Annotated in this window: 45 protein-coding genes (2 of these 45 only partly in view); 26 read left to right on the top strand and 19 right to left on the bottom strand. The window is 41.2% G+C overall.

Translation table 11 applies throughout. From position 1 onward, the window contains the following. From SFU91_02165 to SFU91_02150, 4 genes are all read left to right on the top strand, one after another. Positions 1-885 carry the 3' portion of an NADH-quinone oxidoreductase subunit M gene (locus SFU91_02165; protein MDX2127823.1) on the top strand. It extends 651 nt beyond the left edge of the window, so only the last 885 of its 1536 coding nucleotides appear in the window; the start codon falls outside the window, past its left edge; its stop codon occupies positions 883-885. Positions 886-927: 42 nt separating this feature from the next. Then, positions 928-2364: an NADH-quinone oxidoreductase subunit N gene (locus SFU91_02160; GenBank protein MDX2127822.1), complete on the top strand. Its 1437-nt coding sequence runs from the start codon at positions 928-930 to the stop codon at positions 2362-2364. Between the two features lie 405 nt (positions 2365-2769). Beyond that, complete coding sequence (locus tag SFU91_02155) at positions 2770-3051, top strand: hypothetical protein (protein ID MDX2127821.1); 282 nt, start codon at positions 2770-2772, stop codon at positions 3049-3051. A 19-nt stretch (positions 3052-3070) separates the two neighbouring features. Next, on the top strand, positions 3071-4819 hold the full coding sequence (locus SFU91_02150) for a DNA/RNA non-specific endonuclease (protein ID MDX2127820.1): 1749 nt from the start codon (positions 3071-3073) through the stop codon (positions 4817-4819). 49 nt (positions 4820-4868) lie between these two features. On the opposite strand, the gene SFU91_02145 is transcribed toward SFU91_02150, so the two are convergent. Next, positions 4869-5342 (bottom strand): hypothetical protein, encoded by a 474-nt coding sequence (locus SFU91_02145; GenBank protein MDX2127819.1) that lies wholly within the window; start codon positions 5340-5342, stop codon positions 4869-4871. A 285-nt stretch (positions 5343-5627) separates the two neighbouring features. On the opposite strand from SFU91_02145, the gene SFU91_02140 reads away from it, so the two are divergent. Next, complete coding sequence (locus tag SFU91_02140; GenBank protein ID MDX2127818.1) at positions 5628-8048, top strand: HAD-IC family P-type ATPase; 2421 nt, start codon at positions 5628-5630, stop codon at positions 8046-8048. Positions 8049-8050: 2 nt separating this feature from the next. Here SFU91_02140 and cysS read toward each other — a convergent pair whose 3' ends face one another. Beyond that, positions 8051-9517 (bottom strand): cysteine--tRNA ligase, encoded by a 1467-nt coding sequence (cysS, locus tag SFU91_02135; GenBank protein ID MDX2127817.1) that lies wholly within the window; start codon positions 9515-9517, stop codon positions 8051-8053. A 211-nt stretch (positions 9518-9728) separates the two neighbouring features. On the opposite strand from cysS, the gene SFU91_02130 reads away from it, so the two are divergent. From SFU91_02130 to SFU91_02105, 6 genes are all read left to right on the top strand, one after another. Next, positions 9729-10805, top strand: a complete 1077-nt coding sequence (locus SFU91_02130; GenBank protein MDX2127816.1) for a hypothetical protein — start codon at positions 9729-9731, stop codon at positions 10803-10805. After that, positions 10805-11617 carry a hypothetical protein gene (locus tag SFU91_02125; protein ID MDX2127815.1) on the top strand — a complete coding sequence of 271 codons (813 nt, stop codon included), beginning with the start codon at positions 10805-10807 and terminating at the stop codon, positions 11615-11617. The genes SFU91_02130 and SFU91_02125 overlap by 1 nt, the downstream gene beginning before the upstream one ends. Positions 11618-11673: 56 nt before the next feature. Next, the gene (locus SFU91_02120) at positions 11674-13239 is read left to right on the top strand and encodes a FlgD immunoglobulin-like domain containing protein (protein ID MDX2127814.1); all 1566 of its coding nucleotides are present in this window, start codon (positions 11674-11676) and stop codon (positions 13237-13239) included. 1 nt (position 13240) lies between these two features. Then, positions 13241-13888 (top strand): FAD-dependent thymidylate synthase, encoded by a 648-nt coding sequence (gene thyX / locus SFU91_02115; protein ID MDX2127813.1) that lies wholly within the window; start codon positions 13241-13243, stop codon positions 13886-13888. A gap of 122 nt (positions 13889-14010) precedes the next feature. Beyond that, the gene (locus SFU91_02110) at positions 14011-16212 is read left to right on the top strand and encodes a sodium-translocating pyrophosphatase (protein ID MDX2127812.1); all 2202 of its coding nucleotides are present in this window, start codon (positions 14011-14013) and stop codon (positions 16210-16212) included. Between the two features lie 85 nt (positions 16213-16297). Beyond that, positions 16298-17062: a lysophospholipid acyltransferase family protein gene (locus tag SFU91_02105; GenBank protein ID MDX2127811.1), complete on the top strand. Its 765-nt coding sequence runs from the start codon at positions 16298-16300 to the stop codon at positions 17060-17062. 6 nt (positions 17063-17068) lie between these two features. Here SFU91_02105 and SFU91_02100 read toward each other — a convergent pair whose 3' ends face one another. The 5 genes from SFU91_02100 to SFU91_02080 all read right to left on the bottom strand — a co-directional run bounded on the left by SFU91_02100 (position 17069) and on the right by SFU91_02080 (position 22805). Continuing rightward, complete coding sequence (locus SFU91_02100; GenBank protein ID MDX2127810.1) at positions 17069-18496, bottom strand: circularly permuted type 2 ATP-grasp protein; 1428 nt, start codon at positions 18494-18496, stop codon at positions 17069-17071. A gap of 136 nt (positions 18497-18632) precedes the next feature. Continuing rightward, the gene (locus SFU91_02095; protein MDX2127809.1) at positions 18633-19634 is read right to left on the bottom strand and encodes a glycerophosphodiester phosphodiesterase family protein; all 1002 of its coding nucleotides are present in this window, start codon (positions 19632-19634) and stop codon (positions 18633-18635) included. Between the two features lie 12 nt (positions 19635-19646). Continuing rightward, the gene (locus tag SFU91_02090) at positions 19647-20627 is read right to left on the bottom strand and encodes a cation diffusion facilitator family transporter (protein ID MDX2127808.1); all 981 of its coding nucleotides are present in this window, start codon (positions 20625-20627) and stop codon (positions 19647-19649) included. Positions 20628-20637: 10 nt separating this feature from the next. Then, the gene (locus tag SFU91_02085; protein MDX2127807.1) at positions 20638-21651 is read right to left on the bottom strand and encodes a WG repeat-containing protein; all 1014 of its coding nucleotides are present in this window, start codon (positions 21649-21651) and stop codon (positions 20638-20640) included. Positions 21652-21656: 5 nt separating this feature from the next. Next, entirely contained in the window at positions 21657-22805 is a 1149-nt protein-coding gene (locus SFU91_02080) for a glycosyltransferase (GenBank protein MDX2127806.1), read from the bottom strand. Between the two features lie 233 nt (positions 22806-23038). On the opposite strand from SFU91_02080, the gene SFU91_02075 reads away from it, so the two are divergent. Beyond that, complete coding sequence (locus SFU91_02075) at positions 23039-25153, top strand: peptidylprolyl isomerase (protein MDX2127805.1); 2115 nt, start codon at positions 23039-23041, stop codon at positions 25151-25153. A 143-nt stretch (positions 25154-25296) separates the two neighbouring features. Here SFU91_02075 and SFU91_02070 read toward each other — a convergent pair whose 3' ends face one another. After that, positions 25297-26514 (bottom strand): ABC transporter permease, encoded by a 1218-nt coding sequence (locus SFU91_02070; protein MDX2127804.1) that lies wholly within the window; start codon positions 26512-26514, stop codon positions 25297-25299. Positions 26515-26529: 15 nt separating this feature from the next. Next, positions 26530-27936 (bottom strand): efflux RND transporter periplasmic adaptor subunit, encoded by a 1407-nt coding sequence (locus SFU91_02065; GenBank protein MDX2127803.1) that lies wholly within the window; start codon positions 27934-27936, stop codon positions 26530-26532. 212 nt (positions 27937-28148) lie between these two features. Between SFU91_02065 and SFU91_02060 the strand changes: the two genes are divergently transcribed. Together SFU91_02060 and SFU91_02055 are read left to right on the top strand one after the other, a co-directional pair. Further along, positions 28149-30239: a DUF1800 domain-containing protein gene (locus SFU91_02060; GenBank protein MDX2127802.1), complete on the top strand. Its 2091-nt coding sequence runs from the start codon at positions 28149-28151 to the stop codon at positions 30237-30239. 50 nt (positions 30240-30289) lie between these two features. Next, entirely contained in the window at positions 30290-31549 is a 1260-nt protein-coding gene (locus SFU91_02055) for a DUF1501 domain-containing protein (GenBank protein ID MDX2127801.1), read from the top strand. Between the two features lie 22 nt (positions 31550-31571). Here SFU91_02055 and SFU91_02050 read toward each other — a convergent pair whose 3' ends face one another. The 3 genes from SFU91_02050 to SFU91_02040 form a co-directional block, all read right to left on the bottom strand. Continuing rightward, positions 31572-31940: a hypothetical protein gene (locus SFU91_02050; GenBank protein MDX2127800.1), complete on the bottom strand. Its 369-nt coding sequence runs from the start codon at positions 31938-31940 to the stop codon at positions 31572-31574. 5 nt (positions 31941-31945) lie between these two features. Continuing rightward, complete coding sequence (gene rseP, locus SFU91_02045; GenBank protein ID MDX2127799.1) at positions 31946-33262, bottom strand: RIP metalloprotease RseP; 1317 nt, start codon at positions 33260-33262, stop codon at positions 31946-31948. A 62-nt stretch (positions 33263-33324) separates the two neighbouring features. After that, the gene (locus SFU91_02040) at positions 33325-34500 is read right to left on the bottom strand and encodes a 1-deoxy-D-xylulose-5-phosphate reductoisomerase (protein ID MDX2127798.1); all 1176 of its coding nucleotides are present in this window, start codon (positions 34498-34500) and stop codon (positions 33325-33327) included. 348 nt (positions 34501-34848) lie between these two features. Between SFU91_02040 and SFU91_02035 the strand changes: the two genes are divergently transcribed. The 9 genes from SFU91_02035 to SFU91_01995 all read left to right on the top strand — a co-directional run bounded on the left by SFU91_02035 (position 34849) and on the right by SFU91_01995 (position 45460). Further along, positions 34849-35457, top strand: a complete 609-nt coding sequence (locus SFU91_02035) for a response regulator (protein ID MDX2127797.1) — start codon at positions 34849-34851, stop codon at positions 35455-35457. A 19-nt stretch (positions 35458-35476) separates the two neighbouring features. Continuing rightward, positions 35477-35869, top strand: a complete 393-nt coding sequence (locus SFU91_02030; GenBank protein ID MDX2127796.1) for a response regulator — start codon at positions 35477-35479, stop codon at positions 35867-35869. Between the two features lie 926 nt (positions 35870-36795). Continuing rightward, complete coding sequence (locus SFU91_02025) at positions 36796-39237, top strand: ribonucleoside-diphosphate reductase subunit alpha (protein ID MDX2127795.1); 2442 nt, start codon at positions 36796-36798, stop codon at positions 39235-39237. 46 nt (positions 39238-39283) lie between these two features. Continuing rightward, complete coding sequence (locus tag SFU91_02020) at positions 39284-40291, top strand: ribonucleotide-diphosphate reductase subunit beta (protein ID MDX2127794.1); 1008 nt, start codon at positions 39284-39286, stop codon at positions 40289-40291. A 78-nt stretch (positions 40292-40369) separates the two neighbouring features. Further along, a complete protein-coding gene (locus tag SFU91_02015) occupies positions 40370-41797 on the top strand; it encodes an aminopeptidase P N-terminal domain-containing protein (GenBank protein ID MDX2127793.1) in 1428 nt (475 codons plus the stop codon). Between the two features lie 172 nt (positions 41798-41969). Next, a complete protein-coding gene (locus SFU91_02010; GenBank protein ID MDX2127792.1) occupies positions 41970-42404 on the top strand; it encodes a sigma factor-like helix-turn-helix DNA-binding protein in 435 nt (144 codons plus the stop codon). Between the two features lie 133 nt (positions 42405-42537). Then, positions 42538-43530, top strand: a complete 993-nt coding sequence (gene rfaD / locus SFU91_02005) for an ADP-glyceromanno-heptose 6-epimerase (GenBank protein MDX2127791.1) — start codon at positions 42538-42540, stop codon at positions 43528-43530. Between the two features lie 61 nt (positions 43531-43591). Next, entirely contained in the window at positions 43592-44335 is a 744-nt protein-coding gene (locus SFU91_02000) for a hypothetical protein (protein ID MDX2127790.1), read from the top strand. Between the two features lie 69 nt (positions 44336-44404). Continuing rightward, positions 44405-45460 (top strand): PhoH family protein, encoded by a 1056-nt coding sequence (locus tag SFU91_01995; protein ID MDX2127789.1) that lies wholly within the window; start codon positions 44405-44407, stop codon positions 45458-45460. A gap of 98 nt (positions 45461-45558) precedes the next feature. On the opposite strand, the gene metH is transcribed toward SFU91_01995, so the two are convergent. After that, positions 45559-49371: a methionine synthase gene (gene metH / locus SFU91_01990; GenBank protein ID MDX2127788.1), complete on the bottom strand. Its 3813-nt coding sequence runs from the start codon at positions 49369-49371 to the stop codon at positions 45559-45561. A gap of 7 nt (positions 49372-49378) precedes the next feature. Between metH and SFU91_01985 the strand changes: the two genes are divergently transcribed. Next, positions 49379-49549, top strand: coding sequence for a hypothetical protein (locus tag SFU91_01985; protein MDX2127787.1), 171 nt, complete (start codon positions 49379-49381; stop codon positions 49547-49549). A gap of 39 nt (positions 49550-49588) precedes the next feature. On the opposite strand, the gene SFU91_01980 is transcribed toward SFU91_01985, so the two are convergent. Both SFU91_01980 and fusA read right to left on the bottom strand, forming a co-directional pair. After that, the gene (locus SFU91_01980) at positions 49589-49969 is read right to left on the bottom strand and encodes a response regulator (protein ID MDX2127786.1); all 381 of its coding nucleotides are present in this window, start codon (positions 49967-49969) and stop codon (positions 49589-49591) included. Positions 49970-50078: 109 nt separating this feature from the next. Then, a complete protein-coding gene (gene fusA, locus SFU91_01975; GenBank protein MDX2127785.1) occupies positions 50079-52196 on the bottom strand; it encodes an elongation factor G in 2118 nt (705 codons plus the stop codon). A gap of 356 nt (positions 52197-52552) precedes the next feature. Here fusA and SFU91_01970 point away from each other — a divergent pair, with 356 nt between their 5' ends. Further along, positions 52553-53449 (top strand): dihydroorotate dehydrogenase, encoded by an 897-nt coding sequence (locus SFU91_01970; protein ID MDX2127784.1) that lies wholly within the window; start codon positions 52553-52555, stop codon positions 53447-53449. Positions 53450-53643: 194 nt separating this feature from the next. Beyond that, the gene (locus SFU91_01965; protein MDX2127783.1) at positions 53644-55380 is read left to right on the top strand and encodes a CTP synthase; all 1737 of its coding nucleotides are present in this window, start codon (positions 53644-53646) and stop codon (positions 55378-55380) included. A gap of 57 nt (positions 55381-55437) precedes the next feature. On the opposite strand, the gene SFU91_01960 is transcribed toward SFU91_01965, so the two are convergent. From SFU91_01960 to SFU91_01945, 4 genes are all read right to left on the bottom strand, one after another. Further along, entirely contained in the window at positions 55438-56448 is a 1011-nt protein-coding gene (locus SFU91_01960; GenBank protein MDX2127782.1) for a MoxR family ATPase, read from the bottom strand. A gap of 2 nt (positions 56449-56450) precedes the next feature. Then, positions 56451-56708 carry a Txe/YoeB family addiction module toxin gene (locus SFU91_01955; protein ID MDX2127781.1) on the bottom strand — a complete coding sequence of 86 codons (258 nt, stop codon included), beginning with the start codon at positions 56706-56708 and terminating at the stop codon, positions 56451-56453. Continuing rightward, positions 56701-56964: a hypothetical protein gene (locus SFU91_01950; protein ID MDX2127780.1), complete on the bottom strand. Its 264-nt coding sequence runs from the start codon at positions 56962-56964 to the stop codon at positions 56701-56703. Before SFU91_01950 ends, SFU91_01955 begins: the two co-directional genes overlap by 8 nt. A 61-nt stretch (positions 56965-57025) precedes the next feature. Next, positions 57026-57671, bottom strand: partial view of a DUF4159 domain-containing protein gene (locus SFU91_01945; protein MDX2127779.1) — the 3' portion only. Its footprint extends 80 nt past the window's final position; 646 of the gene's 726 nt are visible here — the last part of the coding sequence; its start codon lies beyond the right edge, outside the window — the gene reads right to left on this strand; its stop codon occupies positions 57026-57028.

The raw sequence follows: 57671 nt of genomic DNA, 5'->3' as shown, positions 1-57671 counted from the left end.
ATTCTTTTTTGGCTCTTTGCGATTAGTTTTTTGGTAAAAGCGCCGATGATTCCATTTCATACGTGGCTCCCGGAAGTGTATCGCAATTCGCCGATTGGGGCTGTCGTGGCGGGCGTTTTGCTCAAGATGGCGACTTATGCTCTTGTACGATTTAATATTGGTCTTTTCCCTTCTGCCTCTTTAGAATATGCCCCGTTGATTGCAGGGTTTGCAGTGTTTGGAATTCTTTATGGGGCAATTATTGCACTTCGTGAAACTGACCTTAGATTAGTGATAGCCTATTCCTCAATCAGTCACCTTGGGTTCTTATTGTTAGGCATATTTGCTTTAACTGAGGTTTCGCTTCAGGGTGCAATATTGCAAATGATGAATCACGGTCTTTCAACAGCCCTTTTACTTTATTTAGCATCAATGATTCAATTGCGGGGTGGAAGTCTTCAGTTGGATGAATATGGTGGGCTTAAGAAAAGTGCGCCGTTTCTTTCACTCTTTTTTTTATTGGCATCACTTTCCTCAATTGGTCTTCCCGGCTTGAATGGATTTATCGGCGAATTTTTGATTTTAACGGGGTCGTTTTATTCTATTGCTACGAAGTCTGGGGTTTTTTCGGTTCTTGCAGCACTTGGGGTCATCCTTTCGGCCGCTTATATGTTACGCCCAATAAAGAAAATTTTTTATGGAGAGCTTAATGGCGATTGGGAAAAAAAATTTGCAGATCTCACGCCAAGAGAAATGGCATTGGCATCAATTTTAACTCTATTGATTATTTGGATTGGGGTTTATCCAAAGCCGTTTCTGAAATTTTCAGCTGAAACGACACACGAAATTGTGTCTAAGGTGTCAAAAGCGCAGTTAACCCTTCAATCACCTACGAAAGCTCAATAACTTTTTTTCAATCAAGTGTGAAGTATTAAGCCTATGACGGCAATGGATTTTTATCTCGGATTGCCATTGGTATTTGCTACCCTTTGGTCAGTTTTAATCATTGTAATGGAAGCGGCAACACATAAACCCGAAGTCACAAAATGGCTTACGGTTTTTGGATTTACTACCGTTATTGGAATTAGCTTTTCGGGTTCGATGGAAGCTTCTTACGCTTTTTCTGAAATGATACGGACTGGTCTGTTCAGTAATTTCGTTATTACGCTCTTCGCACTCTCTGGATTGCTTGTCGTTCTGACTTCAGAGCAATACGCAAGTGAGAAAAAAATCAACTATGGAGAATTTTACATCATTGTATTTATTGCAGTTGTTGGAATGATGTTAATGGGAACTGCTGCAAATATGGCCATTTTGTTTATTGGCCTTGAGATGATGTCGCTCTCTTTGTATGTGCTTGCTGGGATGCTCAGAAAAGATCAGCGATCAAATGAAGCTGCGATGAAGTACTTTCTTTTAGGTTCATTCGCTTCAGCGATTTTTCTCTATGGCATTGCGTTGATTTATGGTGCAACCGGCGAGCTGATGTTTCACAAAATTTTGAAGTCAATTGTAATCTCGTCGTTTGCAGGAGATAATATGAGTCTTTTTTGGGTTGGATTTACACTTTTGGTTGTTGGCTTTTTGTTTAAGGTTTCAGCGGTGCCATTTCATCAATGGACACCTGATGTTTATGAAGGAACACCAACACCATCATCGGCATTTATGTCCACGGGGGCGAAGTCGGCTGCATTTGTTTCCTTGATTTCAATCATCCTTCATGTGGCGCCGCTTCTAAATGGCAATGAGCGTTGGACGAAGTCAATTGCAATTGTTTCGGCACTGACAATGATTGTAGGAAATTTTGCAGCGTTGGTACAGCCAAATTTGAAGCGTATGCTCGCATATTCATCAATTGCTCATGCCGGGTATTTATTGGCGGGAATTGTTGCGGGTACAAATGATTCGTTTAGTGGAATTTTATTTTATCTGTTCATTTACACATTAATGAATATTGGTGCTTTCGGCGTCGTTGGCGTTTTGGAATCATTAGGAAAGGAGCCAACCAAAGATGGATTTATAGGACTTTCGAAGGAGCATCCAATATTTGCTGCTGTGATGGCCGTTTTTATGCTCAGTTTAGCCGGAATTCCCCCGCTTGCAGGATTTGTAGGTAAGTATTTAATTTTTAGTTCACTTGTCGAAACAGGAAATATTTGGCTTGCCGTTGTTGGTGTTTTAACGAGTGCTGTTTCAGCCTATTATTACTTGAAAATCATTGTCGCGATGTATATGATGGATAGTTTAAGTGTTTCTTCAAATAAGATTTTCTACCCAAATGTCGCTATTGTTTTGGTCGCGGTTGTTTTGGTTGTACTCGGTGTATTTCCAAGTTGGGCAATTCAACTAACCGATGCTGCTGTTAAGTTGGCTGTTTATAACTAACGATATTCTTCCTTTTTTTGAACCCCTACCCGCTCATTTTATTCGTTGCTCTCATCATAAACTTCCATTCCAAACCTTTTTGAATCAATAATTAGCGTCGCTCACTAAGGTGTTTGAAAAAATTAAAGGAGATCCTTAGTGAGAGTCAAAGAAAACGGTTACTCTCATTTCTAGTATTAAAAGCAACACATACGCCCACTTTCAGTCGTGATATAAATCACAGGAAATTTCTTCGTTAAAAGAAAATCGCTCAAATCACTCAAAAATAAAATTGCCGTTATACAGGAATTCGAAAATGTTTCAATAGCAAGCGTTTCTTAATGATATAGTAACGTAGAGCATGTATGTTTGCACGCTTTTGTAAGTAAAATCTTTCCAACCAAATGACAATTAAAATAGTAAGAGATGTCTAAGCATTCCCGTTTGATGGGAATGATTTTGATTCTCATCAGGGGCTATGCTTCGACCGAACGCGCTCTCCGCGCGAAAGCATCATACAAACTATCAACAGTTGTTACAAGAAGAATACCGTTTCTTCTCTTAATCTTATCAATTTATTTCATCCTTGCGATTCAAGGCATTTTCAGCAGAAGCTATAAATCTGCTATGGCACCGCTTTTCGCTCTTCTTTTGAGCGGCTCTCTTCCTTTCATTCTACCATTTTCTTTTCTTCTTTTTCAATTCTAACAGTAAACTCAATACAAATATGTTCAAACGTATAACAAAAATAGCACTTGCCTGCTTAATGGCTTTTTTAATTGCGTCGTGTTCGGATAACACGCTTGCACCCGTTGACTCCGTTAGCCCGGGTTTAGAAAATGGGATTTCAACCAATGCTTTGACAACGGGAACGGTTACGGAAGGTTTTGAAAATGGTTCAAAAACCTCTTACGCTTCAGGTAATGTCACATTGACCTCAGGGGTTTGGCTACTGACCGACGCTTTAATAGGCACAAGCACGAGCGATCGCTTTGCCGGGACGCGTTCAGTGAGAATCGTCAATTCAGGAATTGTTCGGATGACCTTCGACCGCATAAGTGGTGCCGGAACTGTAAGCATCAAACATGCAAAGTATGGATCAGATGCCAATAGCTCTTGGGAATTATGGGCTTCAACAAACAGCGGAACCTCTTGGGTGAAAGTTGGTTCAACGGTTGCTACATCATCAACGACTTTATCTACGGCAACTTTTACGGCCAATATTAGTGGCACAGTCCGTTTTGAAATTAGAAAAGTCTCTGGAGGCTCTGCGAGAATCAATATCGATGATATCACCATTACCGATTATTCAAGCGGCGGCGGAAGCGGTTCCGGCGGAGAAATTGAACCAAATAATTCAACTTCACAAGCACAAAGCCTCACTTTACCAACAACCTTCACCGGATTCATTTCCTCAGCGAGTGATGTTGACTACTTCCGCTTTACCGGAAATAGCGGTCAATCTGTTTCCATTTCGCTCACCGTTCCTTCAACTGTTGATTATGATCTTTATCTTTTGAATGCTTCCGGCTCAGTGATTTCTCGTTCTGAACTTGGAACAGGTACACGTGAATCCATTTCAAGCACACTGTCAACGTCAGGTACTTACTATGTCTATGTCAATTCTTATAGTGGATCAAGTGCAAGCAGCGGGTATTCTTTATCCGTAAGCCTTTCCACTTCAGGTGGTGGTTGGACTCTTCCGCCATTGCCCAGCAGTGTCCATCTTTATATGGGCAATCCATCCAATGCTTCAACAACCACCTCTACGCCAACCAATTATTTGATGGTAAAATCGCAATACACGCTTTCTTATCATCGCGATAAGGGAATTCCGAATTGGGTTGCTTGGCATGTCGATAACACTTGGTTGGGGTCGGCTCAACGTCAAGATGATTTTCGCAACGATGCAACTTTGCCGACGGGATGGTATCAAGTTGGAGGAAATAGCTATAGCGGTTCTGGATTCGACCGTGGTCACAATTGCCCTTCAGCCGATCGTACCAGCACAACGGCCAATAATTCAGCAACGTTTTTAATGACCAACATGATTCCTCAATCGCCGGATAATAATCAAGGCCCTTGGGCAAATTTGGAAAATTATACACGGACATTAGTTGCCCAAGGAAATGAATGTTATGTCATTATGGGTCAGTATGGCACGGGTGGAACAGGTTCATCAGGATTTAAAACCACCATTGATGGAGGACGCGTAACCGTTCCTAATCGCGTATGGAAAGTCATAATTGTGATCCCTGCCGCAAGCGGCGATGATGCAACGCGTGTAACCAACTCGACACGAGTGATAGCCGTGGATATGCCGAATTCGCAAGGAATTAGAAACAACAGTTGGGGAACTTACCGAACAACTGTGGATGCCATTGAACAAGCTTCAGGCGTTGATATCATGTCACGTGTATCGCCAACCATTCAAGCGGTGCTTGAATCAAAAGTCGATAACGGACCTACACTCTAAAATACGATTACTGTAAGTATAGAAAGCCCGAGAAATCGGGCTTTCTTTTTTAAGCTGCAATTGACTTTGACGGAAGGCGTTGAAGGTATTCTTTATCTTCGTTTACAGAAGGCGTGGGTTTTGAAGAATTAGTGAGCAATTCGGAATATTTTTCATAAGTCGGATAAAATTTCATGATCTCACCGGCTGTAGAATAGGCTACCTTAACGGTTGTAAGGGGAATCAATGAAAATCTTTTTTTCACGATGCTGTATAGCAAACATAGTTCGAGATAATTGAGGCTGAAAAGAATACACTCATAGAATTTCAAGGGCCGTGTTTTAAATCCAAATTGATTGAGAGAATTTGCATTGAAATAATATACAATCCCTTTCAGTTTTGTATCGGGGGATGTGTTGTTCTCTTTTGCTTTTAAACAAAAATTCTTTAATCCCAACGCTACAAAACCAAGTGTTTGCCGAACAGAAAGAAACTTCGATGAATTGAAGAAATCATAAGAAGAGCCTAAATGAATCTCGAGCATTCTGAACCCAAGTGGGACAGTAAAAAAACGAGGCGAATAGTAGGTGTATAGGCCGAGTTTAACAAAAAGGGAAGTCGTAAAATAGCGGAGAAGACGATAAATCAAGATGAAGAGAAGGAAGTAAAAGAAATTCTGGATAAACACCATAAGAGTTGAACTGGTTGGTTATCAAGTCTTATAAATTTACGAACTCTGATATTACCATTGCGTTATGACTTTCTCCCTTCGTTTCCAATTATTAATGAGCCTGTTAAATTAAAGAATATTTCAACATAATTGTTCAGTATGAATTACCCAGTTGGGATTAGTTTAGAAGAAGTCAAGAAACGGACGAAAGAAGGAAAAACCAATCATTCGAAAGCCCAGCATCTCAAACCCACTACCGAAATTATTCTTGAAAATGCTTTAAATATTTTCAACATCATCAATCTGATTATCATCGGTGTTTTAACGAGTGTTTATTTCGCAACCAATGATTTTAGACTTGTTTTAGATAGTATTGGAATATTAATTGTTGTTTTTGCAAATACAATCATCGCGATTGTCCAAGAGTTAAGAACCAGAAGAATATTAGAGAGGGCAAGAATACTTGTTGAGAGAAAGGTTACTGTTATCAGAGAAGGAAAGGCGTATGAAATTGAACATTCGGAAATCGTTCAAGGTGATGTATTAAAGATTCAACGAGGTGAATTTGCTGTTGTTGACGGTCCACTGATTCAATCATCCAGATTGGAAATGGATGAATCTTTATTAAGCGGAGAGAATCATGTGGTTGAAAAAGAAATTGGGGCGAGTATTTTCTCAGGAAGTTTTGCGGTGTCAGGAACCGGCTTCTACGAAGCTGCAAGTATTGGTGATGAATCCTACGCGAATAAAATCTCTTCATTAGCAAAGGAATACAAGTTTCAAAGAACCCCATTGCAAATGAAAATAGATGCCATTTTTGTTTGGTCTTTTGCATTGGCTGTGTTGCTTACACTCTTTGAACTTATCATAAGAAATTATTATGGAAGCTTAAATGATATCGAGTTTATTCGGCGTGTCGCAACAGTGGTGATTACGTTGCTTCCTGAAGGGTTAGTTTTTTTTGCGACAGTGGTCTTTGCAAAAGGTGTTTATCAAATTATGAAGTTGGGTGCTGTGGTTCAGAAGCTCAACGCGATTGAATCCTTCTCAACCGTAACAACCGTTTGTTTTGATAAAACAGGAACCTTGACTGAAAATGAACTTTCGATAGAATCGTTATTCAATATTTCAAAAGAGTACTCCGATGAAGAAGTCGAAAAAGTAATTGGTACCGGGGCAAGTTTATTTTCAGAGTCGAACCCAACTTTAGAAGCGCTCAAAAAACTCTCGTTTCATCAATCAAGAAAATTCGATGAAATACCCTTCAATTCTGTGCGAAAGTATTCCGGCATTTCGTTTGAAGCTTTAGGAAAGCCATTTAAGCTCATTTTAGGGGCTACTGAAATGATTGCCGGTAAATCAACACTCACGGTGCGTGAAAGAATAGAAGAAGCCCTAAAAAATAGCCCTTCACAAAATTCAAGAAGCATTATCGCGGTTCTTTTACCTGAAACAATGGAGTTTGAAGAGGTTTTCAAATCTAATCAAATCGAGTTTATCCCATTAGCCATTATCACTTTACACAATGCATTGCGTCATGATACAAAAGAAGCACTTGAGCTTTTTGCTCAAAACAAGATTCAATTGAAATTGCTTTCGGGGGATCATGCTGGCTCTATATTAGGAACCCTAAAGGAAGCCAATTGGGTGGTTGAAAATGACAAAGTAATAACAGGGAATGAATTGGATAAAATCGATGAAGATGAATTCAAGAAGGTAGTGAAAGAAAAGGTTGTGTTTGCGCGGCTAAGCCCTGAACAGAAAAAGCGAATTATTCGGCAACTCAATCATAGCGAAAGAACGGTGATGATTGGCGATGGGGTCAATGATGTACCGGCGGTAAAGGAAGCAACGCTGGGAATTGCGATGGAATCCGGCAGCAGCATTACAAAGGAAATCGCGGATATTGTTCTTTTGAACAACAAGTTTTCAATACTGCCAAGCATCTTCAAAGAAGGTAAAGTCATTATGAGCACGGTTCTCTCAATTTCTCAATTATACCTTACAAAAAACCTGTTGGTGCTTTGTTTAGAAATCATGACTCTTTTATTCGGGACAATATTTCCACTTACGCCGCGACGGTCAGGGTTGGTGAGCGTTTTAGGTGTTGCGATTCCGGTTTACTTTATTACGCTCTTCAATAAGAATGAAATTGAATTAGGTACATTTTTTGAAAGGCTTTTTAAGTTTATTAGTGTTTCCTTGGTGGCGCTCTTAGGGAGTGGGTTTTGTGCTCTTGAAGTAGGGAAACATTTTTTTGACCTGAGTCCAATTGAAGAGAAAATGATTATGGTGAGTACTTACGCCATTATTTGCATCGGGAATTTTTATTACATCTGTTTGAATGCAATTCCGGAAAAACGATGGAGTATCATTTCAATTGGGATGGTGCTTTTCGCACTCTATTTTAGCTTGATACATCTTCCGTGGAAATTCTTCCCCGCTAATCTCATTAATGCTTTCTACGAAATTGAGCCTTTTCGAATCATCCTTTGGTTACCCATTTTAACAGTTTCGATGTTCTTCTTATTTCTGATGTTCACCAGTCTAAATATTTTAGAAGCGAACTCAAAATCATAATGTTAAGAAAGCTTCCATTCAGTACCAGACTTTGTATCCTTCACCTCGATTCCGGCTTCTTTTAATCGATCTCGGATGAAATCGCTTGTGGCAAAATCTTTTTTCGCTCGAACTTCTTTTCTTAAGTCCAAAACAAGAGCCATTACTTTGGTTAAGGTTTCCTGAGATGCGTTTCGACCTGAACTCTGAGAGGACACTTCTGAAGGGATAATTCCAAGAACTCTCCCACCATATTTTTCAAAAAGAGCGACTGAACGGTTCTTTTCATTTTGTGTGAGTAATCCTTCGGCAATTCGGCGGTTAAGTTCTCGTGAGAAATCAAATAACGAAGCAATTGCACCGGGCGTATTAAAGTCATCGCAAAGAGCGTCCATAATTTCACGCTCTGCAATCACGATGAAATCATCGGGAAGGTTTTCGGAGCGGTCTGTTGAAGAGCTGGTGAGAAGTCGCATATAGGTATCAAGGAGCTTTTCATATCCGGCTTTAGAGGCAAAGAGCGCCTCGTCAGTAAAGTCAAGTGTTGAGCGGTAATGAGATTGTAAAACAAAAAATCGAAGCGCGAGGGGTTGAATTTTTGCAAGCGCATCTTTGATGGTAGTAAAATTCCCTAAAGATTTTCCCATTTTTTGACCGGCCACTGTTACCATATTGTTGTGAATCCAATACCGAACAAAAGGCTTGCCTGTTGCCGCTTCCGATTGGGCAATTTCACATTCATGATGCGGGAATTGATTTTCAAGTCCTCCGCCGTGAATATCAATAGTTTCTCCAAGGTATCGCATTGACATTGCCGAGCACTCAATATGCCATCCCGGAAATCCCACGCCCCACGGTGAATTCCACCGCATGATATGGCTGGTATCGGCCTTTTTCCAAAGAGCAAAGTCTGACGGGTTCTTTTTTTCTGATTTCACCGCAACGCGAGTGCCACTCTCTAAATCTTCTTGATTGACACGGCCAGATAGCTTTCCATAACCGGCAAATGAAGTCACATCAAAATAAACGGAGCCATTGACTTCATACGCATGTCCTTTTTCAATCAAGGAGGTGATTAAATCTATTTGCTCTGGAATATGGCCTGCTGCAGTAGGGGCGATATCCGCCCTGAGCACGCCTAATGCATCCATATCGTCAAAGTAGGAACGCGTGTAAGCCTGTGCGATTTCAATGGGTTCTAATTTTTCAGCCCGTGCTTTTGCGGCAATTTTATCTTCACCTTCATCGGCATTGTCGGTTAAATGACCGACATCAGTAATATTTTGTACATATCGAACCCGATAACCTACCTCACGAAATAAGCGAACCATTACATCAAATGAAATGTAGCTTTTGGCGTGGCCGATATGTGAGTGACCATAAACCGTAGGGCCACAGACATACATCGAAATAAAACCCTCTACTTGCGAAGTGAAGCGTTCTTTTTTTCTTGATAAGGTATTGTAAATCGAAATTTCGGGATAAGACATTGATTGCGTATCTCATTAATGATTTAGAACCTGCAATTTGCAATTTTTTTTTCACAGAGGTGCGAACTTCTCTTCTAAAATGAACAACCTTACATAAAAGGGATCAAAAGAGCGTGAGGTGAAAAAAATTTTTTATTCCTTCATGACCCCTTTTTTACCGAGAAAAAATTCCTAAACTTGCGCCCTATTTGTATTAATCAAATCCAATCGAATGTCAATTCTTCCTAAAAGGATACTCATCATCACTTTTATTGCCCTTCTTTTTCAATTGGAATTAAGTGGTCAAACCGCCGGTGCTGCAGCAGCTTTTTCGAGGCTCGGCTTTAGTGCAAAAAACATTGCAGCAGGGAACACCGGAGTTGCAATCATCGATGAAGGTGAATCTCAAGGGTATTATAATCCGGCCGTTGTGGCTTACAATTCTCGGTTGCAAGGAGGGATTTCGTTTGGGTTGCTTGCAATGGATCGCTCACTGAATTTTCTTTCATTTTCAACAAAGGCGGGTCCAACCGCAGGGCTATCGATTTCATTCATTAACTCGGGGGTAGGAAATATAGACACACGAAATAGTGATGGGGCTGAACAAGGAATGATTTCGGTTTCGGAAAACTTATTGATGGTTTCTTTTGCAAATCGCTTTTCAGAAAAACTAGCTTTGGGTTTTAACATACGAGGTTACCTTTCATCACTCTATCAAGAATTGCCAAACGCGTTTTCTTTAGGGTTTGATATAGGGGCTGTTTATCGATTAATCAACACCGAAACACAGGCGTTTACCCTTGGTGCGTCTCTCTCAAATTTAAATGCGAAGTACAAATGGGATTCTTCAACAATTTATGGGCTTGATGGGACACAAACGACAGATAACATTCCCATTCAACTGAGACTGGGATTTAGCTATGGTACAAATCAAATTGGAGGGTTTGATTTTATTCGAATCACCGGCGAATTTGAAGAGCAGAAATGGAATCTTGAACGCAAAACACCAGTGAGCGGATTGCAAAACGGGATTCCGACCGAAGAGTTTGTGACGATAGAAGAAAGTCAAAGCAGCCGTTTCATCAGGATTGGAGCGGTTATTGGGATTAGCGAATCCTTCACAATAAGAGTCGGAGCCGATCAGCTTTCAATTTCAGGAAGCAACTTCCTTGAACTTGCACGCCCCTCCGCAGGTTTTTCATTTTCGTTTCCGATTGAAAAGGCGATGCTCACTTTAGACTACACCTTTGTGATTGAACCGGTCATTGGATTTGGAACGAATTTTATTTCTTTGGGAGCAAAATTCTAATGATGAGATTGTTATTTAGGAAAGCGTGGGTTTTGTTTTTGATTTCTCTTGCTTTATTGATAGAGGCTTGCACGCCTGTTCCAATTAGTGAAGATTCAGGTTTGGCACTCGCACCATCTATTCAGAAATTTTCCTTTACACCCAACGATGTAGATCTTGATTCACTTGTTCCTGATAGTCGTGGCAGGGTTCGCGTAGATTTTCAAGTATCAGTTGAAACCAATCTGGAAACAGAGGCAATTACGGTCTCGTTGATTTCAGAAGATGGTGATGATGTGTTGGCAACCTCTTCGCTCGTGCTCTCATCATCCAGAAAAGGGGCTTCCGGTGAAGTTTCAGTGCTATTGACAAAAAGCCAAACCGGACGCTATTTGCTTGTCGCATCGGCATTTTCATCAAAGGGAATTAGTTTTTCAAATTCTCGTGGAAGTGTAAATTTACGAGCAAGAATAAATTATTTACCTGTCCTCATTCAAGTCAATTCTCCTGATACGGTTTTTATTCCAACCCCAACGGAAGGGCGGCGCGTGTTTCAAATTACAGCAGTAGCCACTGATACAAATGGGATTGCAGATATTCGTGAGATTCTTGCCACGCGCTTAGATAATCCACAGATTACTTTTTCACTTTTGAACGACGGAGATCGCAATGGGCAAAGTGGCGATTTCTCTGCTGCCGATAGTGTTTTTACTGCAACACTTCAAATTAATAGTGATAACACTTCCGTCACACGAACATTTTCTTATCAAGCAATTGATAAAAGCGGTGCCAAAAGCAATATTATTCAACGTTCTATCACCTTTGTGCGGTAACTCTCGGTATGATTAATTCTTCAATATTGCGTCGCTTCTTCACTTTGGGTTCGATCGTGTGTTTCACAATTCAAACGCTCGCGCAAGGTGTCCCAAAAATAGGATTTGAAAAATTACTGCTTTCCGAAAGCTTTGAAGGGAGCATCGGATCGAATTCCGTGTTTTCAATGGCCTTTGATACAAGTGAAGGAAAAATTTGGTTTGTTACACGAAGTGGACTCAAAACTGCAAATGGAATATGGTCTCAATCACCTTTTTTCAGAAACATTTCTTTTACTACTTCTGCTCAAAATTTTAATCTTGAAGGAATTCAAACTGTTGATGTGCTCGCAAACCGTGTTTGGGCTTCTTCATCAAAAATTTCAGAAAAGGACGGCGTGACCCGAGCCGGCGATGGGTTGATTTATAGCATGAATGGGGGAACCGAATGGACCGTTTTACCGCAGCCACTCGATAAACAAACTGACACCCTTGAGCCTTATGGTATTAATCAAGTGAGCGCACTACCAATAATCGTCCCCGAGCAGAACATCATTTATGATATTGCCATCGGATTAAAGCCCGGAACAGTGTGGGTCGCGACTTGGTCGGGCGGGATTCGAAGAACACAAAATAATGGTCAAAAGTGGCAGCGAATGATGTTACCTCCAACTGGTTTTCGAAGACTTTCGCCAACAGATACAGTTCGCACCAAATTAGAACCACGAAGAGGTGAAGATGGCGATTTAACTTTTTTGGGATTTTCAGTACTTCAAGCTCAAAATGGGGATGTTTGGGTTGGCACGGTTGATGGAATTTGTCGAACCCGAGAGGCTGATTCGCTGTATCCTTCTTGGGAAAAGTTCACGAGAAATTCAACGGAGATTTCAGGTGGAGGAATCACCGGAAATTGGATTATTGCGTTAAAAGAACAACCTGCAACACCATCATTTTCTCGAGCGATATGGGCGGCCACTTGGCAAGGTCAAAGCAATACCGAAAGATTTGGCGTATCGTGGACGCGTGACGACGGGCTTACTTGGAGCAATGCCCTCATTGGTGAACGCATTTACGACTTCGCTTTCAAAGGTGATACGGTGTTTGCAACCGGAACCAATGGACTATTCATTTCCTATAATGGCGGCGCAACGTGGATTAATCAGCGAGTTTTGAGAGATCAAACCAACCCCAAAATTTTCACAAAGCCTAAGTCAGAGTTTCAAAGTGTGTTATCTGTACCAAGAACGCCGAATTCACTTTCATCTATTTGGGTTGGCACTACCGACGGAACCGGTTATAGTCTTGACGGTGGGCAAAACTGGAGTATCACACGAGCCAACATCCCGACTTCTTCCAAGACAGCCACATATGCGTATCCAAATCCATTTTCCCCTCGATTAGATAGGCTCATCCGAATTCGCTTTAATCAAGGAAACAGTACTTCAGCAACGATACATATCCTTGACTTTTCAATGAAAAAAGTCAAAACGATTTACTCAACCAGCGAGTCAAATGCAGATGCAGAAGTCACTTGGGATGGGAGAACAGAGAATGGGGCAAGAGTTGCCAATGGGGTTTATTTTTACCAAGTTGATATTGCGGGAGGGAACGCATCTCGCGGAAAAATTTTAATTATCGATTGATATGCAGGTTCGTTTAATATCAGTTACCAAACCTTTCTTAGAAATTGATGGCACGGCGCTTTCGCCCGAAGGTCTTATCGCCTATTGTGCACGTGTTTCAAGCCCCAATCAAGAAAACCCAGACTATGCAAAACTGCTTTCTTATTGCATTCGAAATAAGCATTGGAGCATTTTTGAGATGGTCGATATGACCGTCGAAATTACCACAACGAGAGCCATTGCGCCGCAAATTCTTCGTCACCGTAGTTTTTGTTTTCAGGAGTTTAGTCAACGCTATTCAAAAGCGACAGCGTTTGAAACTTATGAGGCAAGAAGACAAGATGCAAAGAATCGGCAAAATTCTTTGGATGACATTGATTCGGAGACAAAAGCGTGGTTTCGAAAGACACAACAAGAAATTTGGGATTTGGGTTATCAGCGGTATGAAGAAGCTTTAGAAAAAGGAATTGCGAAGGAATCGGCACGGGTTTTTCTTCCTCTCAATACCTCAACTAAGCTTTATATGAAAGGGTCTGTTAGAAGTTGGATTCATTATCTCGAGGTTCGCTGCGACCCTGCTACACAGAAAGAACATCGCGATATAGCGCTATCAATTCGGGATATTTTCAAAAAAGAATTTCCCATCCTTTCTGAAGCGCTTCAATGGTGAGAAAAAATCTGAATAAGAATTCATTTTTAAGTTTCAATTAAGCCTCTACTTTTATTAAACTTGAAACAATTTCGACTTTTGAAATAGTACCAGAACAAAAGTCAACATTAATCAAAACACCAATGGAAGTCAGTTTTATCTTTGGCGCGAGCGTCATCGCCTTTTTATTTGCGCTCTTTTTGATGAAAATCGTACTCGGTAAAGAAACCGGAAACGATGCAATGCGAAACATCTCTGATGCAATTCGTGAAGGTGCTGAGGCATTTTTAGCTCGTCAAAACAGAACGATAGCATATTTGGCAGTAGCTCTTGCTGCCTTGATTTACATATTATATGCTTTTGTAAGAACCCCAACCTCACATGATGTTGCTTCACCTCAAGCAATGGCAATCTGGACAATGCTATCCTTTATTTTAGGTGCTGCAAGTTCGGTTCTTGCCGGCTATATCGGAATGTGGGTTGCAATTCGAACCAATATCAGAACGGCAGCCGCAGCAATTCATTCCCTCAACGATGCCTTGCAAGTGGCATTACGTGGCGGTGCGATTTCAGGTTTTTTTGTCGTCATTCTTTCCATTGCAGGGGTTGTCGGTCTGTTTGTCGGAATGAAATCACTTGGAGTCACTGAAAGTGAATTAGATATTCCGCTTCTGATGGCAGGTTATGGGTTTGGGGCGAGTTTTGTGGCGCTCTTCGCTCAGCTTGGAGGAGGGATTTATACAAAGGCCGCAGATGTTGGCGCCGATTTGGTAGGAAAAGTCGAAGCCGGAATTCCTGAAGATGACCCAAGAAACCCTGCGGTGATTGCAGATTTAGTGGGCGATAATGTCGGCGATTGTGCCGGGCGCGGTGCAGATCTTTTTGAATCCACGGCCGCTGAAAATATTGGGGCAATGATTTTGGCAGCTGCGCTCTTTAAAGCCAACGAAGCAACTTTTCTGGCGAGTGGCATTTCACCAATCGGCATTTTGCTTTTTCCACTTATCATGACTGCCGCAGGAATGCTCGCATCAATCTTTGGGGTGCTTGTGGTGCGAACAGATGGAAAAGAAGATCCAATGAATGCGTTGAACCGAGGCTATTATGTTTCAATGGCCGGTTCTGCTTTAGGAATGTTTGTTGCAGCAAAATTGATTTTAGGGATATTTTGGCTTAACTTTTTTCTTTGTGGAATTATAGGGCTTCTCACCTCTCTCGCCTTTGTCTTCTTAACCCAATACTATACAGAGTATCGCTACAGGCCAGTGCAATCAATTGCTACAGCATCGTTGACCGGCCCGGCAACGAATATCATCTCGGGAATTTCGGTAGGTTTAGAATCCACGGCACTTCCTGTTATCGGAATTTCGATTGCAATCATGAGCTCATACTATTTGGGTGCGCAATCCGGGCTTGAACATGCGGGCTTATTCGGAACAGCGGCCGCAACAATGGGAATGCTTGCAACGGCGGCTTACATTCTTGCAATGGATAATTTCGGTCCCATTACGGATAATGCCGGCGGAATTGTTGAAATGTCCGAACAACCTGAAAGCGTTCGCAAGAAAACCGATCGGCTTGATTCAATGGGAAACACCACCAAAGCACTCACCAAAGGCTATGCCGTAGGGTCGGCGGCACTTGCAGCATTTCTTTTATTCAGTGCCTATCTCGATGAACTTCGCAACTACGGGTTACAATTGGAATCGGTGAACCTTGCCAAACCGGAGGTCTTTATCGGAGGGCTTCTTGGGGCGATGGTTGTTTTTCTATTTAGTGCATATTCTGTAATTGCTGTTGGAAAAGCAGCACAAGCGATTATTGCGGAAGTTCGGGAACAATTCAAAGCCTTAAATCGTGATGCAGAAGGGAACATTATTTTTCCTCCCGATTTCAAACCCAATTATAAAAGTTGTGTTGATATTGTAACCGCTTCGGCGCTTCGTGAAATGGTTAAGCCCGGGCTGCTTGTGGTTGTGGCGCCAATTATTGTAGGAGTCATATTTAAATTTGTTTATGAAGCCGGAGGAAAGCAATCAACTGGTGCAACAGGCGCTGAAGTGGTGGCGGGGATGTTAATGATTGGTACCATCACGGGGATATTGATGGCAATGTTTTTAAACAATGCCGGAGGTGCTTGGGATAATGCTAAGAAATATATAGAATCCGGTCAATTCAAAGATTCAACGGGGCATGTTCATCGAAAGCGCTCAGACGCGCATAAAGCAGCTGTTGTCGGCGATACGGTTGGAGATCCATTCAAGGATACGGCAGGGCCTTCACTTCACGTACTCATTAAATTACTTTCGACTATTACGCTTGTATTAGCACCGCTATTTATTTGAACTTTTTTTGGATGAGGCCGTAAACGAAACGCGTTTGCGGTCACTCTTTTTTCCTTGTATTTTAAGCCCCGAAAAATTCTTATTCATGTTAGTACTTCAGTCTATTTTCGTTTGGTTGGCTTGTACCGTAGCCGTATTGATATGGCTTCCCTTATTGGCTTTGGTTCGTTTGTTTGATCGAGATGCCGCGCATTATCGCACCGGCCGCTTCTTTCGTCTAATTGGAGTACTAATTTGTAAAGTAAACCCTGCTTGGAAACTAACAATCAGCGGAGTGAAAATCAACAATCCTCGAAATCCATTTATCGTTGTCAGTAATCATCAATCTTTTGCAGATATCCCCCTTATTTCAAATTTGCCTTGGGAGATGAAGTGGGTTGCGAAAATAGAACTTTTTCGAGCCCCAATTTTTGGATGGATGTTAAAGCTTGCAGGAGATATTCCGGTTGATCGAAAAAATAAACAAAGCCGCGCTGATGTATTACCCAAAGCGGCATTTTACCTGAAAAAGCATTGCTCGGTGATGTTCTTTCCTGAGGGAACTCGTTCGCCCGATTCCAGAGTTCATAAATTTGCAGATGGCGCATTTCGATTAGCCATTGAGCATCAATTACCAATTCTTCCTTTAGCGGTTGATGGCTCAAGCAACTGTTTGCCAAAACATTCAATCAAGTTTGGAAGAGCCGATAATATTCGATTAAAGGTTCTCACGCCAATTGAAACCAAAGGACTGACTGAAAAGGATGCCACCGATTTAAGAGACCAAGTCAGGCATTTAATTATGTCTCAAATCGCAGAGTGGAGAAAAGTATCCGTAAGCGAAGTTGATGGACTTATTGCAACCCCTTAGCTGGTGCTATTTTGAAAGCACCCAAGTATCCTTGCTGCCGCCACCTTGCGACGAATTGACGACCAAAGATCCTTTTTTAAGCGCAACCCTTGTGAGCCCGCCGGGTAAAACATAAATTTTCTCTCCATACAAAATGTATGGTCTGAAATCAACATGCCTTCCTTCAAATTCATTCTCAACAATGGTTGGAACTCGAGAAAGTGATATGGTTGGCTGGGCAATGTAATTTCTCGGGTTCGATGCGATTCGATGTTTGAATTCCTCTCGATCATTTTCACTGGCATGAGGACCAATAAGCATTCCATAACCGCCGGATTCATTTGCCGTTTTGACAACAAGTTTATTCAAATTTTGGAGAACATAATTTCGTTCATCGTCTTGCCAACACATATAAGTTGGGACATTCGGGATAATGGCTTCTTCCCCTAAATAATACTTGATAATTCGTGGTACATACGCATAAATCACTTTATCATCGGCTACGCCGGTACCCGGCGCATTAACAAAAGTCACATTTCCTTTTTTATAAGCCTCAAAAATACCCGGAATACCAAGCAACGAATCGGGGCGGAAGGCAAGAGGGTCGATAAAAGTGTCATCAATTCTGCGATAAATAACATCCACTTTCTCAGGACCTTTGGTGGTGCGCATATAAACTTGATAATCTCTAACAAATAAGTCTGTACCTACAACCAATTCAACCCCCATTTGCTGTGCAAGAAATGAATGTTCGAAGTAAGCAGAGTTATATATCCCCGGAGTCAGCACGGCCACAACCGGTGTGGTTTTATTTGTAACGGATTGAAGCATTTCAAGCAAATGCATTGGGTAATCCACTACAGGAAATACACCCAATTTCTCAAATGCCTCGGGGAGCGTTCGTTTCATGACCTCCCGATTTGCAATAACATACGATACCCCTGAAGGGCAGCGAAGATTATCTTCTAAAACATAAAACTTCCCGTCGCCATCACGAACAAGGTCGGTTCCGGTAATATGACACCAAATTCCTTTTGGTGGCTTCAAACCATTGCATTGCGGTAAATACCCTTTGCTTGACTCAAGAATATCGTTAGGGATTATGCCATCTCGCACAATGTGACGTTCATGATAAACATCATTGATAAAAAGATTTAATGCGGTTATCCGCTGCTTTAATCCTTTATCAAGGGTTACCCACTCATGATGTTCAATCAAACGAGGAATGAGGTCAAATGGAAAAATTTGTTCGGTGCCTCCAGAAGACCCGTAAACATTGAACGTAATTCCGAGATTAAGCAAATAACGTTCGGCTGCATACTTTCGTCTCATCAGTTCATCGGTGCCGAGTAACTCTAATTGAGACTTGATATAATCATAACACGGGCGAGTTTCTCCACCAGCCAGAAACATCTCATCGTAAAATGGACCTTTATCGTATTTGTTAAAATTCATTGATGTGTGTGATTGCGTAACAAAAATCGAAGGGCACGAAGCGAGCCACAATTCATAGCGGTGATGCTAAAGAAGATAAGCGGGGAAGTCGAATTTTTAAACCCAATTCAATTAAAATTTGCTTCTCCGCAATTAATTAATTCGTTTTATGATTTAATTTTTGAAGCGAATCGAGAGCAATCTTAACTTGTGATGCTCGATTGGGATAGTCTGTGATAATGCCATCAACACCGAGTGCAATCATTGCATTCATATCGCTGAGTTCATTGACTGTCCAAACAACCAACTGAATTCCTTTCGATTTTAATGTTTGGCGCAATTCTGGGGTCACGAGTTTGAAATAAGGAGAATATATTTTAGGTTGAAAAGAAAGTGACTTCAAGTTTTCTTCAACGCTCAATTCTGTTTCAACCAAGAGTGCATAAGTAAGGGTGCTATCGATTTTATGCATGCTGTTCAGAACGCGTGGATCAAAAGATTGAATAATCACTCGGTTTTGAACTTCCAAGCGCAGGAGTTCAGCGTAAACAAATTGTGCAAACATGTCAGGCTCAGGTTGTAACACACCGTCTCTCCCGGGCTCCGATTTTAATTCAATATTATAAATTGGCTGCGAAAGATTAAGGTAAGCTGCATAAGCATCTGAGGCTTGAATAACTTCAGCAAGCAAAGGCTTGACTGAAGGTTTGGCTTGCTGCTCCGGAAAGCGGGGATGACCGCGTTTTCCACAATCAAATTTTTTGACTTCCGAATAAGGAATTGAATAGATTAAAAACTTTTCTTCGTCTTCCTTTAAAACGGAATCGCCATTTGGAAGACTGCAAATTTCAGAAGAAAACCACCCTTCATGAGAAACAACAATTTGGGTATCCTTTGAAACCACAACATCCAATTCCAAAGTGGTCAATCCATAATCAAGACACTTGAGAAATGCCGGAATTGTATTTTCAGGTAACAACCCTCTCGCCCCGCGGTGACCTTGAAAATCAACTTTTACTTGAGGTTTTTGATTCATCATCGTACACGATTCAAAAATAAGAGTTGAAATTAAAAAAGGAGAAAATAGAATTGCACGAAAGAGAATGATGTATAAGCGAATGAATATCGTATCAATCGAATTCTTCAGAGATTGACTCATAAAATGGGAAGGTTAATGTGTGTGATGATGATGTATATGATGTGGTGTGGAATTTTTCTTCCCACGGTTTGCAACGACTTCTTGAATTGTGAGGTGATCAATCTTTTGCCGAACCTCTGCATTTTCAAGTTGAATCGTGACATGATCAATATTAAACCGATCTTTGAGCGAGTGATTTAAGCTAAGAATGAGGGATTCGCTGCATTCATAATTATTGATAACTATATGGCAACTCAGCGCATTTACACCCGAAGTTATTGTCCAAATATGAAGATCATGCAAATCAACTACTCGATCTTGAGCGCGCAAATGCGCTTCCACCTCTTCACACTTTACACCAATTGGTGCTGATTCCAAAAGGACATCAATTGATTCGGTTACAACTCGCCACGCACTTCGAATGATTAGGAGCGTGATAAAAAGGCTAATAAACGGGTCAATCCAAACTGAGCCCGTGGCATAAATTAAAAGTGCTCCGGATATCACGCCCACGGAACCTGCCAAATCGCCTAAGACATGTAGGTATGCCGCTTTTAGATTAACAGAGCTATCTTTTTCTTTATGGAGAACCAAAGCACTAAAGATATTTGCAATTAATCCAAGAAAGCCAAACCCAAACATTTGCAAAGAGTTGATTTGTACGCCCGAAAAAAAGCGTTCAAATGCCTCGTATGCAACCGCTAAAGAAATGAGTATGAGTAGAATTCCATTTAAGAGTGCAGCAAGTATCTCAACCCGGTAAAAACCGTAAGTACGGCGTGGAGTCGCGGGTTTTCGGGTGATCCATACGGCAAAGTAACCGATGCCCAATGCCAGAACGTCGACAGCCATATGAGCGGCATCAGCTAAAAGAGCTAAACTTCCAGAAATTATACCGCCAAAAAGTTCAATAAAAAAAATGCCAAATGTAATCAGCCAAGCCCACTTAATGCCCTTATCGGCAGTTTTCGTTTGCGCAAGCTTTTCTTCGTAAATCCTGTGGTTGTGTTCCATATTTTATTGATCATCGCTGGGGCTCGCGTAAAAATGAACCATCTTTACGGACATATCCCAATTTTCCGCCATCCATCACTTTTGCATAGCCCCCCCTAAATGGTTCTGCAAAGTCAAATTGAGGAGAAATCGCGAAGTTGCCGCTCGGTGTAATATAACCCCATTTATTTCCTTTTCTTACCGCGGCTAAGCCTTCAGAAAATAGAGAGACTTGTTCAAATTGTCCCTCGATGATAACATTTGCTTTAGGATCGATATATCCCCAAAGTGAAGAGGAATCGGTAAATGACGGAGCAAATTGAACTGCCGCTAAACCATCGGTCATGCCTAACGCATTTTTATAGATTGGGTCGAAAATCATCTTACCACCGCGGTCGATAATCCCCCACGAATTTCCGCGCTTTACCGCTGCTAAGGAATCGGAACTGAAATCGTTGGCATCCTCATACTGAAAAGGTAATGCAGCATTTCCTGATTTATCAATAAACCCAAATTTTCCGTCTTTCATTGCAACCGCAAGACCTTGATAAAAGGAAGAGACATAATCAAAATTCGGTTTAATTAAGAGTAACCCGTCTTTATTAATAAATCCCCATTTCGAATTCGATTCCACCGCAGCCATTCCTTCTTTAAAGCTTCGCGCATTGTCATATAAATTTCGAAACACATCATCGCCTTCGGTATTCAAGAACTTACGCTTAACGCCCGATTGAACCTGCGCGAAACCCTCGCTAAAACTCCACGCTGACATGTATTTAAAATCGATTTTCACAGAGCCGCTTGAAGAGATATACCCATAAAGACCTCGAACTCGAACCAATGCCAAATCATCTGCAAATTCTCTTGCGTCCTCATATTCACAAGGAATGATGATTTTTCCTGTTGAATCCATAAAGCCGAATTTCCCCTTTTCACTTATGACAAAAAGCGGGCCTTGTGCGTTGTTTCCACCTGAACAAGAACTGAAAATAAGAGAATTCAATCCCAGTAAAACAATGATGAAAATTCGGGTGAATCGTGACATTTGGGTTATGTTTTAGTTGAAACCTGATAGGTAATTCCTTTCCAAACCACTTCTCTACTAAAAAGGAGAATGAAAGGAACAAGAAGAACATAAAAATAAAAGTAGATCTGAAAAGCTGGGTATGCAATAAAGTATTTCAATTTTTCAAATCGCATCATAACGGGAGTGATGATAATTGCATCTGCGAGTATTTTAATGCCCATCATTGGCGCCCAAACTGAAGCCGGCAGTATAAAAACAGAGATTAAGGTTAATGCATGAACCATAAACATTAACGTTGCATAAAGGGATTGCCCAAAGCTTGCATCTAAAGCACCAAGTGTCCAGCGCTTTTTTTGAATATATAACTCCTCAATCGTTGGCATCGGCTCTGTCACATTGTGCATTTCTTTGAGTGCCGGAAATGCGATTTTCCACCGTGAACGTGCAATGGTTTGAAAAAGCATAAAATCTTCCGTAACACTAAATTTAATATTTCGATACCCGCCAATTTCTTGATAGGTTTGCTTGCGGAAGTTAAAGTTGTTTCCGATTCCGCCAATCGGTACACCAAGAGATGCTAAAGCGGAACTTGTTCCAAGAATGTAAGCCCAGTCAATTGCCTGAATTTTAGAAAAGAAATTGTACCCCTTCGGCAATGTCACGCCGCAGACAAGGCCAATCGGCTCTGTAAAATGCTTAACAGCAGTTGAAATCCAAGTCGGTTCAACCTCGCAATCGGCATCCGTCATCATGATAATTTCTCCACGAGCAACATCAATCGCTTGGTCAATCGCATTGGCTTTTCCCTTTAAGGGTCTGGTTAAATCGACCGGAATCAATCTGATAACCGGATTTAATAAGGCATGTTCTTTTACAATTTCTGCCGTTCGGTCAACCGATGCTCCATCAACAACAATGATTTCATAGTGGGTTTTCGGATAATCTAATTTTGAAAGGGATTGTAAGGTTCGGCCAATATTTTGCTCTTCGTTTCGTGCGGCAATCACCACAGAAACAAATGGTAATGCCCCTTGCGATAGCTGAACTTGTTTCGGTAAACGAAAAAGACCGAATAAAAAAACGAGGGATTGAAAAACAAATACCCCGATCGTAACTGAAGTAAGAAGTAACCACCAATCACGAAATGAAAGATTGTCTAATAAATTTGTCATGTCCATTCTTGCTATCCACAAAAAAATTGGCAACACCAATCAAGAATTTACCCTTTGAGGATGAGGGTCACCGTCGTATATTTGCCGCTCATTTTCAAAAAATTGTTTTTTAATACTTTAAGCGAAATCCGCTACTTCTTTTCTTTATTTAGGTTCACTTTTTTATAACTGAACCAGTTTTTTATTTGAAAAAGAAGCGGGCAAAAATAACACATTATCATTCACGAGCAAGTATGCCAATTATGTCTAAAATGCGCGATAACATGCACATCGTTCTGTATGTGCTAGTTGGCGCTTTTCTTATTACCATCATCTTTGAATGGGGTATGAATTACAGTTCTTCCGGTGGTCGTAGAAACGAAGCAGGAAGAGTCAATGGTAAACCGGTGCTTTTCGCTGAGTACGACCGTGCTTACCGCGTGATGCTCGATAACTACCGCCAGCAAATGCAAGGGATGGAAATTGATGAACAAATGGACGGAAGAATTCGAGAGCAAGCTTGGGAAAACATCATCATGCAAAACTTGCTTGAAGTCGAATACAAAAAACTTGGAATTGAAGTAACTGATAAAGAAATCGTTGAAGCCATATACAGCCCTAACCCTCCAGAGGTTATTGCACAGCAATTTCGCGATCCCGCAACAGGTCTGATTGATAGAGAAAAGCTTCAAAGCGCGATTTCCGATAAAAGAAATAAAGCCGCTTGGGTTCAAGTTGAAGAATACATTAGCCGCGAAAAAATGTATGAAAAATTTCAACGCACTTTATCGGAAGCAGTTTTTGTTTCTGAAGAAGAAGCTCGGAATCGATTCAAAAAGCAAACGGAAAAGCTTTCGGCAAAATATGTATTATTCGATTTCAGTAGGTTAAAGCCTGATAGCACTTTTGAAGTCTCTGAAAGTGAAATTTCAGCGTATTATCGTGAACACAAAGAAGAATACAAACAGGAGCCAAGCCGGACGGCCAAATTCGTATTGTTTTCAAATTCCGCAACTGCCGAAGACACCCTAAAGATTCGTGAGGAATTGCAACGTTTGATTCCTGAATTTGCGAGCGCTCCTAACGATACCGATTTTATCGCAATCAATAGCGATAGTCCAATCGGTGCAGGTAAAAATTATGCCATTGAATCACTTACCGAAGAGCAACAAGCATTGCTTTATTCCCCAACGATTGAAAAGGGGAAAGTGATTGGCCCTATTGAAGAATTGGGAACAATGAAACTCATTAAGATTACCGGCGTCGAAACACGCCCTGAACCAACCATTCGTGCTTCTCATATTCTGCTTAAGCCTCAAGGTGAGTCAAAGTCAGACACTATGAAAACCATTGAAGAAGCAAAAAAGCTAATTGCCAAAATCAAAGCCGGAGCAAAATTTGATAGTCTTGCTCAAATGTTTTCTGAAGACCCGGGATCGGGTGCAAGAGGCGGCGACTTGGGCTGGTTTGGGAAAGGTCGAATGGTCAAACCTTTTGAAGAAGCTTCCTATAAATTAAAAGTTGGTGAAGTTTCAGCACCGGTTCAATCGCAATTCGGAATTCATATCATTAAGCTTACTGGTAAAGAAGATCGTGAAGTGAAAGCTGTTGAACTGAGCCGAAAAATCACTGCAAGTGCCACAACTTTGGAAAGGCAACGACGCGCAGCAAGTGATTACCAATATTTTGCAACCGAAGAAGGGTTTGAAAAGGAAGCAGAGAATAGAAAGTTAGAAGTAAGAGAAACGGGTTCATTTCAAAAAAATGGATTCATTTTTCTTCTTGGCTTTAGCCCATCCGTTTCACGATTTGCTTTCGCTGCAAAAGAAGGTGAAATAAGCAAAGTTATTGAGGTTAAAGACGGATTTACCGTTGTAAAAGTTACGGGAATAAACGATGAAGGTTACCGCCCGTTGGATGAATCGCTTCAAAATGAAATCAAAGAAAAGGTTCGAAAAGAGAAAAAAATTGCCGAACTCCGCGAGATGGCAAAAGGATTCATTCAAAAGGCCGGCGGTGATATCGATAAACTTGCTACTTTAGACCAAGGGTTAACCGTTCAAACAACCGGACAAGTGATGTATAATTCGGGTATGATTCCGGGTCTTGGTCGTGAAAATGCGCTTGTGGGTGTTTTATCCGAAACCGCTGTTGGAAAAATGACCGCACCTGTTGAAGTTCAACGCGGTGTCGCTGTTGCTGTCCTTTCAGAAAAAATTGACGGAACCGAAGAGGAATTCAATTCACAGAAAGAAGCATTAATGAAACAGATTTTACGCGAAAAGAAAGAACAAGTCATGCGCGCTTGGGTGGAAGGAATGAAGAAGAAAGCAGAAATCGAAGATAACCGCGAAGCGTTTTATAACTAAGCAACTTCTCGATTAACGGCCAACTGCCATTAAGAAACAAAGAATCCCGCGTGAGCGGGATTCTTTGTTTCTAGCCATTTGAAACAAATCGATAGGTACCGACTTAGTTTTTAGACTCCGATAAAAATCGAATTCTTGAAGTTTTATTCGTAACGCAAGGCTTCAATTGTATTGGAAGCCGCGGCTTTTCTTGCAGGGTAAAGACCAAAGAAAATCCCCACCAATCCACTAAAGGCAACACTGATAAGAACGGATTCAATCGGCACAAATGTTTTAAAGGTAGAATTTGCATTCAGAAGTTCAGATACGCCAATCCCTAAAAGCACCCCAATGACCCCTCCAAATATGGAAAGCAAGGTAGATTCAATTAAGAATTGAAGTAAAATATCCAATCGCTTGGCGCCGATTGCTTTTCGAATGCCAATTTCGCGAGTTCGCTCGGTAACACTCACGAGCATAATATTCATGATACCAATCCCTCCCACAATTAACGAGACAATGGCAGACCCTGCCAAAAGAAAGGACATAATCTTCGAGGTCTCTGAGAATGCAGAAATGATATCGCTCTGATTTCTAATGGTAAAGTCATTGTCTTGCTTTTCAGAAAGGCGGTGCATTCGCCGCAAAATCTGCTCAACTTCAACCACCGCTTCATCCATTTTATTTTCTGAGGTAATCTTTAGCGTGATTCCCGAAACCCAAGTTGCCCCAATAAGTCGCTTTTGAGCAGTGGTGAGTGGAATAAGGATTTGGTCGTCATTGTTTTGAAATCCGCTCTGACCTTTTTCTTCTAAAACCCCAATAATTTGAAACTCAATGTTGTTTAATCGGATTTTTTTTCCGATGGGATTATCAGTTGCAGCAAAAAGATTTTGAACAATAGTTGGTCCTACAACGCAAACAGTCGCCATTGCATCATATTCATTTTTATCAAAATATCGTCCGGAACCTAAAGTGGCATTGCGAACTGTTTCATACTCAGAGTAAACCCCAATAGCGGTTGTACTCCAATTTTTATTGCCATATTTCGCCTGAACACCTCGCCTCGCCTCCGGTGAAAGCGATTCAACGATTTTAGACTTAGCCCGAATCTCTTTTGCATCTGCTTCGGTTAAGGAAATACCGCTTGATGTTGAAATAACAACCCCACCAAACCGTTGATTTCCCGGTCGAATAAAGAGCAAATTTGAGCCGAGTTTTTGCAGATTTTCTTTGACGCTTCGCTGTGCCCCTTCGCCGAGCGCAACGGTGGTAATGACCGCTGCAACGCCTATAATGATTCCCAGCATCGTCAGAACCGAACGAAGTACATTAACTTTCAGCGAAGAAACGGCGCTTGAAAAACTTTCAGAAATATTCATTGAGTGTGTTTCCAGTTAATTGTTACGCCGTCCGCCGCCACCGCCAGATGGTGCACCGCCAAAGCCGGAAGATTGACGCATTCTTTCTTGGAACATTCTTCCTTCCATCAATGCTCGAGAAAAGGTCGTGATTTGAACCTCGTCTCCATCTTTCGCGCCAAAGAGAACTTCTGCAAATTCAGCATTGCTAGAACCAATAATAATCGGTACCGGTCTAAACTCCCCCGATGCCGTGTCTTTGATTGAAGCAAGGCGCATTTGAGGTACAATTCCTGCATTCTTAAGTGAAGAATCCGATCGAAATTCTTCCATTTTAGATCGAAAGGCCATCATTCTCGCACGACGTTTTTCGCGTTCCTCATCACTGATTTTGACGGTATCGCCTCCTTCACGAGAGCCACGTCGTTCCCATCCGCCTCCGTTAGCAGTAGGAGGAACTCCGCCGCTGGCAGCTCCACCAGCAGCGCCCATTCGCCCTTCGCCGGCTTCTCGAAGCACTTCAATAGGAATTACAAGTGCATTTTCTCGATCGGTAATAACAATCGTAACGGTGGCATTCATCCCTGCAAGTAACCGATAATCTGGGTTGGGAACTTCAATGACCACCGGAAAGCGTGTAACATTTTGCTCAACTTTTGCTAAAGGGTCAATTCTTAATACCCTGCCTACAAATCGTTGATTCGGGAAAGCATCAGCAATGATTTGCGCTTGCTGTCCAATTCTTACCCGTCCAATATCGACTTCATCGATATTTGCTATAATATAAACCTTCTGCATATCGGCAATTGTAACAATGGTCGTGCCGCCCGAAACTGCATTCAACCCCCCCATAATAACTTGCCCTTCATCAACCACTTTATCAAGCACGATTCCTTCAACCGGGCTGCGAACCACACAATCATTTAGCCTGATTTCAGCTTGCTCAAACGAGGCTTGTGTACGAACCACTTGCGCCTTGGCCCTTTCATACTCGAGTGTAGCAGTTTCCATTTCTTCCTCGCTGATAAGTTTACCTTCAAACAAATTTTTCCTGCGCGAAAGGGTTGTTTCTAACTGTTTGAGATTTGCTTTTGCAACATCAGCATCGGCTTTGGCTTGGTTATAAGCTGCTAAAGCATCAGTTTTTTCAATTGTAGCGATAATTTCGCCTTTCTTAACGCGGTCACCCTCCTGTAATCGAAGCGAAAGCACAGAACCGCTTGCTTTCGATTTGATGTCAATCTTGTAAATCGGTTGTATGGTCCCCATTGCGGTCACCTCAACCTTAAGCCTCTGGCGCTCAAGTTTGACATTTCTTTTAATCATCGCCGGATTCTCGGCTTGTGCCTCTGGAAGCGGTTTAGAAAAAATGAAGAAATAAACGGATACCGCAATGGCAAGCAAAACGGTTCCCCAAATAATCCAAGTTTTTTTCTTTGACATTGATTTCGGTGTGATTTCAATTAAATGAGAAGAAGGTTGTTATAACACATAAATATAGCTTCACTACAAGATTTAGATGCTAATTGTTCAGATTCCTTTTGATAAAACACTGTAAATTTTACAACAAAAAAAAGAAGTAAGAAGTTAAACGAAAATCAAGTTAAATCGTCTTACTTCAAACTTGTTACCTCGCCAATAAAAATTTGAGCATTATGAAAATTGTAGCATTGTTTTTATTTATCGTTGCTTTTTTTGCAACAAAAGAAAGTTTGGCTTCAAATTACCCAAATTTTTCGAGCAGAAAAGTTGGCCTTATTACCCCAAGTCGAAAATCAGAATTTCCTTATCAAAAGGCAGGAATCACAGAACGGGAAGCCGCGGCGCATTTGCTTTCACGATTTACTTTCGGTGTCAGAAAAAATGAGGTAGATGAAGTGCTGAAAATTGGGCTTGATCAATGGTTTGAAGCCCAAATGAACCCTAAATCCGAACCAAAAGGGCTTGATTCAGTTCTATCCGAAATGAAGTCTCTCTCATTGGAGGTCGATGAAATTGCGGTTCAATATGTCCAACTGGGGAAATTGCTTCGAGAAGCTTACAAAAAGGGAATTCTAAAAGAAGAGGATGTCGCTCAGATTGATCGAAAAAAACTCCGTGAAAAACTTATTCCCTTCGCGAAAGAAAACGGATACAAATTAGAAACCGAACTCTTAGAAGAGTTATCAGCCCAAAAACTCTTTCGCGCAGTTTATTCCAATAATCAACTTCACGAGGTTCTCACCGATTTTTGGTTTAATCATTTCAATGTCTCTTACACAAAAGGCCAAGCCCGTGGGTATGTCTATCACTATGAACGAGAAGCCATTCGCCCATTTGTTCTGAAAGACTTCCAATCGATGCTATTTGCAACCGCTAAACACCCGGCAATGCTTTTGTATCTCGATAATGCACAATCACTCGCCCCTGATTGTGCCGAAACGCTTATGATGTATAAGGTCAACGAGATTCGAAGAAACCCACGAATGAAAGCGTTTCTTCCCCAAATCGAAGCCGGGCTAGAAAACCAAAGGCGATTTCAAGAAGAATTGGAAGCTAAACTTCCGGAAATCGTTAAAAACAATCGCCCGAGAAGAGGCATTAATGAGAATTATGCTCGCGAACTAATGGAATTGCATACCCTTGGCGTTGATGGCGGTTATTCTCAAAAAGATGTCGTTGAAGTTGCAAGAGCATTAACGGGCTGGACTCTTTACCCACTAGGAAAACGCGCAGAGCAAATTGAAAGGAGAATTGAACGAGGAAAAAATGTTGGCTTTGTTCGCGATGGAAATTTCCTTTTCCGTTCAGATACACACGATGCCGGTGAAAAAGTTATCCTTGGAAAAAAATTTGAAAAAGGCGGCGGTCTTGAAGAAGGTGAAGCAGTACTTACGATGCTTGCCCACCATCCATCAACTGCAAAGCATATTGCAAAAAAACTTGCAATTCGATTTATCTCCGATAACCCATCTGAAGAAACCATTCTTGCACTTTCAAAATCCTTTGAAAAAAATAATGGAAACTTGAAAGAACTTACTCGAGCCATCCTTCTAACCGATGAATTTTGGGCGGAAGCAAAAAAGAAAAGCAAAATCAAATCCCCTTTTGAATATGCAGTCAGTGCGATTCGTGGAAGCGGTGCAGAACTGAAAAACCCAATTCCAACCCTTCGATGGATTGCTCAAATGGGGCAACAAATCTATGCTTACTCTGCCCCAACCGGTTTCCCTGATCGAGCAGAAGCGTGGGTGAATAGCGGCTCATTAATTAACCGGATGAATTTTGCAACCAACCTCACAAGGGCTAAAATCAGAGGCGTTTCACTTGATTACGAAACCTTCACCGAAGGAAAAGAGCCGGAGTCTCTTGAAGCTGCACTCCGTCAGTATGCCGAAGTGCTATTGCCTTCACGAAAAACAGAAGAAACCATAAAACTCTTAATTCCAATCTTATCAAGACCGGATTTTGAAGAGAAGCTAAAGAACTATTCTGAGGAGATTCCGAAACCCGTCAAATCAATGCAAGTTGCTGATTCAATGAGTTCATCAGGAGAAATCTCAGATGAAATGCGTGAATTCGCCCTAATTGAAAAAATCAATGCTGATGATGAATCGCAAACCCTTGAAGTCCAAAAGAAAAAAGCAATGGAGAAAAAAAACAAAAAACCAAGGGGAGAATCAAAACCAATAATGAATTCGACTTATGAAGAAACCGCGCGAATTCTTGCCCTCATTATCGGGTCTCCAGAGTTTCAAAGGCGTTAACGGTTCACAAGTTTGATAACGATTCACTAATCAATTAAAGTTTTAATTCAATGAGCACGACAAGACGCGATTTTCTGCATCATTCAGCACTTGCCTTGGCGGGCATTGTTCTCGCTCCGTATGCAACCTTTGCCGCTTCTGAAAAAAGGATGTTCTCATCTCAAAAAAAGAAAGTGCTTGTACACATTTTTCAGCGCGGTGCAATGGATGGTTTAATGGCGGTTTCTCCTTATGCCGATAAACATCTTCAGAAATTCAGACCTCGTTTATCAATGAAGCTTGGCTCGAATGGTGGCTTAATTGAACTTAATGAACGATTTGGTCTTCACCCATCATTGGGAGAATTGGCTCCTTTATTTGAAAAAAAGGAATTGGCAATTGTACACGGTGTTGGCTCACCAGATAAAACACGATCTCATTTCGATGCCCAAGATTTTATGGAGAACGGAACACCCGGAAGAAAAGGCACACCAGATGGGTGGTTGAACCGCACCTTAAAATCACTGCCTAAGTCAGACTCCCCCTTTCGAGGCGTGTCAATTACTGGCGCAATGCCGCGTGTATTTTATGGGGATTCGCCCGTGCTCGCCGTTTCGAACCTTGCGAATTTTAATGTAAGTGCCGGTGGTCAAGGACTTATGGGCATGAGTTCAAGTAGTGGCTTTGAAGCACTTTATGAAAAGACTACGGCGGAAATCTTAAAAGGAACAGCCGAAGAAGGATTCGAAGCCATCAAAAAGTTAAGGGAATTGGGCGTTTCAAACTACAAACCCGAAAACGGTGCAGAATACCCGGTCACTCCGCTTGGAAATGCCTTAAAGCAAATCGCCTTTTTGATTAAATCCAATGTGGGACTTGAAATCGCGTTTGCCGAATCCGGCGGATGGGATACGCATGTTCAGCAAGGTACAGAGCGAGGTGCCTTTGCCCGTGCAGCAACCGATCTCTCAAAATCAATTCATGCCTTTTGGATGGATATAGCAACTTTTCATGACGATGTGATTTTGCTTACTTCAACCGAGTTTGGCAGAACAGTTCGCGAAAACGGTTCGTTCGGAACTGACCACGGCAGAGCTTCGTGCTTTTTCTTATTGGGTTCTACCGTAATGGGCGGAAAAGTATATGGAAGTGTTCCGGAACTTGCTCAAGAAAATTTAGATGAAGGGAGAGACTTACCCGTGACGGTTGACTTCAGAAGCGTCTATCGAGAAGTGTTGGAACGTCACCTTGGAATCCGTGATGCAAAATCAGCAAGAGCGATTTTCCCGGAGTGGAACGGTAAAGCCCTTTCGCTATTTAAGAATGCTTAGAAAAATTTGAAAAATCGCGTTGTTAGTTGCTAAAATATTGAGCAAGCGAAGAATCATTAAGAAAGGGATACTTAGATTCATCTACCTCAATTGTCATTCGAAGTAACGCAGCAGCAAAAGTTTTACCTTGAGCATCCAATTTTAGAGAGCGTGTTCCCCCGCCACCTAAAGCACCGTGTAACAAAAAATTGAGAGCGCCGATGTTTTCCATTTCAAAACGCTCAACTCTTCCTTCAACCATTTTGCCGAAGTGTTGTTTCACCTGTTCAGCGGTTACTTCATTTTTAAGAAGCGGAAAAAATCGGTCGTCGCGGGCAATAATCCCAACATTTGCAGTGTCGCCTTTATCACCGCTTCTTCCGTGAGCAATACTGAATAATTGGATTTTCATTGTGATTATGGATGTGCAATATCATTATAGAGAATAAACACCATTAAAATTAACAGTACTGTCATTCCAGCTTGTTGTACAGCGATTTTAACCTTAAGAGAGAGCTCTCGGCGAAGTAATCCTTCAATCGATACCATCACCATTTGTCCACCGTCCAAAGCCGGAAGCGGGAGAATATTCATAAAAGCGAGTGAAATTGAAAGCAATGCTAAAAAGTAAACAAAAACTCCCGCGCCTTGTGAAGCACTGTCGTTTGCCATTTTTGCAATCTTGACAGGTCCGCCCACGGATTTACTGAGTTCTTCTTTGCCCGTTAAAATTTTCCAAAAACCTTTGACAGTTGTTGCAGTCATTTTAAAGGTTTGATCAAATCCTGAACCAATGGCTCCAAAAAAACTTAGTTCGGTAAACTCACGATTTCTAAGGGATTGATCCGAAGCGATACCGATTCTTCCATCAGAATTTGCTGTAACGGTTAATTGTATTTGGGATTCACCTCTTTTAACATCAAGGGTTAAAGGCTTATTTGCGTTAGACCCAACGGTGGATTGGACTTGAGACCAATTGGCAATCTTCTCCCCATTAATTCCAATAATCACATCTCCTTTTTGCAGTCCTGCTGCTTTTGCGGGCATTCCTTCTGCAACTTCAGAAATTGTTGGTGGAAGCAAAGGAACAAGTCCTACACCGGGATTTTCTGATAGGCGGGATAAGATATTATCAGGTGCAACAAAAGTGCGGAGTTCCCCATTGCGTAACACGGTGTAAGTAAGTTCGCTTGATGAAAGCGCTGAAGGGTCCATCACTTCTTCCCAATACTTGACACTTTTTCCATTGATGGCTTTGATTTCATCTCCGGTTTGAAGCCCCATCTCCGAAAACACAGTGTTTTCAAGTATAAATACTCCGCTTCGAATAGGTGTTTTTGGGTCTCCATAAAACAGTGCAATACCTATAAAAATGAAAAGCGCGAGAATCATATTCATCAAAACACCACCGACAAGTACAAAGAGCTTTTGCCAAGTCGGCTTTGCGCGAAATTCCCAAGGTTCTGCCGGTTTGTTGGAAAAGTCTGTATCCATACTTTCATCGACCATCCCGGAAATTTTTACATATCCGCCAAGAGGAATCGCACCAATACCATATTCAGTTTCGCCGCGCTGTACACTCCAAACTTTCAAATCCCAAAAATCAAATCCAATAAAAAAACGCTCTACACGCATTCCGCATAGTTTTGCAGCTGCAAAGTGCCCGAATTCATGAACCGTAACCAAAACAAAAATGGCAATAAGAAAAAAGAAAATGGTACTTAAAATTTCCATAGGAACAGGTTGAATTAGTGTGATTAAAAAATGTATCGAACGAAAGTGAATAATGAAAAGCCTTATGCAAGCGTGTAACTCGCGCGTTCAGTGACCCGACGGCGGGTTTCTAAGTCAATTTCGATAAGCGAATCCAAATTGTTGCAAAGTGCTTGTTGATGATTCATTAAAGAGTCTTCAATTAAATCAGCAATTTTTATAAATGGAATCTTTTCTTCTAAAAACAAAGCGACCGCAGATTCATTGGCGGCATTTAAGACTGCAGGATAAGAACCTCCGCTTTCAATGGCTTGATAAGCCAAAGCAAGGCAACGAAATCGAGTTGTATCAGGAGATTCAAAATCAAGGCGTTTAAGAATTCGCCAATCAATCCGCTCATAATTGGCAGCAAACCGTTCTGGAAAGCTTAAAGCATATTGAATTGGAATTTTCATATCCGGAGTTCCAAGTTGGGCCTTAATGCTCCCATCAGAAAATTCTACCATAGAATGAATGATGGATTGCGGATGAACGACAACTTCAATTTTTGAAAGCGGTACATCAAAAAGCCATTTTGCTTCAATAACTTCAAGCCCTTTATTCATAAGAGTGGCAGAATCAATCGTAATTTTTTGCCCCATTTTCCAATTGGGGTGTTTTAACGCATCCGCAACGGTAATCGAATGAAATTCTTCTTTTGGTTTCGTTCGAAATGGGCCACCGGAAGCGGTCAAAATGATTTTACCAATAGATTCTTTCGATTCTCCAACAAGGCATTGAAAAATGGCGGAATGCTCACTATCAATCGGAAGAAGGGAGACCTTCTTTTCTTTTGCGAGCGACATAATGAGTTCACCTGCAACAACAAGTGTCTCTTTATTGGCAAGCCCAATATTTTTTCCTGCCTTAATTGCTTCAAGCGTTGGTCGAAGTCCTGCAAACCCAACCAAGCCGCCAATGACAAAATCAGTGTCTGAGCGAGTACAGATTTCAACTGTACCTTCTTCACCACAAAGAATTTCGGGGCGGTAACTTTTACGATGAAGAGATGAAATTTTCTCTTGAAGTAAGCCCAGAAGCGAACTATCGCTTATGACAATCCCTTTAGGGCGAAATTGGTCGGCCTGTTCTAAAAGTAATTCCAAATTCCGATAAGCGCTTAAATATTGAACCTGAAATTTTTCGGGAAATCGCGAAATAACATCCAATGAACTTCTTCCTATTGACCCGGTTGAGCCGAGAATGGTGATTCGTTTCATAATTTTTCTGTACTCTGTAATTAACCGTAATCCGGTTTTGAAGTTCTTAATTTAGGCGAAAAGTCAAAGGCGACCAAGTGATTTAACCTGAAAAACCAAGCGTTTGATTTCAGGCATAATCGGTTTTACCGAACAACTGACATACAAATAAATGAAGTTGATTCGTTAATTCATTCTTAACTGAATTTGATACATAGACGTTCGGACTCAAAACCTCTGAAATATTAAATCAATGTTTTTTCCTTATTTTAGTCAATAGTTCAATGCTTCACTTTAAATAGATTTGTATATTCAATCACTAATAATGAGCATTGCCTCTAAGTGCAATCCAATTTCTTCGCAAATCACATGATTAGAAAGCTTCTTTTAGCAGACGACGACCAAGATATCCATTTCTATGTGCAATCGGTTTTACAGACTTCGTGGGTTACGATCAAATCGGTTTACAACGGCAAAGAAGCAATGAAGGAATTCGAAACCATTGACTATGATGTCATTATTACGGATTTGTCAATGCCTGAGATGAATGGAATTGATTTTATCAAAGCCCTTGTTCAATCAAAGTTCAAAATTCCACCGGTAGTTGTACTAAGTTCAATGTCAGATACTAATCTGATTATGAAGTGTCTCAGTGCTGGCGTTTCTGATTATATCATAAAACCCGCTGATCCAACTCGAATTCGCAAAACGATTTATGGTATTCTTCATCTTGATGAAAAGGGAAATCCGATTCAACAGCGTCCGCTTTCAAGTTATATGGGCGAAATGACGATGATGAAATCAACCGGTAAATTGATTTTGGATGACGGAAAAAACTCAGGTGAAATGCTTTATGACGATGGAAAACTGAAACAAATTTATTTTGGAAGCCTTACAGGACTTGAAGCTTTGGAAGCCGCAAAACGCGCCAAATTTCTAAATGTGTCCTTTGTCTCCGGTAATTTTATTAAGCCCTAATCCTCTTTAGGACTACCGTATGCAAAAAGAATTCAAAAAACATATTTTGGTTGTTGACGACGAAGCCGAATTTCATTTTTATGTTGATGCCATTTTTTCGGGTCACCCAATTAAAATTACCAATGTTTTTGACGGCGAAGAAGCCATAAGTGCCATAAAACGCGAGCAGTTCGATATCATATTGCTTGATTTGCTTATGCCAAATGCTTCCGGCGGCGATTTTATGCGAGGAATTCGCTCTTTGAGTGCAACGCTGCCCCCCATTATTGTCATTAGTTCGATTAACGACATTGTTCTGCAAGAATATTGCCTCAATGTTGGCGCTGTGGCTTATTTCAACAAGCCCGTTGATCCGGATTTTCTTCGAACAAAAATTTTCGAATTGATTCGGTTAACGCCTGAGGTAAAGTAACCAACGCTTATACTGATAAATTTGGATGGCTCCCTTTTCTCGAGCTATCATTTTCCATTTATTCCCTCCTGCAACCCCTCCCCCCGATTTATTTTAAAATTTTACATCTAACAAGACTAATCTTTGAAGTCGTTCATTCGCTTCCTGTGGGGCTTTAGGGGTTTACCATAGAAATGGAAAAGAAATTTTTCATTGGTGTGAATTTGACCTAACAAGAAATGATCGTGTGGGGTCAATTTTTTCTGATCACCTCAGACCCTCATTAGGCCGAAGGTTTCGGGAAAATAAGTTGAAAATAATTTTGATAAATGATTTGCTTTTTGAAGGTATAAACGCGCGATTCCTTATTAACAAAGGGATTTGAAATTATCGATGAGTCTTTATAAAAGAATGCTGGGTTTACCAAGAAATAAATAAAGAAAAAAAAGCATCTGTCTTTTAAGACTGACCGGCAAATTTGTACGCCAAAATAAAAAAAACATGATGTCATGCCCTCAAAACGGAAGAATCGTTTATCAATTCAAAAACTGCATTTTCCGTTAAATTTGATGTTAAAAAATTTATATGAAAAAAGTCATCTATCATTGCAACTAAGAAGAATCGCTTCTACATTCATAGCTCATTGTGAAAAAACGATCGCTTTTATTGAAAGAAATCTTACCGTAAAAGCTTGTTTGCTCAAAGCCATTTCAGCAGCGTTTTTTCATAGTGAATGCTTGCGGTCTCTCCTGAGATGAAAGTAGTGTGGATTTCCCACCTTGCAAGCAAAACTAAAGGCCACATAGAGGTCGGAGATGTCCGGGAATTGAATGAAGATTCTTCATTCGGTTAAATGGCGTTCCGAAAAAATTCCTGACTCACTCGGGCGGGGATTCTCTTCTTTGTTTTCTAATAATTTTTGAAACAGCAAAAAAAGGGAGAACGGTATGTTCGTAATTAAGCGTGATGGTTCTAAAGAGGAAGTTAAGATCGAAAAAATTCTTCATGCAGTTTCAAGAGCTTGCAGAGGGATAGAAAATGTCGTGCCTCTTGAGGTGGCGAAAAGAACAATTAACGGGCTTCACGAGGGGAGTACAACTCAGGAACTCGATAATCTCTCGATTGAGACAGCGGTGATGCTTACGGTGGATGAACCCAATTATTCAAAAGTGGCCGCAAGAATGCTTGCCGAATCTATTCGTAAAGAAGCCGGTCGTGATGCTGCTTTTCGAAACTACATCAAGTTGGCTGATGAATTAGGGCTGATCGACTCACGAATTCGACAACTTGCAGAGCACGAATTGGATACAATTGAATATGCCATTGATCATAACCGTGATGATCTTTTTGAATATTTCGGATTAAAAACGATTTATGATCGATATTTGCTTCGCCATCCAAAAAAGCGGGCAATCATTGAACGTCCACAATGGATGTTTATGCGAGTGGCCTTAGGACTTTCAAAGAATGTCAGTGAAGCAATTGAGTTTTACGACATCATTTCAAATTTCCTCTATATGCCTTCAACCCCTACGCTTTTCAATAGCGGAACAAGGCATGCTCAAATGAGTTCTTGTTATTTATTAACCGTTGGTGAAGACAGCTTAGATGGGATTTATAAAGCTTATGCCGATTGTGCACAACTTTCAAAATGGTCGGGAGGAATTGGAATCGACTGGACGCCTGTTCGAGCCTCAGGCGCCTTAATTAACGGAACAAACGGAAAAAGCAATGGAATCATCCCTTTTCTTAAAGTAATGGATTCGAGTGTTCACGCTGTAAATCAAGGCGGAAAAAGAAAAGGTGCAGCTGCAATTTACTTAGAGCCTTGGCATGCGGATATTGAGGCTTTTCTTGAGCTTCGAAATAACACAGGTGCAGAGGAGCGACGCACCCACAACCTAAATCTTTCCCTGTGGATTCCTGATTTATTTATGAAAAGGCTTGAGGCCGACGCCGGATGGTCGCTCTTTTCTCCTGATACAGCTCCAATGCTCTTAAAAACTTATGGAGAAGAATTTGAAATGTGGTATGAGCGTTATGAAACGGAAGGAAAAGCACTCAAGCAAGTTTCAGCACGGGCACTATATGGAAGAATGATGCAAACCCTTGCAGAAACTGGAAATGGTTGGATGTGTTTTAAGGATATTTCAAATAAACGCTCTGCACAAACCGGCCGAGGGGAAAATATTATTCATAGTTCAAATCTCTGCACCGAAATTTTAGAAGTGACTTCAAAAGAAGAAACGGCTGTTTGCAACTTGGGCAGTGTGAATGTTGGCGCGTTCGTTCGGCAAGATGGCTATTTTGATTTCAATGGGTTGAGAAAAGTCGTACGGATTGCGACAAAATTTCTCGATCGAGTAGTTGATATCAATTACTATCCCACAAAAGAAGCGGCAACTTCCAATCACAGATGGCGTCCGGTTGGGCTCGGGTTGATGGGCTTGCAAGATGTGTTTTTCAAAATGAGGCTTTCATTTGATAGCAGTGATGCAAAGGCGCTCTCGAATCAAATTTCAGAGGTCATATATTTTGAAGCACTTCGAACGAGTGTTAAGCTTGCTGAAGAATCAGGTTCATTTCAGGCATATAATGAGTCGAAGTATGTGGATGGAAAATTGCAGGTTCACTTGGCAAAAGACTACGGAATTACACCAACGCTTCACGAAGATTGGGATTTACTCGCTGAAGAAATTCGTGTCAAAGGTCTGCGGAATTCGCTGCTCATTGCGATTGCGCCTACCGCAACCATTGCTTCTATAGTAGGCTGTTATGAATGTATTGAACCTCAAATTTCAAATCTATTTAAGCGAGAAACACTAAGTGGTGAGTTTATTCAAATCAATCGATATTTGGTTCAAGATCTGAAGAATATTGGTTTATGGACGCCGCAAACCAAGGCTCAAATCATTGAAGGTGAAGGGTCGATTCAGCATATCGAAACTATACCTGAGGAACTTCGAGCACTATACAAAACCGTTTGGGAAATTCCTCAAAAAGCATTGATTGAAATGGCAGCAGAGCGCTCAGCGTTTATTTGCCAATCTCAGTCGCTCAATCTTTTTATGGAAAGCCCTTCAACCGGAAAGCTCTCTTCGATGTACATGCATCTTTGGAAGAAAGGGGTTAAAACCTCATACTACTTGCGTTCAAGAGCAAAAACAAGAATCCAAAAAACCACAACGGCCGAATCGAAACAGGGACTTGGAATACCCGATTCACAAACACATAATATCAGTGCACCGCCAACCGTTGTTGCGACATCCGGCGCGGGGCCGCTCTTTAGCAACGAAGCAGCAGAATCAAGTGAAAAGAAAACCTACACGACAGAACAAGCGATATCGTGTTCTTTGGAAAATCCGGGAAGCTGTGAAGCTTGCCAATGAGCTTGAAATATTTCATTAACTAATTTTATAACAAATCGAAGATTCTATGATTTTATCTCCTGATCTTGATTTAACCCTGCGGCCAATGAAATACCCGCAGTTTTTCAAGTTGTACAAAGATTCGATTAAGAACATTTGGACGACGGACGAAATCGATTTCTCACTTGACTATGAACACTTGCGCGATAAAATTTCGGCCAAGGAAGCTCACCTGATCAAGCGATTGGTGGCATTTTTCGCAACAGCCGATAACATTGTCGGACATAATTTGGTCTTAAATCTTTATAAACACGTGAATTCGCCTGAATACAGAATGTTTTTGGGCAAAGTGTTATTTGATGAGATGCAACATGTAGAGACCTATCTCTTGTTGGTTGATAGCTATATTCCTGATATTCGCGAGCGGCAGGAGGCATTTTCGGCCTATCAAAATGTACCTTCCGTCAAGTTGAAGGCTGATTTTTGCTTTAAGTATATGGATTCGATCCAAAATCTTGACCGGCTTGATAACGATCAAAAGAAGCGTCAATTTTTAGAAAATCTGATTTGTTTTGCCACTTGTATTGAAGGGCTTTTCTTTTTCGGTTCTTTCGCGTATGTCTATTTCTTAAGAAACCGTGGACTCCTTCCCGGGCTTGCAGCAGCAACAAACTGGGTTTTTCGTGATGAAACAATGCACATTCAAGGGGCAATGGAAGTGGTTCAAGTGATTCGAAATGAATATCCTCACCTCTTTGATAAGGCGCTTGAGCAAAAAGTGTATAGCATGATTGAAGAAGCAATTGCCGTTGAAATGAATTTTTGCGAAGATTGTTTGCACTTTGGAATTACCGGCATTTCTCAATCAATGATGCGCGATTACTTAGGTTACTGTGCCGATCAGCGATTGGAGCAATTGGGATATGAAAAGAAATACAAGACGAAAAATCCGTTTCCTTTTATGGTGCTCCAAGATGTTCAGCCATTAACGAACTTTTTTGAAAAGCGGGTTACAGAATATCAAAAGGGATTGGATTCAAGTGCTAAAGCGGTTGCATTTGACGAAGAATTTTAGTTAAGTTGTTCTTTCATTTTGCATTAAATCGGGCTGCATGACAGCCCGATTTCATTTTCGAATAAATCACTTTAAGAAATGAAGAAATCAATTTTTCTTTTCTCAATTTCACTTTGTTTGTTTGTTTCAGGGGTTGATGGGCAAAGCATGCAATCCTATAATTTAGAGAGGCTTTCAAGTGAATTCTATAAAGCTAATCGTGACCGATTAAGAGCGGAGATGCCCGATAGCGCTGTGGCAATATTTTTTTCAGCTGAGTTAAAAAATCGTAATAATGATGTCGATTACCTTTTTAGGCAAGAGAGTAACTTCCTATATCTCACTGGGCATCTTGAGCCAGAATCAGTGTTGATCCTTTCTAAAAATTCGATTGGATTTGATTCTTTGGGTGGTGAACGAGGAAAGGAATTTCTTTTTGTTTTACCTCGTGACCCCCAATCGGAAACTTGGAATGGAAGAAGACTCGGGGCAGAAGGTGCGGTTCGAGAGCTTCAATTTGAACACGCGTATATCAATACGAAACTCGAACTTGCAATGAAAGAACTCATTTCAAAGTGCGGGTCTGAAGTCAAAACAGTTTTTTTTGCAATTCCCAAAGTTTATAATAAAACCGACGATGAAGTTCAAACGAAGAGGCAAAAGCAGGTTGTGACACTGTTTCAAATCGATAGTTTAAGCGCGAAAGTGAGGTTAAGAAATATCGTTCCCGTGCTTTCTAAATTGCGAGTTGAGAAACAGCCGGAAGAGATAAAGGCGATCACGGAAGTCACTGAAATTTCTGCCTTAGCACATAAAGAGGCGATGCGCAGTTGCGAAGTTGGGCTCTATGAATATTCGTTGGCCGCGGCGGCCGAATTTGTTTTCAAAAGTAGAGGGTGCAGTTACCCGGGTTATCCTTCCATCGTTGGCTCAGGGGAAAATGCCACGATTCTACATTATCAAACAACAAGGAAACGCCTTCAAAACGGGGAATTGATCGTTATGGATATGGCAGGTGAATTGAGAGGGTATTCGTCGGATGTCACTCGCACGATACCTGTTAGCGGTAAGTTTTCGAAAGAGCAACGTGAAATTTATGCGTTGGTACTGAAGGCTCAAGAGGCTGCGATCAAAGCCTGTCGGAAAGGGGTTTCATTTTTAGAGCCCAACCGCATTGCAATGGATATTATGGCAGAGGGATTGATAAAATTGGGAATCATTCAAAATGCCGAGCAATTGGGACAATACAGCCTGCATTTCATTTCACATCATGTAGGGCTGGATGTTCATGACCCAATGTCGCCAACTTTCAATCTTAATCATACCTTTACAATTGAACCCGGCATTTATATCCCAGAAGGTTCACCTTGCGACCCAAAATGGTGGAAAATTGGGGTAAGAATTGAAGATGTTGTGTTGGTGACAGATGGAGAACCCAAAGTGCTTTCAAATCAAGCCCCTAAATCGATTAATGCCATCGAAAAGCTTATGCGTGAAAAAGGCATAGCAAACCTTCAAATCAAGTAACTTGCCTTTAAAATTATAAAAATGGGGCAGACATTGGTCAAGGCGATTTGGACGAATTCTAAACTTAAATTTCAAAAAAAGAAGACTTTGGTCTTGAAATTCCGACTGTTTTAGTCTTATATTCAAACAATGAAGTTCACAATTTACATAATCCTTAAACAGGGGGAATGATATGCAACCTCAGTATTCTCGGAGTTTTACGGAGGAGTTTAACGCGGCATCGTCAATAGAGGAAATTTTCAATCTTGCCTATTGGATGACAGGAGAAGAAGCAACGGCCGGAATGATTGTTGGCAATGTTTACCAAGTTCTTCACGAAAATGCCACAAAAGTCGAGTTGTATCAGGCTTTTCGAGAAACTTATCTCGGTATGTTTGGTCAAACGCTTGCCAAACCAGAAGTGATAACGCAAGATGAATCTGAAATTGAAAAAGCACTTCTTTCTCTACCAACCGATTTCAAGATGATTGTGCTTTTTGCTGATATTGCTGGGCTTTCACATCAAGAAATTTCCGAAGTTGTAGAGAAGCCTGTCGATGTAGTTCGAGGCTGGCTTAATTGGGGAAGAAAACTTCTTGCATCCGAACTTGCAACAGTGAAAAATTAATAAGCAATGTTTTTCTCTTTAGCCGCCCATTTGGCGGCTTTTTTATTTGCGATAGAAATGATGGTGGATGAGGTTTGATAGTGTGAAAAAATGGATGAGAGTGATATTTTAAAATCAATTAAACAATCTTTTTATGATCGTCATAACTGGCGGTGCCGGTTTTATTGGAAGCGCAATGGTTTGGAAACTCAATACAATGGGCATGACAGATATACTCATTGTGGATGAATTGGGACAAACCGAAAAATGGAAAAATTTAGTTGGCCTTAAGTTTAACGACTATCTTCATAAAGATCATTTTCTAGAAAAACTTCTTTCGGAAGAACTATCGGTACCCGAAGCAATTATTCATCTTGGAGCCAACAGTTCGACAACGGAAACGAATGTTGAACATTTGATGGAGAATAATTTTTCCTATACCAAAGACCTTGCTCTATTTTCAGTCACCCGTGGAATCCGTTTTATTTATGCTTCAAGTGCGGCAACTTATGGAAATGGCGAGCAAGGATATGATGATAGCTTAAACAAAATCGAAAATCTCAGACCACTCAATGCTTACGGTTACTCTAAGCATATTTTTGATTTATGGTCTATAAAAAGGGAGTTTCACTTCAAAACTGTAGGGCTTAAGTTTTTCAATGTTTTTGGGCCGAATGAGTATCATAAAGGGGATATGGCTAGTGTGGTGTATAAAGCGTTTAATCAAATTTCAGAAAAAGGCTTTGTCAAGCTTTTTCAGTCTCACCGTGAAGGTTTCAATGATGGCGAGCAACTGCGAGACTTTGTTTATGTCAAGGACTGTTGCGATGTAATGGTTTGGCTGCTTCAGAACCCTGAAGTCAATGGAATTTATAATTTAGGGACAGGAAAAGCGCGTTCGTTTAAAGACTTAGTTAATGCGACATTTAAGGCGTTACAAAAGGAATCCAACATTGAATACATTCCAATGCCTGAACATCTTCGTGGAAAGTATCAATATTTTACCGAGGCAAATATGGAGCGCTTGAAAGGTCAAGGGTGCCCGGTCAAATTTCTTACTTTAGAAGAGAGTGTTGCAGATTATGTTCAACATTATTTGTCTGCCGCAGATCAACATTTTCGATTGTCTGAACCAATCAATACCTAATATTTTTCATTTAAATTAAATCAAAACCATAGAATCCGTCAGATTCATTGAGAAGTATTGTATGAATCTTAGAAAAACCGCTGTTATCTATTTAAGAGGCATTGACCTCGATGATGTGCTCTCCTTTACACGCTTGAGAGCAATCTTAAAAAAATATGTGCATCGAAATAACCTGCTCATCGTCTTTGATGCGGAGTATCAGTATCAGAAAAATTTAAAGGAAAAGGGAATTCAAGAAGCTCAGTTGAGTGCTTCAGATTCTCACCGCTTAAAGGCTGCAATTACTCGTGACTTAGGGAAAACTTTTGCTCAAAAGCTTTCAGAAGAGTTGATTCCTGCCTTGTCACTCACCGCTTATCATTTAGGGATAGTAAAAACTTCGTCTAATGGCGAGGTAGCGGCTATTCAAGCAGAGCTTATTCGGAAAAGATTTTTTGGAAACACCTTGCCTATTTTTGCAGCAATTGGAGATCAGGATGTTTTACTAAATCCGAAAAATTTGGCAAAGATATTTTCAATTGGGCTTAAGGCAGACTATTTGATTTTTATTTCTGATCGAAAAGATTGGTTAAATCAAGTAAGAGAATTAAACGGTAAATTTTTAGATCCAAATCAAAAAACGCTCACAGAATCGGAATCAATTGTAATGAAGGATAATTTATCGAATGAATGGTTTGAAGATATTGAGAGCGGCTTTCATGCTTTGAAAAATGGGGTTAATCGGGCTTTTTTAACTGACCTTTCTAATTTTGAAAAGTTATTGCAATCGCAAGAATTGGTATTGATGGAATTAATACATAATTAATAAGCAGTTTCGGAAAGAGATGCAAATTATGTTAGATTTGTTTATCACTCATTAATAACCGAATTTTCATTGAATACAGAAAGAAAATTTTCATTGAAAGGCGTAGAGCCTGTGCTTCTTTATGGCGCGCAAGATGCCTACATAAAAAGAATCGAAAATGAATTTTCGGATGTTGCCATTCTCGCTCGTGGTAGCGATGTAACGCTTCGCGGCGAAGAAATTAGCGTAAAAGTTGTTGAAAAGATTTTGGCAGAACTCTTATTTCTTGTCAATCGTAATGGAGAGTTGGAGCCCCACGATGTTGAAACCGTAATTAAGGTCGTTTCAGTAAATGAACGAGCATCTTCTTCATCCCTTCAAACAAGTTCAATCGTACAATCAGAAATTCAAGAAGGTGGGAGATCGCGAATTGCGCCCGCAACCGGGTTTGAGCTCGATGATGATGTCATAGTTCTTACCCGTACTGATGCTGTTCGCGCAAAAACATTAGGGCAAAAAAAGATGGTTGTTGAATCAAAACGAAACGACGTACTTTTTGCGATTGGTCCCGCCGGAACTGGTAAAACCTATACGGCTGTTGCGATAGCGGTTGCTGCTCTAAAATCAAAGCGGGTAAATAAAATTGTCCTCGCACGGCCAGCTGTCGAAGCAGGCGAAAGTCTTGGGTTTCTTCCCGGTGATCTTCAGCAAAAAATTGATCCTTATTTGCGTCCGCTCTATGATGCGCTTGACGATATGATTACGGCTGAAAAGATGAAAGAGTATATGGAAAAGAAAGTAGTCGAGATTGTGCCTTTAGCCTACATGCGTGGCCGAACGCTCAATAATGCGTTCATTATCTTAGACGAAGCTCAAAATGCTACAAACCTTCAATTGAAGATGTGCCTCACTCGTTTAGGAATAAATTCAAAAGCAATAATCACCGGAGATATTTCACAGATAGATTTGCCCAACAAGCGAGATTCCGGTCTTGTAAACGTTCAATCGATTTTATCCGATATACAAGGGATTGCTTTTGTTCAGCTTGATAAATCGGATGTGGTTAGGCATCGGTTGGTTCGCGATATTATCTCTGCCTATGAATCGCAATCGAAACCAAAAGAACCGGTTACCAATGGCACATAGTTATTTGTGCTTATTTATCGATTTCGCAAAAATAGAAAAAGCCCATTATGGGCTTTTTCTATTTAAGTCATGTTAGGCTTGAATGAAAAATTTCTCAATCAAGCTTCAGTTCCAATGGTTGAAGTTTCGGAGGTTTCGGTTTGTTCATAATTCAGAACTGGTGAAAGCCAACGCTCGACAAGCTCAACTGGCATATTTTTCCTCAAAGCATAATTCTCAACTTGATCGCGCTCGATTTTCCCAAGTGCAAAGTATTTCGACTCGGGGTGTGCGATATAAAAACCACTCACAGATGCAGCCGGATACATAGCGGCGGATTCAGTCAAAGAAATTCCAACTCGAGTTTCAGGTTCTAAAAGTTCAAAGAGTAAGAATTTCTCGGTGTGGTCTGGGCATGCCGGATAGCCCGGTGCAGGCCTAATGCCTTGGTAGGATTCATTAATCAACGCCTCGTTGGGTAAAGGATTCCCTGTTTCATAGCCCCAAAATTCGCGGCGAACCAATTCATGCAAGTATTCAGCAAAAGCTTCTGCCAAGCGGTCTGCTAAGGCTTTAACCATAATGGCATTGTAGTCGTCATTATTTTTTTCAAATTGAGAGGCCAGTTCTTCCGTTCCGATTCCGGCTGTAACGGCGAATCCTCCGAAGTAGTCTTCAAGACCACTTTCTTTAGGCGCAATAAAATCTGAAAGTGAAAAGTTGGGCAATCCCTTCGACATTTCTCCTTGTTGACGAAGGAAATGGAAGGTTTTAAGTACAGAACTTCTCGATTCATCGGTATAAACTTCAACATCATCGCCTACTGAATTTGCAGGGTAAATAAAATACACACCCGAGGCTTTCAACGATTTCTCTTCAATAATCTTTTCGAGCAAAACTGTTGCATCGTTAAAGAGTTTGGTCGCTTCTTTTCCTACAATGTCGTCGGAGAGAATTGCCGGGTAACGGCCGGCAAGTTCCCAAGATTGGAAGAAGGGTGTCCAATCGATGTATTTGCGAAGGGTTTGAAGATCAACAGAGATTTGGAAAATGCCAGTTTTCGTTGGTTTAAAGACACATTTTTCTGTCCATTGAATTTGGGCTTTATTGGCAAGTGACTTTTCATAAGTCAGATATTTTTTTTCTTGCTTTCGTCGGCTATGTTCTTGCCGAGCAATAGCATACTCTGATTTCATTTTTGCGACAAAGGTTTCTCTAGAATCTTTACCGATCAAATTTTGAACAACAGGAACCGAGCGCGAAGCATCAAGCACATGAATAACAGCGTTGGAATAATTGGGCACAATTTTAACTGCGGTATGAATTCTTGAGGTGGTCGCACCCCCGATTAAGAGTGGGATTTTTAATCCTCGACGTTCCATTTCCTTCGCGACATAAACCATCTCATCAAGCGATGGTGTAATGAGCCCTGATAGCCCGATGATATCGACTTGCTCCTTTTCAGCAGTATCCAAAATCCGCTCAGCCGGAACCATTACGCCAAGGTCAATGACTTCAAAATTATTGCAGGCAAGTACAACCCCGACAATGTTTTTTCCGATGTCGTGAACATCGCCTTTAACGGTCGCTAAAAGAATTTTAGCGGCCTTCTCAGACTTTCCGGCTTTTTCGGCTTCGATAAATGGAATAAGGTAAGCGACTGATTTTTTCATCACGCGTGCCGATTTCACTACTTGCGGCAAAAACATTTTTCCGGCGCCGAATAAATCGCCGACGACATTCATGCCATCCATCAAAGGGCCTTCAATGACGGAAAGCGGGCGAGGGTACTTTTGCCGCGCTTCTTCTGTATCCTGATCAATAAAATCTGTATTGCCATTGATAAGCGCATACTTCAACCGCTCTTCGACCGGTAAAGAGCGCCATTCATCCTTTTTCGTTTCAGCCTTTTCTTTGCCTTGATTTTTAATTGATTCAGCATGTTCAATCAGTCTTTCAGTGGCATCGGTACGACGGTTAAGGATAACATCTTCAACCCGTTCGCGAAGTTCCGGCTCAATGTCATCATAGATTGCGAGTTGGCCTGCATTAACGATTCCCATATCAAGCCCGGCTTTAATGGCATGATAGAGGAAGACGCTATGCATTGCTTCACGAACGGGATTATTTCCACGGAAGGAAAATGAGATGTTTGAAATCCCACCTGAGACTTTTGCATGCGGGAGATGCGTTTTTATCCAATGTGTGGCACGGATAAAATCAGCTGCATAATTATTGTGTTCTTCAATGCCAGTAGCTACAGTAAGCACATTGGGGTCGAAGATGATGTCTTGTGGGTTAAACCCAACTTCCTCGGTTAAGATGCGATAGGCACGGGAACAAATTTCAACTCTTCTTTCAAAGTTATCGGCCTGACCTTGTTCATCAAACGCCATCACTACTGTAGCTGCGCCATACGAAAGAATGCGTTTGGCGTAATCTTTGAATTTTTCTTCTCCCTCTTTAAGTGAAATTGAATTAACGATGCACTTGCCTTGCAAGCATTGAAGCCCTGCCTCAATAACACTCCACTTGGAAGAGTCGATCATAATCGGAACGCGTGCAATATCCGGCTCTGCCGATAGAAGATGAAGGAACTTAACCATCGCGGCTTCACTATCGAGCATACCTTCATCCATATTGACATCGATGATTTGTGCGCCGTTTTCAACTTGCTGGCGAGCAATCGAAAGGGCTTCGTCATAGTTACCGGCTAAAATTAATTTCGCAAATTTTGGTGAGCCGGTAACATTGGTGCGTTCGCCAACATTAAGGAAATTCGTTTCGGGTAAAACGTTGAGAGGCTCAAGACCGGAGAGCGAGAAGAGTGTTTTGTGCGGATTTTTCTTTCGGGGTTTACTTCGCTTTGCAACTTCGACGAATGCAGCAATATGTTCTGGTGTTGTACCGCAACATCCGCCGATAATGTTGACGAAATTCTCATTGACATAATCTTGAAGTTCTTTCGCCATATACTCCGGCGATTCATCATATTCTCCCATTTCATTGGGCAGGCCAGCATTGGGATAAAGGCTGGTAAAGCAATCTGAAACGCGTGCAAGCTCAGCAATAAATGGACGCATTTGCTTAGACCCTAATGCACAGTTTAATCCAACGGAAAGCAAGTTGGGTGTGTGTGCGATGGAAATCCAAAAAGCCTCTGTGGTTTGACCGGACAGCGTACGCCCACTTTGATCAACGATGGTTCCGGAGATCATGACAGGAAGTCTTTTCCCGATTTTAGTAAAATAAGTTTCGAGCGCAACAATAGCAGCTTTTGTGTTGAGCGTATCGGTGATGGTTTCAATTAATAGAAGGTCGGAGCCGCCATCAACAAGCCCGCAAATTTGCTCGAAGTATGCATCTTGAAGTTCTTTGAATGTAACTGCGCGAAATCCGGGATCGTTCACATCGGGAGACATCGAAGCGAGTTTCGTTGTTGGTCCAAGCGCTCCGGCTACATAACGTGGCTTTTCGGGATGTTTTGAAGTGAAGATTTCAGTAGCGCCTTTTGCAAGTTTGGCTGATTGGAAGTTCATTTCATAAACCAAATGTTCCATCCCATAATCAGCTTGGGAAATGCGATTGGCACTGAATGTATTGGTTTCTAAAATATCACAACCCGCTTCAAGATATTCTTTGTGAATCTCAGAAATAATGTGCGGCTGCGTGAGCGAAAGCAATTCGTTATTGCCACGGAGCGAACCTTTAATGGGCTTAAAACTATGCCCGTGTTTGGGGTCTTCACAAACTGCATCTTCAAGCGACTTTTTATCATCAATTCGTTCTTTTGAATTCGGTTCAAATGATTTAAACCTTTCCCCACGATAGGCTTCTTCATCAAGCTTGTAGCGTTGAATCATTGTACCCATTGCACCATCAAGCACAAGAATACGATTTTCTAAAACCTCGTTAATTTTTGGTATAGACATAACTTAAATGAATGAATCATTGTGGCGTGGCAGAAAACAAAAAAGCCCTCCCGAAAGGAAAGGCTTAGAAGATGAAACTTTTTCTTCAGACACTCGCCGTTTTCGACTAAAACTGAGTTTTGCTCAGCTCAATACCGTGTCCGAAGATATCGGGAGTATCGATTTTTGGCGAATATAAAGAAATCTCGTCGTAGATAAAAAATGGTGGTGGAAAAAATTAAAACCTCTTTGATTTGTAAACGAGTTTTCTTCGGGTTTGGAGTTTTGAATAGATGGTTTCAAACGAAAATGGTTTTTGCAAAAATTCGTTGATAACCTGCTCCTTCAAGAGCCTTTCGAAATCGTTGTAATCATAGAATCTGCAAGTGAGTAAAACTTCAATTTCACGATCTTGAGACTTTACTTTTTTGGCGAATTCAATTCCATTAAGCTGAGGCATTTGGTTATCGGTTATGCAAAGGGCAATGCGATGAAAATTTTTCTCGATGTATTGAAGCGCTGCTTCAGCGCATGTAAACCCGATAACCGGAAACTCTTTGGAAAGATATTCTGTGAGTGATTGAACAAAATGGGGTTCTTTATCGACAATAACTACCATACGACATACTTCTGTAAATGTTAAAAACAAAGAAACTACAGGTAGCTAAGCCTAAATATATAAGCGAAGCACTTTGCTAATTAAGCAAAGTACTTCGCAAAAAAAAGGATTACTCTTGGTGATTCTTTTTATTGAGTTCGACAACTTTTACAGCGAGTTCAAAAGGAACTTCTTCATAATTACTGAAAACGCGTTTAAATGTAGCGCGCCGTTGAGCGATACGATTCAGTGCACTTTGATAACCATAAAGTTCTGACAGTGGAACCAATGCTTGGAGCGTTTGAATATGCCTTGCGACGGTAATTGAAGTTTCGCCCGAGTCATCGGAATCGAAACCAACGATTTTTCCTCTTCGCGAAGATAATTCAGCAATCACCTCTCCGGTATATTCATCAGGCACGAAAGTTTCAACCTTATAAATAGGCTCTAAAAGTACCGGATGCGCTTTTTCAAAAGCCGCCTTTATTCCCATTTGGGCAGCAACTTTGAATGCCATTTCCGAACTATCAACCGGATGATGTGAGCCGTCATAGACTACCACCTTCATATCCATAATCGGGAAACCGGCTAAGATTCCTTGTTTGAATGTTTCTTCTGCGCCCTTTTCAACAGCAGGGATAAAGCGAGTTGGAACAACGCCGCCCACAACTTCAGATGTAAACTGATTTCCGGTTCCTCTCGGAAGAGGTTCCACACGAATCCAAGTATCGCCATATTGGCCGTGCCCACCGTTTTGCCGTTTAAATTTTCCTTGTGCGCTTGCGGAAAGGCGAACTGTTTCTCGGTAGGCAACCCGAGGTGCTTCGGTAATTACTGAAATGCCAAATTTTTCTTTTAAGCGTCTGATTATCGTTTCAAGATGAATATCCCCCAAACCTGAAAGGATAAGTTGAGCCGTCTCTTCATCGCGATGAATCTTGAAACTTGGGTCTTCTTCATGAAGATGGAAAAGTGCAGTAGAAATTTTTTCTTCATCTCCACGCGCTACGGGTTTTACAGCAATGTCAGTAACTGGCTCAGGAAACTGAACCGGCTTAATGACCAAATTGACGCCTTTATCGGCTAAGGTATTATTGGTGTGTGAGTCTTTCATTTTCAAGACAACGCCAAAATCGCCGGCAAATAGCTTTTGAGCAGGAATTTTATCTTTACCCACTACGGTGTAAACCGTTCCTAACTTTTCAGGCTGTTTTGTTTGAGCATTGATGAGTTCATGCCCACTTTCAATATGGCCTGCATAAACACGAACAAATGAAAGTTCTCCGACATGAGGCTCCGAGACAGTTTTAAAGACGAATGCCACTGTATCGCATTCTGATTTTGGTTCAAGCAAAACCTCATTTGATGAAGAAATTTCAATAGCGTGTTCTGCGCCCCGTTCAATAGGTGAAGGGAATATGCTGACCATCAAATCCAGAAGCCGTTCAACGCCAAGAAGATGAAGCGGAGAAGCGCAGAAAACCGGAAAAAGTGTTCGTGTAAGAAGGGCATGTTTAACCCCTTCACGAAGATCTTCTTCAGAGAGTTCGCCGCCATTTTCAAAAAATTTATTCATTAAAGTTTCGTCTGTTTCTGCAACGGCTTCAACCAATTTGGCATGTGCAGCTTTTGCGGCTTCTCGATATTCATCGTCGATATCTACAACCTTCATTGTGCCCGGCTTATCGGGTGTAAATTCATATTGCTTCATTTGCAGTACATCCACCAAAATGTGGTGTTGAAGGCCGGCTTCGATTGGAAATTGAATGGGAACAACGGCACGGCCATAACGCTCAATGAGCGAATCAATGGCTTCATTGAAACCTGCTCGGTCCGCATCAAGTTTTGTAATTACAAAAGAGGTTGGCTTGTAGAACTCTGAGGCATCATCAAAGGCAGTATCGGTTCCAACTTCAGGCCCTGTTGAGGCACTAACTGTAATGATTACTGTATCGGCTACTCGCATTGCGGATTTCACGTCGCCGCGAAAGTCGGCAAATCCGGGTGTATCGATAAGGTTAATCTTATAATTTTTCCAAGTGAAATTGATGAGGTCTGAGTTTATACTATGTTTACGAATAATTTCGTCGGGAGCGTGGTCGGAGAGGGTGGTTCCTTGTTCGATACTGCCTAATGTTTGTATCAAACCTGAAGAAAGTGCGAAAGCTTCGGTGAGCATCGTTTTACCGGTTGAAGCATGACCGGCGAGAACCACATTGCGTAGATTCTCGGAAAGAATTAGAGCCATATAGATTTTGCCGAAATTGGTTTTTCTATACTGTCGGCGAAAAGGTACTACGGTAAAAGTGAGCAAATACTCTTTGTGAAGTCCGAAACGGATTGTCGACCGGTTTGCATCGGACAGTTACAAGTAACCGTAAATTTTCCGTAAAAGCAAACAGATTTTTTTGGCATTTTTAACATTGTTTGAAATCAAAAAGGGCAAAAAAGGATTAATTTGAATGGTGGGTAAATCTATCGAAATTGACTCTAACCAATTGAAACTGTGAACGGATGATTGAAATCGTAGAAAATCACATCAAAAATGAGAGATCAGAAAGCTTGGGCATTGATATAGTGCACAAATCCTCAACTTCTAATTTAATGGTCGAGTTAGGTCGTGGGCTCACTTTGAGAAATCCAGTATTGCTTGCCTCTGGAACAGTTTCTTTTGGAGAAGAGATTTCTAAGTTTGTACCCCTTTCAAAAGTTGGAGGAATTGTGACGAAAGCCGTTTCTCCTGAAGTGAGAGAAGGAAATGCGCCTCAAAGAATCGTGGAAACGCCCTCTGGGATGTTAAATGCGATTGGGCTTGCCAATGTGGGCGTCGATCGATTTGTGGTTGAAAAATTGCCTTTTCTGAAAGCAAGTGGCGCCGTGACGGTTGTTAATGTTGTTGGTAAATCTATTGAAGACTATATCGAAGTTGTTTCACGATTGGAAAAAGAGGAAGGCGTATCGGGTTATGAAATCAATCTTTCATGCCCAAATGTTAAAGGGGAATGTATCATATTTGGTGTTGATGTTGGGGCAACCGTTGAAATCGTTTCTGCTTTACGCAGAATCACCAACCGTCATTTGATGATTAAATTAACGCCAAACGTTACTTCTATTTCAAGTATTGCAATAGCAGCAGAAAAAGCGGGTGCGGATTCGGTTTCACTGATAAATACTGTTATTGGAATGGCCGTTGACATTCGCACTAGAAAGCCAAAACTCAAAAATGTGACCGGCGGACTCTCAGGGCCGGCGATTAAACCTATTGCACTTGCAAAGGTTTGGGAAGTTTTTCAGACGGTTCAAATCCCAATTGTTGGTATGGGAGGAATTGCTTCAACAGAAGATGCACTTGAATTTATGCTTGTGGGCGCAAAAGCTGTCCAAGTTGGAACAATGAATTTTGTAACCCCATCTATAGGATTTAACATTGCTGAGCAGTTAGGTGTCTTTTTTGAAAAGGAATCGATGAAACACTATGTCGGTTCACTAAAAGTTGTGTAAAACCTTATATAAATTTTTTCAGTGTTAAATAATTAAAAAATTTTTTCCTCAATTCCTGCCCATCAGTTTTGTATCTTTATGCCCGTTCTATAAAACCTAATCAGAAATCCTTTCAAATCAATTTTCGCGTTCAATGCCGCACGGCGTTTGTGAAAATTCGAGATTTGTCCATCGAATTAACTAATCCAATTCTTATGCCTAAGTCGAAAGGTGTGAAATATATTTTTGTAACGGGAGGGGTTGTCTCCTCACTAGGTAAGGGAATTTTGTCGTCGTCGCTTGGTGCATTGCTGAAAGCGCGTGGGCTTCGGGTGACCATTCAAAAATACGACCCTTATATCAATGTTGACCCCGGTACAATGTCCCCATTCCAGCACGGCGAAGTATATGTTACCGATGATGGTGCTGAAGCTGATTTGGATTTGGGGCATTATGAACGCTTTTTAGACATCGCGACAGACCGGCAGAACAGTATGACGATGGGGCGTATTTATCAAACGGTTCTCGAGCGCGAGAGGCGGGGAGATTACTTGGGTGCCACAGTTCAGGTTGTTCCTCATGTGATTGATCAAATCAAACATGAGATATTGCATCATAGCGCTACAGGAAAATATGATGTGGTAATTACTGAAATCGGGGGTACAGTAGGCGATATCGAATCTCTGCCGTTACTTGAAGCAATGCGTCAATTAAAGCTACATTTAGGTCCTAAAAATTTTGTCGCAATTCATTTAACACTTGTTCCCTATATCAAATCGGCTTCGGAGTTGAAAACAAAACCCACTCAGCATAGTGTGAAACTTCTACAAGAAATTGGAGTTCAACCGGATATTTTGGTTTGCAGAAGCGAACGTGAACTTTCAAAAGAAATCAAACATAAAATCGGGCTTTTCTGTAACCTTAGCGACGAAGACGTTGTGGGACTTCGCGACGCAGAAACCATTTATGAAGTTCCACTCGTGCTTAGCCAAGAGCATCTTGATACACTTGTCCTCAAAAAATTAGGTATAAAAATTTCTAAAGACGCAGCACTTGCTGAGTGGGAAGCCTTTGCTCATAAAGTAAAATTCCCAAGAGATGGAACTTTGCGGATTGCAATCTGCGGCAAATACACAGCTTACCCTGATGCGTACAAATCCATCATTGAAGCCTTTGTTCATGCCGGTGCGGCAAATGATGTCAAAGTCTTAATTAAATGGATTCGCTCGGAAGATATTGAAGATAAAGTAATGACTCCGGCAGAGGCACTGCGTGATGTTTGGGGCGTTTTGGTTGCTCCGGGATTTGGGCAGCGCGGGATTGAAGGAAAAATAGAAATCATCCGATTTGCGCGAGAAAACAATATTCCCTTCTTTGGGATTTGCCTTGGAATGCAATGCGCTGTCATTGAATTTGCGAGAAATGTTTGTGGGATGGACAATGCGAATTCAACAGAATTCCAAAAGAAGACGAAATTCCCTGTGATTGATATGATGGAGCATCAAAAGAAGGTGAAAGAGAAAGGTGGCACGATGCGGCTTGGCTCTTACCCTTGTGTACTTGAAGATGGAACAAAGGCGGCGGCGGCTTACCGAAGGCCTCTTATCAATGAACGGCATCGTCATCGTTTTGAAGTGAATAATCCATACAGAGACGAGTTAAAATCACACGGGATTGTGTTTTCAGGAACTTCGCCCGATGGGGAGTTGGTTGAGATTATCGAATTGCCGAAGCATCGTTGGTTTTTGGGTGTGCAATTTCATCCTGAGTTGAAATCACGTGTTCATAATGTTCATCCTTTATTTGAAGCATTTGTTCGGGAAGCAAAGAATTTTAGAGAAGAACAGAATAATCTATTTGGGTCGATGCGCTCAAGTAGTAAATCGCCGGAGGCATTGTCTCACTCAGAATTGAAATCGCCTGAGCGTGAAGCTGAAGCAATGAAGGTATAAAGGGTAATCTAGTAAAAAAGACGCCATTTGGCGTCTTTTTGCATTAATCATTAGCCATTAAGCCAAGGGGCTTTTGGGTTTATCAATTTTCTCTAAAAGGGCTGCTGTAACTTTATCGCTTGTAATTCCCTCCGCCTCTGCTTTGAAATTCACAATGACTCGATGACGCAATACTGGAAATGCCATTTGATGAATATCGTTCATAGTTACACTAAATCGCCCTCGAAGCAATGCCAAAGCTTTGCTTGCGAGGACTAAAGATTGGCCGGCTCTTGGCCCGGCGCCCCAACTGACCCAATTCGAAACATCGTCGATTCTTGTTGATGCGGGCCGTGTTGAGCGAACAATTTTGGCGATGTATTCAATCATTTCACGGCTGATATGGACATCGCGAACCAGCGCTTGAATCTGAAGCAATTCTTCGCCAGAAATCACCTGCGCGACTTTCGACTTTTTGGAGCCTGTTGTACCCGCAAGAATATCAATTTCTTCCGATTCAGAAGGATACCCAATTCGAATGAAAAGGAGGAACCGGTCTAACTGCGCTTCGGGCAAAGGGTAAGTGCCGGCCTGTTCAATCGGGTTTTGCGTTGCTAAAACAAAAAACGGGCGATCGAGTTTATAAGTTGTGCCTGCTTGAGTAACGGACGATTCTTGCATTGCTTCAAGCAACGCCGCTTGCGTTTTGGGCGGTGTACGGTTGATTTCATCGGCCAAAACAATATTGGCAAAAATGGCGCCTTTATTGAATTTGAAAAAACGCTTGCCCGTGGTGTGATCTTCTTCCAACACTTCTGTGCCTACAATATCAGAAGGCATTAGGTCGGGGGTGAATTGAATGCGCCGAAAACTCAGGGCTACGGCATCGGCTAAAGTTCGAATCATTAAGGTTTTCGCCAATCCCGGAACCCCTTCCAAAAGGCAATGTCCTCCCGCAGCAAGTGTGCATAAGAGTTCTTCGATGGTTGTTTTTTGCCCGACAATGACTTTGCCGATTTCTTCTTGCAAGGCTGAAAATTTTATAAGAAGTGATTTAACTGACTCCTCACTATCAATGGAATGATTCATATTTAATAATGAAACTTACAAGAAAGAATCAAGATTGATTCAGGTGTTACTTGATAAACTAAACGATGCTCTTCAGAAATTCTTCTCGACCAACATCCTGAAAGTTGATGTTTCAAGGCTTCCGGTTTACCGATTCCGGAGAATGGATCTTTTATAGTGGCTTCAATGAGCTCTACGATTTTCTTTGCGATTTTTGGATTTTCACGTGTCCAATTTGAGAACTGTTCAAAAGCAGTCTGGTGAAAAATGATGCTACGCATCTCCGGTCATTTGTTTTAACTCTTCAATTGTTTTTGTAATCAAATTCTTGTTCGATTGAATGTCATTGATAGAATTTAATAAGAGGTCTCGATTCGCGGTATTGCTAAGGAGATAATTTGTTTCATCGTTCGTCGAAGTTTGTTGAACGATATCGGTAATTGATATCGAGATTTGGTTATCTCCGTATAGAAGTTTTATTGCATCAATAAATTCACGATTTAGCTCGCTTGCTTTTAATTGATATTTGCTTTCCATTTCTGTTGTCAATTTGAATTTTATTGAATAACAATTTACCATTTAGGTCAATTAACTCATATTAAGCAGTCATTGCATACAAAATGATATTGACCCCAAACTTCGTGTTATCCTCCGCAAGCCAACGTTTATTTCGAAAATCATAATCCCATTCGCATCCATAATCTTTGTTGCTATAAAGCAGCGCGATTTTGCCATTGATTTCAACGGCCTTGAGATAATCATGAACCAAGTCATCTCCCCAGCCATTGAGCTCAAAGGATGTGGTGGGCGGACCTTCTTTGAATTCAAAAAATGAGCGGTAAATCGGGTGACTGTTCGGGATTTTTTTAAGCGCATTTTTCCCGAAAATTTTTGCGATTTCCGCTTCAAATGTTTTGGCGAAGAGACCATCGATATCGTGGTTGCAATCATCAACAAACAGAAACCCGCCTCCGTACAAATATTGCTCAAGGTTCTCGCGTTCTTTTTTTCCGAACTGAACCAGCTTATGCCCACTCATATAAGCGAATGGCGTATCGAAAAGCGCTTTGCTGGAAAGCGATACAATGCGCTCGCGGGTATCAACCTCTACGGTTGTGTATTCAATCAAAGAATTAAGCAGATTGGTGGGCATACGCTGATCGGTATCCCAATTGCCGGAGGTGTATTCAAGGCGTGAAAAAGTGAAATCAGCTTTGCGGCGAAGAAATGAATTTACGCGTGGT

The sequence above is a fragment of the Chloroherpetonaceae bacterium genome, assembly GCA_033763895.1.
GTDB lineage: Bacteria > Bacteroidota > Chlorobiia > Chlorobiales > Thermochlorobacteraceae > JANRJQ01.
The sequence above is the reverse complement of the archived record's forward strand: the minus strand, read 5'-3'. Positions and strand labels throughout refer to the sequence as shown.

Excerpts from the sequence above, each read along its gene's own strand:
- SFU91_02010 (MDX2127792.1), top strand. The coding sequence starts at position 41,970 with ATGCAACCTCAGTATTCTCGGAGTTTTACGGAGGAGTTTAACGCGGCA.
- SFU91_02140 (MDX2127818.1), top strand. The coding sequence starts at position 5,628 with ATGAATTACCCAGTTGGGATTAGTTTAGAAGAAGTCAAGAAACGGACG.
- SFU91_02025 (MDX2127795.1), top strand. The coding sequence starts at position 36,796 with ATGTTCGTAATTAAGCGTGATGGTTCTAAAGAGGAAGTTAAGATCGAA.
- SFU91_02020 (MDX2127794.1), top strand. The coding sequence starts at position 39,284 with ATGATTTTATCTCCTGATCTTGATTTAACCCTGCGGCCAATGAAATAC.
- SFU91_02080 (MDX2127806.1), bottom strand. The coding sequence starts at position 22,805 with ATGACAAATTTATTAGACAATCTTTCATTTCGTGATTGGTGGTTACTT.
- SFU91_02145 (MDX2127819.1), bottom strand. The coding sequence starts at position 5,342 with ATGCTCGAGATTCATTTAGGCTCTTCTTATGATTTCTTCAATTCATCG.
- SFU91_02060 (MDX2127802.1), top strand. The coding sequence starts at position 28,149 with ATGAAAATTGTAGCATTGTTTTTATTTATCGTTGCTTTTTTTGCAACA.
- SFU91_02000 (MDX2127790.1), top strand. The coding sequence starts at position 43,592 with ATGAATCTTAGAAAAACCGCTGTTATCTATTTAAGAGGCATTGACCTC.
- SFU91_01985 (MDX2127787.1), top strand. The coding sequence starts at position 49,379 with ATGAATGAATCATTGTGGCGTGGCAGAAAACAAAAAAGCCCTCCCGAA.
- SFU91_02015 (MDX2127793.1), top strand. The coding sequence starts at position 40,370 with ATGAAGAAATCAATTTTTCTTTTCTCAATTTCACTTTGTTTGTTTGTT.
- SFU91_01980 (MDX2127786.1), bottom strand. The coding sequence starts at position 49,969 with ATGGTAGTTATTGTCGATAAAGAACCCCATTTTGTTCAATCACTCACA.
- SFU91_02095 (MDX2127809.1), bottom strand. The coding sequence starts at position 19,634 with ATGAGTCAATCTCTGAAGAATTCGATTGATACGATATTCATTCGCTTA.
- SFU91_02050 (MDX2127800.1), bottom strand. The coding sequence starts at position 31,940 with ATGAAAATCCAATTATTCAGTATTGCTCACGGAAGAAGCGGTGATAAA.
- SFU91_02110 (MDX2127812.1), top strand. The coding sequence starts at position 14,011 with ATGGAAGTCAGTTTTATCTTTGGCGCGAGCGTCATCGCCTTTTTATTT.
- SFU91_02035 (MDX2127797.1), top strand. The coding sequence starts at position 34,849 with ATGATTAGAAAGCTTCTTTTAGCAGACGACGACCAAGATATCCATTTC.
- SFU91_01970 (MDX2127784.1), top strand. The coding sequence starts at position 52,553 with ATGGTCGAGTTAGGTCGTGGGCTCACTTTGAGAAATCCAGTATTGCTT.
- SFU91_02040 (MDX2127798.1), bottom strand. The coding sequence starts at position 34,500 with ATGAAACGAATCACCATTCTCGGCTCAACCGGGTCAATAGGAAGAAGT.
- rseP (MDX2127799.1), bottom strand. The coding sequence starts at position 33,262 with ATGGAAATTTTAAGTACCATTTTCTTTTTTCTTATTGCCATTTTTGTT.
- SFU91_01965 (MDX2127783.1), top strand. The coding sequence starts at position 53,644 with ATGCCTAAGTCGAAAGGTGTGAAATATATTTTTGTAACGGGAGGGGTT.
- SFU91_02155 (MDX2127821.1), top strand. The coding sequence starts at position 2,770 with ATGTCTAAGCATTCCCGTTTGATGGGAATGATTTTGATTCTCATCAGG.
- SFU91_02075 (MDX2127805.1), top strand. The coding sequence starts at position 23,039 with ATGCCAATTATGTCTAAAATGCGCGATAACATGCACATCGTTCTGTAT.
- SFU91_02070 (MDX2127804.1), bottom strand. The coding sequence starts at position 26,514 with ATGAATATTTCTGAAAGTTTTTCAAGCGCCGTTTCTTCGCTGAAAGTT.
- SFU91_02160 (MDX2127822.1), top strand. The coding sequence starts at position 928 with ATGGATTTTTATCTCGGATTGCCATTGGTATTTGCTACCCTTTGGTCA.
- SFU91_02125 (MDX2127815.1), top strand. The coding sequence starts at position 10,805 with ATGATGAGATTGTTATTTAGGAAAGCGTGGGTTTTGTTTTTGATTTCT.
- SFU91_02105 (MDX2127811.1), top strand. The coding sequence starts at position 16,298 with ATGTTAGTACTTCAGTCTATTTTCGTTTGGTTGGCTTGTACCGTAGCC.
- SFU91_02090 (MDX2127808.1), bottom strand. The coding sequence starts at position 20,627 with ATGGAACACAACCACAGGATTTACGAAGAAAAGCTTGCGCAAACGAAA.
- SFU91_02100 (MDX2127810.1), bottom strand. The coding sequence starts at position 18,496 with ATGAATTTTAACAAATACGATAAAGGTCCATTTTACGATGAGATGTTT.
- metH (MDX2127788.1), bottom strand. The coding sequence starts at position 49,371 with ATGTCTATACCAAAAATTAACGAGGTTTTAGAAAATCGTATTCTTGTG.
- SFU91_02150 (MDX2127820.1), top strand. The coding sequence starts at position 3,071 with ATGTTCAAACGTATAACAAAAATAGCACTTGCCTGCTTAATGGCTTTT.
- cysS (MDX2127817.1), bottom strand. The coding sequence starts at position 9,517 with ATGTCTTATCCCGAAATTTCGATTTACAATACCTTATCAAGAAAAAAA.
- SFU91_01960 (MDX2127782.1), bottom strand. The coding sequence starts at position 56,448 with ATGAATCATTCCATTGATAGTGAGGAGTCAGTTAAATCACTTCTTATA.
- SFU91_01950 (MDX2127780.1), bottom strand. The coding sequence starts at position 56,964 with ATGGAAAGCAAATATCAATTAAAAGCAAGCGAGCTAAATCGTGAATTT.
- SFU91_02065 (MDX2127803.1), bottom strand. The coding sequence starts at position 27,936 with ATGTCAAAGAAAAAAACTTGGATTATTTGGGGAACCGTTTTGCTTGCC.
- SFU91_02085 (MDX2127807.1), bottom strand. The coding sequence starts at position 21,651 with ATGTCACGATTCACCCGAATTTTCATCATTGTTTTACTGGGATTGAAT.
- SFU91_01955 (MDX2127781.1), bottom strand. The coding sequence starts at position 56,708 with ATGCGTAGCATCATTTTTCACCAGACTGCTTTTGAACAGTTCTCAAAT.
- SFU91_02130 (MDX2127816.1), top strand. The coding sequence starts at position 9,729 with ATGTCAATTCTTCCTAAAAGGATACTCATCATCACTTTTATTGCCCTT.
- thyX (MDX2127813.1), top strand. The coding sequence starts at position 13,241 with ATGCAGGTTCGTTTAATATCAGTTACCAAACCTTTCTTAGAAATTGAT.
- SFU91_02030 (MDX2127796.1), top strand. The coding sequence starts at position 35,477 with ATGCAAAAAGAATTCAAAAAACATATTTTGGTTGTTGACGACGAAGCC.
- rfaD (MDX2127791.1), top strand. The coding sequence starts at position 42,538 with ATGATCGTCATAACTGGCGGTGCCGGTTTTATTGGAAGCGCAATGGTT.
- fusA (MDX2127785.1), bottom strand. The coding sequence starts at position 52,196 with ATGGCTCTAATTCTTTCCGAGAATCTACGCAATGTGGTTCTCGCCGGT.
- SFU91_02055 (MDX2127801.1), top strand. The coding sequence starts at position 30,290 with ATGAGCACGACAAGACGCGATTTTCTGCATCATTCAGCACTTGCCTTG.